The sequence below is a fragment of the Anabaena sp. WFMT genome (assembly GCF_051781005.1).
Lineage (GTDB): Bacteria > Cyanobacteriota > Cyanobacteriia > Cyanobacteriales > Nostocaceae > Anabaena.
Window position 1 is genome coordinate 346,028 of record NZ_JBPWOA010000006.1, and the last position, 56,473, is coordinate 402,500.

The following is a 56,473-nucleotide window of genomic DNA, read 5'->3' on the forward strand; positions in this document are numbered from 1 at the left end:
GGAGCAATTTTTGGTTGGTTATGGTTGCAAGATTTACCTATGACTGACTGGGAATTTTACCAGGAATTAAAGAAGGTGGGTGTAATTGTTGTCCCTGGTAGTAGTTTCTTCCCTGGTTTAAAAGAAGAATGGGAACACAAACACCAATGTCTGCGAATCAGTTTAACTGGTAGTGATGAGGAAATTACTATCGGTATGCAGCGTTTAGCTAAGGTTGCTGAACGAGTTTATCAAGTTGCGCCGGTGAGTGTGTAAGAGAAATGAACCACGAAGGCGCATTCGCGAAGCGTTCCGCAGGAAAGAACGCGAAGAAAAGAAAGCAGGGGGGCAGGGTGCAGGGTGCAGGGGGGAAAGTTCAAAAAGCACCTGTTCCTAGTCCTGTACGGGCAGAAAAATCCCTTCCTCTGCCTATTCCCAACCTCGATGATTGGTTAGAAATTGGTAAGATTGTCTCACCTCAAGGTTTAGCTGGGGAGTTGCGGGTTTATCCTAATACCGACTTTCCCGAACGCTTTGAGGAACCGGGAACACGGTGGTTATTACGTCCAGGGGAAGCAGAACTGCAACAGGTAGAGTTATTAGATGGGCGGTATATTGAGAATAAGAATCTATATGTGATTAAATTGGAGGGAGTGAGCGATCGCACTGCTGCGGAAAATATGCGTGATTGTCGGTTTTTTGTGCCGATAAGCGATCGTCCAGAACTAGACGAAGGTGAATATCATGTTTTAGACTTGATAGGGTTGCAAGTCTTCATGCAGGAATCTGGCCAATTTGTGGGAACAGTTGTAGATTTACTACCTTCAGGTCATGATTTATTAGAAGTTAAATTAGATCCTGCTTTTGCAACTAATGACGAAGAACTAACAACGGAAAAAGAACGAAAAAACGTTTTAATTCCTTTTGTCATGGAAATTGTTCCTGTTGTAGATTTAGAAACCCGTCGAGTTGAAATCACTCCCCCCCCCGGTTTGTTGTCAATTAATGATTAGACATCTCTGCAAAGATATTTCATAAAACACTCTTGTGGGGTGGGCATACTTCGACAAGCTCAGTACAAGTCTTGCCCGCCCTAATAATACTGTTTAAAGTTATGAAGTGCTAAAATAGAGACAAGGTGAGAATTAACTGGTTAAAGTTATATTGAAAATTTAGATCCCCGACTTCTTTAAGAAATTGGGGATTTGCATATTAACTATAAATCATCATCCAATTCATCGGGATTAATGCCTAACTGACGCAACCTTTCTGCTAATTTTTCCGCTTTTCTTTTTGCTTCAGTGGCTTCTTGTTCAGCAAGAATAGCCCTTTCTGTCGCAGCAGCAACTTCCTCGGTAGGTTCAGGAATTAATTCTCCTTCGAGAGTAAACCACCTTAACCACAATTTAGAAACACCTCGAAATGAACCTTGCCATAATCCTAAACTTAAACCCAATTCTGGCATTGGTAAAAGTCCTTCAATCAAATTCATAGGTTCATAATGACCACCAACTAAATGAAATGCGCGGAGTTCATTGGTATAGCGACTAAAAACAATATAATAAGGAATGCGTAAAATGCGCTCATAAACTTCCCATTTTGTAGGAGGTTTATCTTTTTTAGTTTCCTTGTTACCTAAATCTTCATCTTCTGTTCCAGGAGATAATAATTCAACTACCACAAAAGGATTTACTTTTTCTTGCCAACGAACATAATTTAAACGTAAATCTCTACCTTGGAATAATCTGGAAACTCCAACTACACCAAACCAATCTGGACGTTTATACCATAAATGATGTTCAAGATCATAATAAAGATTCAAATCAGCAGCACTATAAACAAGTTCTGGACTCCAGTTTATAGGTTGAAAGGTTAGGTATAAAAGTAAAGGTTGTAAAAAATGAAATTCGTCTGGCAAACCGGGTTCCTCTGGATTTTCACTAGGTAAATCATACATTGTCGGTAGGTTTTCCCAAGGGGGAAGGGGAGGATATGATTGAGAAATCAGGGGAGGGGAGAAAGTCATAAATAAATTAAATAAATTTCGCTTTCTTAAGTTATAGTTTAACAAATATTATTAACCATGAACAACAAGATCCTCGCTTTATTTAAAAAACGAGAATCTATGTTTATAATTACTTTCTAAATTTCCGTTCCAAGAAAGCGATAATTTCTCCCCAAGCTGAAGTAGCAGCAACAGCATCAAAACGATAACCATCATCTCTCATAAAAGTATGTTCCGCTTCATAAGAGAAAAGTTGATGAGGTATTTTTGCTGTTTCTAAAGCATTAATTATCGTTTGTCGGTCATTTTCCGAAATATGCGGATCTTGAGTTCCAAAAATTAACAATAATTCTCCTTTGATTTCCTCAAATCTGTGAATAGTATCTGCCACTCCTTTACCTAATTTACCGCTAGGAATACCTGTAGGATAACAAGCAACGCAAGCTTCAATTTCACTTTCAAAAGCAGCGCGAAAAGCCAAATGTCCACCAATACAAAAACCCAAAGTTCCGATTTTATCAGCAATAACTGAATTGTCATTTTTGAGAAAATCAATCACAGCACGAGTATCAGCATCATATTCAGAAATTAATGTACGTCGTGCATCATCATTACCGCGCATTCTCCCAATATCATTAGGTTCAATCACAGAACCCACAGGTTCAATGCGGTGAAAAATTTCTGGTGCGGCGACAACATAACCAAAACCAGCTAAATAATTAACTAGCCGAATTATGGCATCACCTAATTGATAAATATCACTGTAAAAAACAATTCCTGGATATTTACCCTCTGGTTTAGGAGAAGCGACATAAACTCGCATTAAACTATCATCTACTCTTAATTCAATATTGCGTTTAACGATTTGCATTTTTCGGTTTTGGGTAATGTGTTAATTTGTAATTCTTCAGATTTAATAATAATCAGTAAATTTTCCCGAAATACCCGGTTTTGTAAAGAAATCGAGGATCTCTAAGTTATGATATACAGGGACAGGGTTATAAAAGCAACATCCTATGATTGGTAATATCCTCCGTCAACGTTACCAGATTGTCAAAGAACTAGGTGCAGGTGGGTTTGGTGAAACTTACCTCGCAGAAGATTTAGATATTCCCGTTACCCCTAAACCAATTTGTGTAGTTAAACGGTTAAAACCTACAGAAATTGACAGAGATACTATCCGTTTATTTGAACAAGAAGCACAGATTTTATATCAATTAGGACAAAATTACGATCAAATGCCTAAATTGTATGCCTATTTTCAGGAGAATCAAGAATTTTATCTGATTCAAGAATTGATTGATGGATATGATTTAACTCAAGAAATCAGTCCTGGTAAAAAGTTAAGTGAAAGTGAAGTAATTAAACTGTTACAAGATGTTTTAGAAATATTAGTTTATGTTCATGGAAATAAAGTAATTCACCGGGATATTAAACCTGCAAATATCATGCGCCGTAAAGATGGCAAGTTAGTATTGATTGATTTTGGTGCAATCAAACAAATTAATACTACTATTGCGATGAAATCAGGCTCTACTACCCGAACTATTCGTATTGGTACACCGGGATATACGCCTTTAGAACAGGCTATGGGTAAACCTAAATTTAGTAGTGATATTTATGCTTTAGGGATGACAGCAATTCAGGCATTAATTGATCTGTCTCCTCGCTTATTACCAGAAGATGATGATGGTGAAATTCTTTGGAGTGATCAAGTTAAAGTTAGTAATAAATTAGGAAATTTTATCACTAAAATGGTGCGTTGTGATTGGCGACAACGTTATAGAAATGCTAAGGAAGCTTTGGATGAACTAAATCAAATTTTTGGAGTTGGTAAACCACAGAATATACACCCAGCACGATTAACTGAATTAAGTGAACTTTGTATTCAAAAAGGGCATAAATTATTTAATTTACAAAGGTATGAAAACGCAATTGAATCTTATGATAAAGCCATTGCTATTAAACCTTATAAATATGAAGCTTGGTATAATCGAGGTCTTGCCTTAGCTGAGTTAGAAAAATACGAAGAAGCGATCGCATCTTACGATAAAGCTATTGCTATTAAACCTGACTATCATGAAGCTTTGTATCGTCAAGGTGTTGCTCTACGTCAATTACACAGGTATACAGAAGCGATTGCATCTTACGACAAAGCCATTGCCATCAAACCTGATGACCATCAAGCTTGGAATAACCGAGGTATTGCCTTAGACGAATTACAAAGGTACGCAGAAGCGATTGTATCTTACAACAAAGCTATAGCCATTAAGCCTGACTATTATATAACTTGGAATAACCGAGGTATTGCCCTACGTCAATTACGAGAGTATACAAAAGCGATTGCATCTTATGACAGAGCAATTACCATTAAACCTGACTACCATCAAGCTTGGAATAACCGAGGTCTTGCTCTAAGTAATTTACAAAAATATGAAGAAGCGGTCGCATCTTATGACAGAGCCATTGCTATTAAACCTGACCATCATGAAGCTTGGAATAATCGAGGTCTTGCTCTAGGGAATTTACGTAGGTATGAAGAAGCACTAAAATCACACGAAAAGGCAATTAGTATTAGACCAGATTTTAAAATAGCAATTAATAATCGCCATGATTTATTAAAGCAATTTAATCGCTCAAATTAGTCAGTTAAGTAAAAATTAATTTAGCCATTTTATCAGTTTATTGACTTAATTGACCAGCGATTACAAACAGCAATCCAAATTTCACAAATAAGACAATCATGAAAGGAAGATTATGTTAGATTATACAATCAGTTCTGGCAACATTTTTCAAGATTTAGGATTTGCTAATGCAGAAGAAAAACTAGCCAAAGTTAAATTAGCTTCTGTCATAGCTGATATTTTAGAACAGCAACAAATCACACCTCAACAAGCTGCACAACTTTTAGAGTTAGAAATTGAAAAAGTAAATAATTTAAATAACGGTATTCTCAAAGATTTTACAATTGATAATTTATTAACTTACTTAATAAAATTAGGACAAAATATAGAAATAATGGTAACAAATCAACAATCCGAAAAATCTCAACCTAAAATTAATGTTGTTTATGAGAAAATTGCTTAATATCAAGTTATGTACATTATCAGCAAAATTGGAAACAAGACTCTGGGTACACTTAAAAACTATCTAGAATTAATCACTGCTTTTCCTCCTCGCAAAATTACATCAGAAGAAGAACTAGCTACAACTCAAACTATTATTGATTCTTTATTAGATCAAGAAAGGCTAACTTCTGACGAACGAGATTATCTTCATTTACTAGGACTATTAGTATCTGAATATGAAGAATATCATTATCCTGTTGCAGATATTTATGGAATCGAATTATTAAAAGTATTACTGGAAGAATTGAACTTCCAACCCCAAGATTTAATACCAATTTTTGAACAAGAAACAGTTTTATCTGACATTTTCGATGGAAAGCAACAAATGACAGTAAATCACATAGAAAAACTGGCTAAATTCTTTCATGTTTCTCCTGCTGTATTTTTAAAAGAGGTTTAATTACTCCCAACCTACTATGATACAATTAAATAAACCCGAAGATAGAGGTCAAATTCATTATGGAACAAATTAACTTAGAACTAGATAGACTAACACTTGAACGAGCCAAAACCCTGGCAATAGTCAATCAATCTACCTTATCAGAATTGATAACAACAGTAATTGCCCGTTTAGCAGAAATTCAGGAACAAAAAGACCCATTAATGGGATTATATGCCGATATTCCAGAAGTTGTTGATGAAATTGTAGCTGAGGCTATGGAAAAAAGAGGACATAATCTCACAAATGAATAAACCAGAAAAATCATTACTTGACACTGATATCTTTTCCGAAATCATTAAAAGAGCTAATCCTAATATTATCAACAAAGCTAATATTTATTTAGCCGAGTTTGAAAAATATACAATTTCCGTAATTACAATAATGGAAATTGTAGAAGGTTGGCGCAAACGTAAACAAGAACAACGTATTGAACAATTTTTAACAATTATTTCCACCCAGGAAATCTTATCATTCACTTATGCAGAATCAGTATTAGCCGGAAAAATATATGCTGATTTAGAGACAACAGGAAAAAGAATAGGTTATCCTGACTGTATGATAGCGGCAATTGCGATTAGTAATAATCACACCTTAGTCACAGGTAACTTGTCTCACTATCAATGAATTCAAAATTTAGGTTATTCATTAATATTTAGATAATTGGCGTTTATAAAAAAAATAACTTTAAAAATTATTTCCTCCTCTTTGCGCCTCTGCGTCTCTGCGTGAGATAAAAAAAATCTGTAACATCCCACCGAAAAAATGAATCACAGGTAAGATGACACTGAGTCAGCAAATCAATACACTGACACCATTAGTGCAAATACCTTTTTGGAGTTTAATAATGACCTTAGCCAGCACTCCACAAATAAAGCCATTATCAGACACAGAATTACAGAAAATTAACGCCTATTGGCGTGCAGCAAACTATCTCTCCGTTGGACAAATATACCTCCTCGACAACCCCCTACTTAGAGAACCACTAAAACAAGAACACGTCAAACCCCGTTTATTAGGACACTGGGGAACTACACCAGGGCTAAACTTGATTTATGCTCACCTCAACCGAGTCATTAAAAAGTACGATTTAAGTACAATTTACATAGCAGGCCCCGGACATGGCGGACCCGGACTCGTCGCCAACACTTACTTAGAAGGAACTTACAGCGAATATTACCCCAACATTTCCCAAAATGCTGGAGGGATGCAAAAACTATTCAAACAATTCTCATTTCCTGGTGGTATTCCTAGCCACGTTGCACCAGAAACCCCTGGTTCTATTCATGAAGGGGGAGAACTGGGTTATGCATTAGTTCACGCTTTTGGTGCGGCTTTTGATAACCCTGATTTAATTGTCGCTGCGGTTGTCGGAGACGGAGAAGCGGAAACCGGCGCTTTAGCTACTAGCTGGCATTCTAACAAATTCCTCAACCCTGTTACTGATGGTGCGGTTTTACCAATTCTGCATTTGAATGGATATAAAATTGCGAATCCCACAGTATTAGCACGGATACCCCATGAGGAACTAGAAAGCCTATTTATCGGCTATGGCTATAAACCTTACTTTGTGGAAGGTTCTGACCCTGCGGATGTTCATCAAAAAATGGCAGCAGTATTAGATACCATTATTCCCGAAATTCAAGGTATCCAAAGAGAAGCGCGGGTACATGGATTCAAAGAACGATCGCAATGGCCTATGATTATTTTGCGGACTCCTAAAGGTTGGACGGGTCCCAAGGAAGTTGACGGGAAGAAAACAGAAGACTATTGGCGATCGCATCAAGTGCCTTTTGGTGATATAGCTGGTAAACCGGAACATCTGCAACTTCTAGAAGATTGGATGAAGAGTTATAAGCCAGAAGAACTCTTTGATGTTAACGGTACACTCATTCCTGAACTCGCAGAACTAGCGCCCCAAGGACATCGCCGCATGGGTGATAATCCCCACGCAAACGGCGGTATTTTGCTGCGTGACTTGATTATGCCCGAATTTGAAGATTATGCTGTACCCGTTCCTTCTCCTGGGAAAGCGATCGCAGAAGCTACTAAAGTTAGTGGTAAGTTCCTGCGCGATATCATGAAACTCAACCAGGAAAGCCGCAACTTCCGAGTTTTCGGACCAGACGAAACCGCATCAAATCGTCTTGATCCAATATTAGAAGTCACAAACCGTACCTGGGTAGCCGAAACTCTCCCAGAAGATGACCACCTATCACCCAACGGTCGAGTCATGGAAATGCTTAGTGAAACCAACTGTCAAGGCTGGTTAGAAGGCTATCTCCTCACAGGTCGTCACGGTTTCTTCTCCTGTTACGAAGCATTTATTCACATCATTGATTCCATGTTCAACCAACACGCCAAATGGTTGAAAACAACTAATGAAATTCCGTGGAGAAGGCCGATTGCTTCTTTAAATTATCTGCTAACTTCCCATGTTTGGCGACAAGATCACAACGGTTTCTCACACCAAGATCCCGGTTTTATTGATCATGTAATGAACAAAAAAGCCGAAATTGTTCGTGTATATCTGCCACCTGATGCTAATACTTTGCTATCTGTTACTGACCATTGTTTAAGAAGTCGTCATTATGTCAATGTCATCGTTGCCGGGAAGCAGCCAGCATTACAATATTTAGACATGAATTCGGCGATTAAACATTGCACTAAAGGCTTAGGTATTTGGGAATGGGCTAGTAGTGATTTAGATGGGGAAACAGATGTAGTCATGGCCTGTGCTGGGGATATTCCTACTTTAGAAACCCTAGCAGCAGTAGACATCCTACGCCAAAACTTCCCAGATTTAAAAGTGCGGGTTGTGAATGTAGTTAATTTGATGAAACTACAGCCACAAAGTGAACATCCACACGGTTTAAGCAGCAAAGATTTTGATATTATTTTCACAACCGATAAACCCATTATCTTTGCGTTTCATGGTTATCCTTGGTTAATTCATCGGCTTACTTACCGTCATACTAACCACAAAAATCTTCATGTCCGTGGTTATAAGGAAGAAGGAACAACAACGACACCTTTTGATATGGTGGTGATGAATGATTTAGATAGATTCCATTTGGTAATGGATGTAATTGACCGTGTACCCAAATTAGGTTCAAAAGCAGCTTATGTGAAGCAAAAATTACAAGATAAGTTGATTGAACACAAGCATTATATCGAGACTCACGGCGAAGATATGCCAGAAATCCGCGATTGGACTTGGCCATATTAAGATGAGAATGTAGGGACGTTTTATACAACGTCTCTACTTTTTTTGAGGGGAATTTTTTTAACGCAGAGGTTCGCGGAGGTAAACGCAAAGGAACGCGGAGGTTTTGTTATATTATAATTAGTTGGGTTGGAGGTTAATGGAGATGACGCAGGAGTTAATAGATTTGAGAAATAGTATTTTAGCAGGGCGTTATGCTGATGCTTTGGTGATTGTGGATGAGTTGGAGGGGATGAGTAAAAAGGCTATTTTACGACAAATTAAATCTTTTCTTAAGGTGCTGTTAATACATTTGATTAAAAATCACATAGAACAACGTTTGACTAATTCCTGGGCTGCTTCTATTCGGAACGCATTAATCGAAATTCAAGATATTAATCTCAAAGAAAACAAAAAATCCTATTACATTAATCAAAATGAATGGGATAGTTGGTTAGACAAAGAAATTGAATTAGCGATAAGTGATGCTAGTTTAGAAGTTATGAATGGCATCTACAATGAATTTCAACTAGCAGAAATGGTAGATCAAAATCAGATAATTTCCACTGGTTTGAGATTTCTGGAATTGACATATTTACATTCGGTGAAAGAGTTACCCAAAGCTATTGTAGAAATCTTAATTCAATTACCTGGTGGTGAAAACTGGAAGTTAGGTAAAAGGTGAAAAAAGATGACGCAGGAATTAATAGACCTCAGAAATAGTATTTTACAAGGACGTTATACAGATGCTTTGGCTATTGTTGACGAGTTAGAGGGGATGAGTAGACAAGCTATTTTACGGAATATTGAATCATTTTTGAGAGTTATGTTAATTCATTTGATTAAAAATCAAATAGAACAAAGATTAACAAATTCTTGGACTGCTTCTATTCGCAATTCCCTCCGAGAAATTAAAAAAATGAATTTGCAAGATAACAAAACCTCTTATTACGTAAAAATAGATGAATGGGACTTAATATTAGAAGATGAATTTGAAGAAGCTATTCGTGATGCAAGTGTAGAAGTATTAAATGGAATTTATAATGAATTTCAATTGGCAGAAATGGTAGATAAAAACCAGATAATTTCCACTGCTTTGAAATTTATAGAATTAACTTATGCACATTCTATTAAGGAGTTACCAGCCGCTATTGCTCAACTTTTAATTCAATTACCTGGTGGTGAAGATTGGAAGTTAGGCAAAAGGTAAAATTATAAACACATTCATTTTTAACACAGATACATAGATATGGAAATGATGTATCCAATAATCACTCATAACCAATAACTAATGATCAATGACTAATGGCTAAACCTTAAAATATGCCAGCTAAATCGACTCTATGCCTTTTGTGACTGTAAGAATCAGCTAAGTGAGATTAGAATTAACCCGGCTAATTATCCTTAGTTGAATCCCCAAAAACAGGAGGTTTAATTGTGACAAAGTTGAAAGTTGGTATTAATGGATTCGGTCGTATTGGTAGACTTGTGCTTCGTGCTGGTCTTACTAACCCCAACATTGAATTTGTGGGAATTAATGATTTAGTTCCACCTGATAATCTTGCTTACCTCTTAAAGTACGACTCTACACACGGTAAATTAAAGAGCAAGATAGAAGCTAGAGAAGATGGAATGGTCATTGATGGTCATTTTATCCCTTGTGTGTCTGTGCGAAATCCGGCGGAATTACCTTGGGCTAAATTGGGTGTAGATTATGTTGTGGAATCTACAGGACTTTTCACAGATTACGCTGGTGCGGAAAACCATCTCAAAGCAGGTGCAAAGCGGGTAATACTTTCTGCACCTACTAAAGAACCAGACAAGGTAAAAACAATGGTGATGGGTGTAAATCATCATTTGTTTGATCCAGCAAAGGATTTAATTGTTTCCAATGCTAGTTGTACTACAAATTGTTTAGCGCCTATTGCTAAAGTTATTAATGATAACTTCGGTTTAGCTGAAGGGTTAATGACTACAGTTCACGCGACGACAGCCACCCAACCCACGGTAGATGGCCCCAGCAAAAAAGACTGGCGCGGTGGAAGAGGTGCGGCTCAAAATATTATTCCCTCAGCTACAGGTGCAGCGAAAGCGGTAGCTTTGGTGTTACCAGAGTTGAAAGGTAAGTTAACTGGTATGGCTTTCCGAGTTCCCACACCAGATGTCTCGGTGGTTGACTTAACTTTCAAAACTACCAAAGCTACTACTTACAAAGAAATCTGTGCGGCGATGAAGAAAGCTGCTGAAGGTGCGTTGTTAGGTGTTTTGGGTTACACCGATGAAGAGGTAGTATCCACTGATTTTCAAGGTGATGCCCACTCTAGCATTTTCGATGCAGGTGCGGGAATTGAACTGAATGCCAATTTCTTCAAGGTTGTTTCTTGGTATGACAACGAATGGGGTTATTCTAACCGTGTTGTTGATTTAATGTTGTCAATGGCACGAAAAGAAGGCTTGATTTAGGTAATGGGTAATTGGTATGAAGTTTTTCTAATTACCAATTCCTAAATTACGAATTACGAATTACGAATTACGAATTATTAGGGTGCTTCTACTGTACCGTTACTCCCTAATTTTTTTATGCGGCGAACTAAAATTATCTGTACTGTTGGTCCTGCTACTTCTGCACCTGAGAAGCTACAAGCTTTGGTAGAAGCGGGAATGAATGTGGCACGGTTGAATTTTTCTCATGGGGCTTATGAAGTCCATGCTGAAACTTTTCATCATCTACGACGTATTAGTAGCGAGTTACAAAAACCGATCGCTATTATGCAAGATTTATGTGGTCCGAAAATCCGTTTGGGGAAGTTACCACCAGAAGGTTTAATGTTAGAAGCTGGTAGCGAAGTGACTTTTTTGTTGCAAGAAAAGGGTGAAACTATTGATGAATTACCTCTACCGCTACCGACTTTGTTCGCTATGGTGCGTCCTGGTGAACCCATTTTAATTAATGATGGTCGGGTGAAGTTAACTGTGACGAGTCGTGATGCTGATAAAATTCGCGCTCATGTCAATATTGGGGGGTTGGTTTCCACTCATAAGGGTGTGAATTTACCTGCAACTCCTTTACCTGTGAGTTCGATTACAGAAAAGGATTTAATGGATTTGCGGTTTGGGATACAGTTGGGTGTAGACTGGGTTGCAGTTTCTTTTGTGCGATCGCCCCAAGACCTCGAACCCGCACGCAGAATGATTGAAGCTGCTGGTGCAAAAATTCGCCTCATTGCCAAAATTGAACGCGCAGAAGCTGTTGAACAGCTAGATCAGATTCTCGAAGCTGCTGACGCAATTATGATCGCTCGTGGTGATTTGGGAGTAGAAGTACCCATTCATCAAGTCCCCCTCATTCAAAAAGACATTACTCGTCGTTGTAATCAAGCTGGTAAGCCAGTCATTACAGCTACCCAAATGCTAGAGTCGATGATTAGCGCCCCTGACCCCACTCGCGCTGAAGCTACCGACGTTGCTAACTCGATTTTAGATGGTACGGATGCAGTCATGCTCTCTGGAGAAACTGCTGTGGGGGAATATCCCATTGCTGCTGTGCAGATGATGCACAATATCGCTGTGGAAACAGAAACGGCGCTCAAACCGGGTAGTAGACATTCCTGGAATCATGAAGCTGGTGGTCTAAGTGTTACCGAATCAGTAGCGCAAGCAGTTTGTCGCATTGCTTATGAAACTGGGGCTAAGGCCATTCTTTGTAATACTACATCAGGAAGTACCGCCAGACTTGTTTCTAAATACCGTCCTCTGACTCCCATTATTACCCTCACATCTGAGGCCACTGCTTACCGGCAGTTAGCACTATCTTGGGGTGTGGAACCTTTGCTAATTCCACCGGTTTATAATGCAGAAGAAATGTTTACCAATGTGGTCAACACTATTGTGGAGATGGGTTTTGCGAAAAAAGATGACAAAGTGGTAATAACTTCCGGTGTCCCAATTGGTATGTCAGGAACAACTAGTTTAATTAAAGTGCATTCTATTGGACAGCCAATTACAGCATGAGACATCTAAAATGGGGCTGAGGAAGAAAGCAGTTTCTGCCTTGCTTAATCGGCTTTCATTAGGCAATAGTTAAGAAAAATTGCCAGAATCGGAATTTTGTGGAAGATGAAAGAGTTTAAATAATTGGGGATTGGGTAAATCCTAAACCAAAAAAATCACGGAGTATGTTATGCCTAAGAATTTACTAGAACAATTGCGGGCAGTAACAGTTGTAGTGGCTGATACTGGTGATATCCAATCTATTGGCAAGTTCAAGCCTCAAGATGCTACCACCAATCCTTCACTGATTACCGCTGCGGCACAAATGCCAGAATATCAGGAAATTGTTGATCAAACTTTACTCAAAGCGAAGAAAGATGCGGGTGCAGGTGCTACCCCATCTCAAGTAGTTTCTCTAGCTTTTGACCGTTTGGCGGTATCTTTTGGATTAAAGATTTTGCAAATTATCCCCGGTCGGGTGTCTACAGAAGTAGATGCACGGTTGTCTTACGATACAGAAGCTACTATCGCTAAAGCACGGGATTTGATTGCTCAATATAAAGCTGCTGGTGTTGCTAAAGAGCGCATTTTGATTAAAATTGCTGCTACTTGGGAAGGTATCAAGGCGGCGGAAATTTTGGAAAAAGAAGGTATTCACTGTAATCTGACTTTACTATTTGGTCTTCACCAAGCGATCGCTTGCGCGGAAGCTGGTATCACTCTTATTTCTCCTTTCGTTGGTCGCATTCTTGACTGGTACAAGAAAGATACCGGACGGGACAACTACCCCGCAGCGGAAGATCCAGGTGTATTGTCAGTCACCACAATCTATAACTACTACAAGAAATTCGGTTACAAAACTGAAGTTATGGGAGCTAGTTTCCGTAACATCGGCGAAATTACTGAACTTGCTGGTTGTGATTTGTTGACCATTTCTCCTGGTCTATTGACAGAATTGCAAAACACTGTCGCCGAACTACCACGCAAACTTGACCCCGCAAAGGTAACAGGTTTGTCAATGGAAAAAATCTCCGTTGATAAAGCCACCTTCGACAAGATGCACGCCGCTGACCGCATGGCATCTGATAAACTTTCAGAAGGTATTGATGGCTTTACCAAAGCACTAATTGCTTTAGAACAACTACTAGCAGAGCGTTTGGCTCGTCTCGAAAGTCAAAAGGTGACAGCGTAATCATTTGAGATAATTGAGCTACCTTCAACCTTTTTAGGGTTTTGTTCAGAAAATAAATTATCTAATCTTGTGGGATGGGCATACTACGACAAGCTCAGTACAAGTCCTGCCCATCCTTTCATCAATTACCTATTTTGGTACAAAGTTGTAGCCAGTGGGTGTACTGGAATCTGGCTGTATTTGGACTAAAACAGCCTTACCGATGCGATCGCCTGTGCGATCGCCCCATGATAAAAATCTAATTGTCCCTGTAACACCTGGAAAAGAAAAATTATTACTTAAAGCTTGTTGAATATTTATTCTCGTACTACCCTTTTTTTGGATAGCAATAGCCACTGTTTTAGTAGCATCAAAAGCCGTAGCTGTACGCCAAGTAATTAAGCTTTTTTCACCCCAAAGGTGTTTAGCATTTTGCACAAATTCTTGATTATCTGCAACATTAATGTTCCAAGGAACTGCCAATATCATCCCATTAACTGCATGACCAGCAGCAAGGGTTTCTTGAGTTTCTAAACTAGGATTTCCTAATAATAAAAACTTCCCTTGATTACTTTTAGCGAGTTCAATAGCTTGATTAATTCTATCAACTTGAGGATTCAACAGGATAGCAGTTGCTTTTTTATCAATTGCTTTTTGAATAATCTTCTCACTGCGGAAATTATCAGCAGCAAAATCGCAATTAATATCATTAATTAACTCTAAGCTTCTACTATCCATCGCATTAACAAAAGCTTGCTCAAAAGACTGGTCTGTAGCTTTAGAGTCACGGCAAATAACAATCTTATTTTTTTTATTATTCTTGGCATATTCAGCCACAGTTTCAGCAGTTGTAGTGAAACTAATTACAGTCCTATAAATATAATTACCATGAGTCCGGTCTTGACGGTCAGTTAATTTTGTAGAGCTACTAGTTGGCGAAATCATCACCAATTTTCCAGCCTGGTATATATCAGCAGCAGGTACACTGGCATCACTACTATTATGACCAACTACCGCTAAAATATCCGCATTTTTAACAAATCTTTTTGCTACTTGTTTAGCCATTTCTGGATTATTATCATCATTAGCAATTTGTATTTGTAAAAACTGACCATTTACCCCACCATCATTATTTATCTCTTGTTGCGCCTGTGCTACTCCTCGCAGTATTTCTTGCGCTACGGGAGGATTACTACCTATAGGCACAGCTACACCAATTTTGATTACTTCTTTATTACCAATCTTTGCATTTTCTAAATATATCCAAGCTTCTGGATCATTCGGATATTCCTGTAAATAAGTAGTAAATTTGTTAATTGCTTGATTGTAATTTTTCCACCAAAATGCTTTTATAGCTTCTTCTTTATCTAAATTAGTCACCGAACTAAATAATATTTTCTCCCCATAACTAAACCGATTCCGCAATTTAAATTCCTTTAAACTCAACCATAAAATAGCACCGATAATTACAAATAACATCGTAACTGTAACTGACTTTGCAACCATCTTTTGGAAATTACGAGGTTGGGGATATTTTAGTAATGCTGCTGCTGGATTTTGAAAAATTACAGGTATCCAAGAAGCACAAGGATATTGATTTTCTAATTCTTCCTGTAAACGCACACGCGCTTGTTGAACAGAAGTATATAAAGATTCACCAGATGCAAAAACTGTGAGAAAATATTCTAGAAAATGTTGGGCGACAATATCAGGAACAGGTTCTCGCATCACAATTATATAAGGAATTTTTAAATCTGCTAAATTGCGTGCTAATCCTAAACCATCACAAGAATTAAAAATTGCTAATTTCAATCCTTTTTTAACAGCATATCCCAGGCTATAACGTAAATCTAAAAGTGATAAACTTTCATTGTCATTAATTTGAATTTCTCCCCAACTGTCACCTTCTTGACTGCAACTATGACCAGCAAAAAATAAAATGTCCCAAGATTTATTCCATAATTTTTTGACTATTTCTTGACGTGATGGTTGCAGCAAAGGTTCAATAATTGCTCCTGGTAATTTAGCTGTCAATGCTTGTAAATCTTTTTGAATATCAATTTCTTGACTATTACCTAAAATAGCCAGAATTTTAACTGGAATTTTTAGTTGCATTGTTGATGGTTTATATTCTGAACTAATCACAACCTCTGGTTGAATATGACTAGTATGAAATATCTCCCATAAATGCCAAGGAAGTCTTCTTAATAGCGAATCTTGTGTTTCTAAAATAAAGCGAACATTATCCCATTCACCGATTTTTTGTAAAAATTGCCTTTCTAACTTTCTTACAGATGGTTGATTTAGCCAAGCGTTAAAACTAGATTTCAATTTTTGAGCAGCAGCATCACAAACTTCTGTAGTAGATACATTAGTTATTTGCGTTTGCGGAACAGTAATTAACCAATTACCAGGCAATTTATAATAAGCTGATTGCCATTCATAATAAGTTTGAGGAATTTCCAAATCTGGTGGAAACCTGCCAGAAATTTCTGCAAAATGAGGTTTACCGTCTTCAGCAATTCTAATTTTTACAGGAAACCCTTTTTCAAAGCTACCTTCCCCAATCTCGAATATTACCAGCTTACCCACTGTTGTTACCTTAATTGATTCGTCTGGTTAAATGACAAATTTTTCTGTAATGGTTGCATTATTTAGAGTAACCCGAATTTGGAATTTTTCACCTAATTCAGCACAGAATTTTAATTGGATGTAATTATCTTTTTGTTCTCTAGCTTGAACTTCTAAAAATGGCTGTCCATTTTCATATAATCCTGATAATTTTAAATCTGCTGGTAAATAAAGTTGATTTCCCATTGGATATACCCGCAAAAGCACAGCAAAACTTTTATCTATTTTGGGTAAAATAGCTACCATTAAAGCAACAGGATTTCCTGCTAACTGCATTCCTAAATCCATAATTCGCCTAGCAGTAATTACAGGATGATTTGGTGCTATTGTCCATAAAACTTCTGCTAGAGTCCAACGGATTTCTTCATCATTACTAGTTTGTAAAAGATAAACAAGAATATCCGTTACTTCTACATCTGAATTAGGTAATAATGTTGATGGCAATATTTTCTCCCAACTACGCTGGGGATATAATTGTTCAATAACTTGCCAAACTTTTTTGGGTGTGTCTATTTCAAATCCCCGCACTTTTAGAGAACGAAAGGCTAATTGTGGGATTTTTTGTAAAGCTAATTCCTCAATACTTTGCCATTGGGATGTATATATTCCTTCTAACCATTGTCTTAATTGTACACCCGAACCTTGATGATAATATTCTATGAATATTTCTAAGGGTTGTAACTCTTCTAGGTTAATTTCTGTCGTGGTAACTTCTGGTAAAAATCCTCTAATTTTAGCTTCTTGGCAAGTTTGATTAATTTCTACTATTACATAACCAAAACGATTATTCGAGACTTCAGGAGGAATACAACAAACTTCTTCTCCTGTTCTGATATATCTACATTCTAAATGTCCAATTCCAGTTAATACTAAATCTGCTATATCTCCACCCATTCTTCCCCAAGAATCCCAACTATAGCTGGCTTCTAATGCGGTAGAAATATCTAACATTTGCAAGTGATTATTCACAACTTGCACAGCTAAAGTGTTCAAATAAACTTGTTTAGCTTTTTCTTGATTTGGTTGTTCTTGGGCAAATTGTAAGGCTGTATCTCGGAACTTTGCAGGAATGGGAATAGAAATGCTTTGTTGTTCAGTAGGATAATTCATGACTTACTATATATCAAAGTAACCTTCACTATCAAAATAAGCTTGAGATTTACCAAAATTGAGAAGACGGGGAAAACATTGACGTTGATAGAAATTGCTAAGAGTTGCTACAGGTATACCAAACTCTTTAGATAAATCTATCCAAGATGTTTCCGGTGGTAAACGACGAGCAATTAAAACGCAACAATTAACATCAGGACGATCTCTTATATAAATACGTTGTAGTTCAAGAGAATTTGTTTTTAACCATTCTTGAATTTCATTTAATATTGGTCTTGGTTCTGGTGGTGCAGGAATTAAATTTGCAGGATCTATTTGTTGTTCATTGTCTTCTAGGAGTAAATCAAATTTATTTTTTTGTTCATAATAATTAATTCGTTTATCTTGTAACCGATAACTTAAGTAATTATTAATCCAAGTGATAACGCTACTTTTATCAGGATTATAAGATTCTTTTGCAGTAGTCGCTTCACAAAGATTTCGACAAAAAAACCACCAAGTTTCCTGTAAAGCTTCTTCCGCATCAGGTATACCGATTCCACGCAATAATTTACCTGTTTTTTGAATCAGTAAAATAATCTGATTAAGTCCTTTCTGACGGGCAAGACTACCCCTGGGGTGTTGGCAGGTTTCTTGAATAAGTTTGAGGATTTTTGCTTCTAATTCATCCATTTGATTAGGTTAATTTAATCGTGATACATAACACCATTTTCTTGAAATTGCTATAAGGCAGCAAAAACATTTTTTCTATCTCTTATCAATGTTTATTTTCAGAATTAAATTGAGAGTATATTGATATTCAGCGATTTTCCCTTGTTGTTGAAATAGTTCAGATGCTTTCTGGAAATCGGCAGTAGCCCCTTTATTATCTCCTGACGCACGGCGAGCAGTACCTCGGTTGAGGTAGGCTGGAGCAAAGTTAGGATTGATACGTATGGACTGAGTGAAATCATCAATTGCCGCTTTCCTATTTTCCGATAGAGCATAGGCAGTGCCTCTGTTTAGGTATACTAGTGCAAGAGTAGGATTAATACGCAAGGCTTGATTGTAATCTTCAATCGCGCCTTTTATATTTCCTGATGCACGGCGGGCAAGACCCCGATTATTGTATGCTTCTGCATAGTTAGGATTAATACGCAAGGCTTGATTGTAATCTTCAATTGCTCCTTCTAAATCTCCCGATATCCTGCGAGCAAGACCTCGGTTATAGTAGGCTTCTGCAAGGTTAGGATTAATCCGTAGCAACTGGGTGAAATCTTCAATTGCCTCTTTCATATTTCCTGATCGAGTGTGGGCAAGACCTCGCTTATAGTAGGATTCTGTAAAGTTAGGATTAATCAGTAGGGCTTGATTGTAATCTTCAATTGCCGCTTCCACATCTTCCAATTCAAAGCGGGCATTACCTCGATTATAGTAGGCTTCTGCAAGATTAGGATTAAGACGCAAGGCTTGGTTATAATCTTCAATTGCCCCTTTCACATCTCCTGATGTACGGCGGGTAGCACCTCGGTTGCTGTAGGCTAATGCAAGATTAGGATTAATCCGTAGAGCTTGGTTGAAATCTTCCATTGCCCCTTTCACATCTTCTGATGCACGGCGGGCAAAACCTCGGTTGACGTATGCTTCTGCAAAGTTAGGATTAAGACGCAGGGCTTGGCTATAATCTTCAATCGCCCCTTTTACATCTCCCGATTCATCGCGAGCATTACCTCGCTTGAAGTAGAATTCTGCATCTTGAGGGTTAACTTGTACTAACAGTGATCTTGATTCTCTTCCTGACTCTAAAATATTCGGCACATTTTGAGCATCAACTTTAGAGCTATATAATATTGCTCCTAATACAAAAACTAAAGTTGTTAATTTTGATATTTTCATTTTGTTTTACTTTTTCAACTAAGAACTTTTCAGATTTATCAATACCTTTGCTATAGTGTAAGTTATAAGAATAACTACTATTTGAGATAAGGTGTAAATTCTGACTTGCTATTAACTACTGCCATCACCACTACTACTTTCACTAGTTACTGGAATCGCTTTTTCATAATTGTTATGGTCAGAACAGTTTTTACATTCCTGTATGAATCGGATGACTCTTTGTTTTCCTTTAATGCTTGTAACAATAAACTCTTGATAAGTCCAGTTGAGGGTAAATTTTTTGCAGTGAGGACATTGGCGATTATTGACTGCTAAAATTATTTTTGAAAAAAAAACTAGTAAAAATAACCCAGCCAGTATAATTTGCCAATTGTCCCAGAAGTTGCCTTGTTGCCAATTAGGTTTAGTGATATTGAGAATGTTGCTAGGAAATGTAATCTGAATTTCTAAGTTTTCTTGTGGTTGAATAGGCTGAGTAGCAATAAACTCGAATATTTTCGGATTGACTTGACTGGCTGTAGCCGCAGTACCAAATTTTTTAAACTCCAAGACTTTACCCGATAAAGCTTCTGGTAATTGTACCCGAACTTTTGCTGCTTGAATTGGGGCTTTACGGTCAGCAAAAATGGCTTTCCAGTAAACTTGAGTTTTATCATCATTAATATGCGATCCACCAATTACACGATATTTAATTACAAAAATATGTGTTTCTGGCGATTTTAATTGATGTTGCCAACGAATCCAAAATTGATTATTTTCTATTCCTGTTTCACTAGGAATAATTTGATTATTTTCTTCAACTGTTACATCTGTAATTTCATAAATTTTATTTAATCGGATATAGCGATGTCGTTGATTTGAGTAATTAGATTTGAATACATATTTTTGTGTTTCTGTGATTAACATATCTCCATTTGTTTGCACGTCGATGTTAACGTTGATATAGTCCCAATAAAACGGTACTTCCTGGGCAACAGCATGAGTAAATGTAATCAGAACCGTTACTAATACAGTAATTAATGAAAAAGATATTTTTTTCATCATTTGTTTATTCATGGTTTTCCTTTTTTGGTAATTTATATTTCAATACAGTTCAATATTTTTGTAGGTTGAGTTGAATATATTAAAATCCTACAAAGCTTGATAAATATTGGGTTTTCTCTTCCTTTTCCTATGCCAAACTGTGCTATGAGATGGTATAAACCAAGCTACACAGATGTAGGGTTTTAGTGTTAACTGAACTATATTGGTATTGGTTTATATGTGATGTTCAATTCAATAACTTAGCCACCACCACCGCAGCCACCACCACCGCAACCACTACTACCGCAACCACTGCTACCACCACCACTGCTACCACCACCACCACTTCTAGCAGATGTAGATATCACAAATATCACAGAAGCAACTACTATCAAGAAGAACCAGAATCCTATAGAATTTTTGTAACTTTGGGAACTGCTATTATTTGATGCTAATAAAATCTGAGAATTGGTAAGGATCAATGTCAAGGTAAACAAAAATGCTAAATAAAAATGATCGGGAATAAAACGAAAAACATTTATGGTTGGTAATTTAAATACAGGTTTGGGTAAAACCCAATTTCTGTGAGTATCTACACGCTGAAAATTAGCTTCTTTATCAAAACGAATATGAGAAGCTGGCCAAATATCTATGGGTGGAGTTTCTCCAAAAAACTGTTCGTAACTGACTATAGTATTCAGATACCAATTATTAAATTTATTATATTCCTTGTCACCACCACGAGTCGGACCATGATCTAGTTGTGTACCCAATATTTCACAAAAATCATCCCAATAAGATTGGGTATATGTTAAATGTAAATGCCAAACTTGATCTACTTGATCAGATGGTGTAACTGGATGACCAGCAAAAACAGCGATGACGGCAAACTTTTTATATTCATCTATTACACGCTGAGTATATTCAATTTTCCAATTATTCTCCCTTGCTAATCTCTGGCTAAAAGAGAAAGAAACATTTTTTTCATCTAGAGAAAATTCCTGAAGGCGTTGATACAATTCTGCTTGTTGAAGATTCATAGATGTTTAGGATTAATCTTGGTTCTATGAGTTCTTCTGTCAATACAGGGTGATGTTATCTATATCTTTACAAAACTTTACCCCTTATTATTCAGCTTTTTAGAAACATAAACTGTTGAATACATAAAACGGTATAAGTTTGTATAATTATGAAAATCATAATTTACCATAGTTCAAATCATAAATATCAGGCTGTGATTGAATTTTAGCGAAATGGTTAAGTTTGTTGGAGAAAGACTTGAGAAATATACGATCGCTCATTTCCCCTCTTACCCAAAATCAGAAATCTTTATATTACGCGGCTTTGAGCAACTGAGAATAGTAGCTTTATTTCTGCCGCGTTGTACTAATACCCTAACCCCGCATCACCGCATCTAACAACAAACCAGCATCAAAACGCACAGGATCTGTACAGGGTAGCCCGGTTTCGGCTATAGTTTGAGCGATCGCATTCCTCGCTTCAGCTTCATCTAAATTCCTAGTATTCAAAGCTATACCCACCACAGGAACTTTAGCAAAAGCACCCGCTGCACTAGCCACCATTTCATACATCTTAATTACTTCTGGTAACGGTGGAATTGGCACATGAGGATTATTACGGTTATGAGTTTGTCCGGCTTGATGAACTAATACCAAATGTGTTGCTTGGGAACCACGAATTAACGGTAAAGTTGCAGTCGAACCAGGATGCAACAAAGAACCTTGTCCTTCAATTTGCAGAATATCGTAGTGTTTACCAAAACGCATCACCAACTGTTCTACAGCACCCGCAGCAAAATCTACTCGCACAGCATCCAAAGCTACCCCATCACCTTCTAACATTAAACCAGTTTGACCAGTTGCCAAAAACTTAGAACGCCAACCCCGCAACTTCGCAGCCCAATGCAATTCTAAACTAGTGGACATTTTACCAATAGCCATATCAGTTCCCACCGTCAACACCCGACGACAGGGAAGAGTCCGCGCTAAACCTGAAGCGACATCTAAATTAGCTGGTTCTTTGCGTACATCCCAAATTAACTGTCCTGGTTTTAATAGTGCATTTAACTCCGGGATATTAGCTAAAGGTGTGTGTAAACCATTAACCAAAGACATTCCCCCTTTGAGAGCATCTTTAATATCAGGCCAGTAATTATCCGGTACTAAACCACCTTTGGGAGCAATACCAATTACCAACACTTCCGGCATATACTGAAACGTTGCCGCTACAGATGCCACAATGGGAACATCACGCTTGATACCTGTTAACTCTGATAAAGATTTACCAACAGATTCACGGTCAATAACTGCGACAATTGGGGCTTCACTGTAGCGTAAAATGGACAATCCGGTTTTACCCTGAGTACCACTGAGTCCCTCATGCAGTAAAATTGCTGTTTTTTGATTAAGCGGCAGACGCACTATATTTTACTCCCAAACCAGGTAAATCATTAGGTAAAACTCGTCCTTCATGCACCACTGCACCCATAAAAGGGTCATCAATTAAATTGAGGTGACTATCTAAATCTAAATAATCAGCTAAAGGTGCAAGTTGTAAAGCTGCTGTATTAGCCAGTGAACTATCAGAATAGCAGCCAAACATCACTTTTAAACCATGCGCTTTGGCTGTATGTACCATTCGCATGGCTTCACTTAAACCCCCAGATTTCATTAGCTTGATGTTTATACCATCTACATAGTCGGCTAATTCAGGAATATCCGCACTGGTAAAGCAACTTTCATCAACAAAGATTGGTAACGGTGAATGCTCCTTCAGGGTGGCTAAATTGGCTTCTTGACCGCGTGGTAATGGCTGTTCTATATATTTTATACCTAAATCAGCTAACCAAAGAGACATAGCGATCGCATCTGCGAGATTCCAACCCCCGTTAGCATCTACAAATAACTCTGTTTCTGGTGCTTCTTCCTGCACAGCTAACAGCATTTTTCGGTCTGCATCTATCCCCGCTGGGGAACCTAACTTCACCTTTAACAGCCGCACATCCATGTATTCTAGCCAGTCTCGCGTCCTTGCAGCTGCCCCTTCTGGGGAATTAATACCAATTGTCACCGAAGTTGGTGCGATCGCCTTTCTATCCAGTCCCCAAAGTTGCCATAGAGGTAGCCCCAGATGTTTACCCATCCAATCATACAGCGCCATATCTACAGCCGCCCTAGCCGCCGAAGGAACCTGTTTTTGAGCCAATACCTTCTCTATCTGCTGCCGTTCCCAAGGGCTAAATGCTTGCAAAATAGGGGTGATTTGCTGCAAAGCTGCTTGAATTGTATCAGTAGACTGTCTGCGATCGCCCACACCAAAAGGCGATGCTTCCCCCCAACCTTCAATCCCATCATGGGAAATCTGCACCCACACATTAGTCGTCTGTGCCGTTGTCCCTCTACTAATAGTTAATGGAAATCGTTTGTTAACAGTGAATAATTTGACAAGTATTTTCATATTCAAGATTTATGCTCACGCAGAGACGCAGAGGCGCTGAGAGAAGGATGAGAATGTTACAATTTTATTGTGGTGGTTATATATTTTAACTGTAAACATGATTCATTTACGAAAATGGAAAACCTTAGCATCAAACATGATCATAGACCATCACTGGTGTAAGGTTAGACAAGATAAAATAGAATTGCCTAATGGACAAGTTATAGATGACTATTTTATCAGCATTAAGCCAGATATTGCACTAATTTTACCGATTACTAATCAACAAAAAATAATTTTTGTTCGTCAATACAGACACGCTATAGGGGAATTTTTTTTAGAACTACCCGCAGGAAGCTTTAATCCCACGAAAGAAAGTGCAGAGACAGCAGCAATCAGAGAATTAAGAGAAGAAACAGGTTATACTGCCCAGAATTTACAAAAAATTGGCACTCTTTATGATAAACCGAGCAAAGATACCAATCAAATACATTTATTTTTAGCAGAAAATGCCGTCAAAGTTGGTGAACAAAATCTAGATATTACCGAAGAAATTGAAATTGTTTTAATTCCCATAAAATCAGTATTAGATAAAATTGCTCAAGGAGAAATCTCTGTAGCGGGGACTGTAGCAGCCCTTTTCTTAGGTTTAAATTTCCTCAAGCAGGGATAATTACGAATTACAAATATCTCGTTTATCTCGTTCCCAGTCTCCGACTGGGAATGCTATATATAGGCTCTGCCTAAAGCTTTCATGAAAAGGTAGAGCCTTATAGAATTCATTCCCATACAGAGTATGGTAACGAGAAATAATTACGAATTACGAATTAATTATCTTGCCCATTGCTGTAAAATATAAGCATAAAAAGCCTCCTTATCTACTTTATCCATCGCGTAAATTTTCCTACCTCCTGATACTACTTTAGTTCGTCCTTGGCTAACACCAGTAGTAATAATTTCTGTTTCCCATTCTCGCAATTCATAAAATTCAGGTTTATCCAAATAAGCCGTTGCTAAAACATCCCAGAAATAATAATCTTGATGTGCAACTAAAGCATAACATTGACCTGCTAAATCAGAAATAGGATATTGGCGTTGTCTAGTAATTTTTTTTAATAACTCTAATGCCATCGGTACATTATTAGTTAAATCCAAAGGACACATAATAATTTCAATTTGCGTTTCCCAAACTCGTGCGGCTGAAACTGCATCCCAATAAACATTCCATTCAGCAGAACCATCTTGTCCTGCTTCTAGACTTTTTTCCACATTTCCTGGTACATTTAAAGCACCTCCCATCCAAACAATTTTAGCAATTTTTTCTTCAATTTCCGGTGCTTGATCTAAAGCTACAGCTACCGTTGTTAAAGGGCCAGTTACCATCAACGTGACTGGTTCTGATGCTTCCCGCAACACCCGTACCATAAAATCTTGACCTGTTTGTGCAACTAAAGGCGTGTTAATAGTTTCTTCCTGATTAAGAATAGGTAAACGGTCAATAATCAAAGAATCACGACGATAAAGACGAGGAAAAGGATTAATTCCGCGCACAGTACTTTCTGCAACTGGAATATGAGAAAATCCCATTAAATCAATAATTTTACGAGTAGCACTAACAGATGCTTGAATATAACAATCAGCGGGAGTTGCAACAATGCCAAGAAGTTGGATATGATCCATTGTCAGCAATAGTATAGTTGCTAAATAATCATCTACACCGCCATCATGATCTAGTAATACCAGTTGTTTTTTCATATCAGGAGTTTATCAAATGGACGAATTTATGCAAGCTGCAATTAGCGAAGCTAAACAAGGCAGAGAAGAGGGAGGAATTCCCATCGGTTCTGTTTTAGTCAAAGATGGTAAAATTCTCGGTAAAGGACATAATAAGCGAGTACAAGATGGTGATCCTGTCACCCATGCTGAAATTGATTGTTTAAGGAATGCTGGGAGAATTGGTAATTACAAAGGTACGACTTTATATTCTACCTTAATGCCATGCTATTTATGCGCTGGTGCAGTTGTGCAATTCGGCATTAAAAAAGTAATTGCCGGAGAATCAAAAACTTTTCCAGGTGCAAAAGATTTTATGATTTCTCATGGTGTAGAAGTCGTTGATTTAAACCTTGACGAATGCGAAAATATGATGAATGAATTTATTACAGAAAAACCAGAATTATGGAATGAAGATATTGGAAATTGACAAATTTTAAAATTTGTTACTTCTTTAATCATGGTTCGGTAAAGATGTTTTTATAACGATTAGCAATTGAGGAGGATTTAAAATCATCTATAACCTGAAAAAGTGGTTAATTTTTAATGACATCTACATCTAAGCTTATTTATTGTATCTTAATTAAAAATGTATGTCAGAGATCAAAATAAATTCTAATGTGGAAACTGAAGATTTCAATATTTTATCCGCAGATAAACCTTTAACTAATCCAAAAGACGATGAATTTGAATATACCTATTTCGCCGAGAATTTAGCTAAAAGCATTTGCAAAATGTCTCCTTTAGATGGTTTTGTGATGGCAGTTTATGCTCCTTGGGGTTCAGGTAAATCAACCTTATTAAATTTTATAGTTCATTACCTGGAACAGAAGGCAGAGGAAGAACAGCCAATTATTGTACCTTTTAATCCCTGGTGGTTTTCAGGACAAGAAGACCTCACTAAAAGCTTTTTTGATCAATTGCGAGGTGTTTTAAGTGAAAAATGGAAATCACAGGGGAATGGTTTATTAAAGCAGTTAGATAGTTTAGCTGACAGAGTATCTACAATTCCTGATGCTAAAGTAAAAATATTTGCGACATTAGTAAAAACATTTAGACAGCCAAAGGATATATACAAATTAAAAGAAGAAATTGAGAAGACACTGAGAGATCAGAACAAGCGAATATTGGTTGTTATTGATGATATTGATAGACTGACTGCTGAAGAGATTAGACAACTATTTCGGGTTATAAAAGCAGTCGCTAATTTTCCTAATGTTATTTATCTGTTGCTATTTGACAAAGAAGTTGTCGTCAAAGCACTTGAAGATATACAGAAAATGGATGGTGAATCCTACCTTGAAAAAATCGTTCAAGTTCCCTTTGAGTTACCTCTTCCAGATAAATTCTCACTTCGCGGATTATTTCAAGCAGATATAAAGAAAATACGTGCCGATACTCCAGAAGAGCTATTTCAAGAAGACCATTGGCGAGAAGTATATTTACAAGGCATAGAACATTTTATAACTACACCTCGCAGTATTCGTCGGTTAATAAATACCTTGATGGTAACATATCCAGCAGTCAAGGGAGAAGTTAACTTTGTTGATTTTATTGCGATTGAAACTATCAGAGTATTTTGTCCATTTATATACAATATAGTCCGCCATAATTCAGAATTATTTTCTCTTTCTCAACTTAATTTGACACTCTCTAATTATATGAGTGAGGAAGAACGTAAAATATTTCATGATTCTTGGATTAGCCAAATCAATGGAAAGGATAGAAAAGCGGTAAAAAATATAATGATCCTTATTTTTCCTGGACTCAGAAATGCTATAGAAAAACACAATGTGATAACAACAAGTCAGAAGGTAGCAAAGGATAAAAAACAACTCCGTATATGTATTGGAGAAATATTCCCTCGATATTTTCGCCTAGCAATACCAGAAGGTGATATATCAAATTCTGAAATGAAAGCTGTATTCGCAATAGCAAATGATTCTCAGGAATTTGCCAGAAAACTAGTAGAGCTATCTAATCAAATCCGCCCTGATGGTAAAAGTAGAGTAAAATTGTTTTTAAACCGTCTGAGGGATTTGGATGAAAACGATATTCCTTTAAATTGTGTCCCTTCAATTTTAGAAGCTTTATTTAAAGTTGGTGATAATCTGCTGAAATTAGAGGATGAAATAAACTCAAGTTTTGCTATGGGTAATGAATATGAAATAGAGTTTTTGATTCATCAGCTTTTAGAAAGAATAGAAAAAGAGAAACGGGGGATAATTCTTCAGGAATCAATGCAAAATGGACAAGCAATATTTACAATAGTTAACCAAGTTAATTCTCTTGGAGAACAGCATGGTAAATATAAAGCTACAAGTAGTAAACCCGAAGGAGAAAGGCTTGTTAATTCACAACAACTAGAAGAATTAGAGCAAGTAGCTTTAGATAAAATAAAAAAAGCTGCATATCAAGATAAAATACAGTTTAATTTTTTAAAAGTGCCTAAACTACTATCTGTATTAGCTTTTTGGCGTGATTTATGTGGCGTAGAAGAAATCAAAGAATGGCTACAAAAGGTTATTGAAAAAGATCAAAATTTAGCTGAGTTACTAGAAAATTATCTCGTTAAAAATCGAAAGGGTTATAGGCTAGATCCTCAATGGCTTTCACCTTATTTAGAAGTATCTGAAATTATTAACAGAGTTAGAAATTTAGCAGAAGATTCAGGCTTAACAGAAAATCAGAAACTAGCTCTACAGCAATATATCAAAGAATACGAAATGAGGGAACGAGGAGAAAATCCAAATTATCCATTTCCTTAAATTGATAGTATGTTTTAGGTAACTGAATTATAACTCCATTAATTTGTTATAATAGAGTCACGGGAGGTTAAAGAATTATATGACAGCACCTCAACCAACAGTAACTACAAACTCGAATCTTTACGAAAAAGATTTTTACCTATGGATAGAAACAACAGCCAAACAATTAAAAGCAAAGAGATTTGCTGAAATTGATTTAGACAATCTGATTGAAGAAATCGAAAGCATGGGCAGAAGTGAAAAGAGAGCATTAGAAAGCAATTTAGTAGTACTTTTAATGCACCTTCTGAAATATCAATATCAGCCTGAAAAACGTACTAATAGTTGGCTTTCTACTATCTTGGAACATAGACGTAGATTAAATAGAAATTTACAAGATAGTCCGAGTTTAAAAAAATATTTCTTAAAAATATTCTCTGAATGTTATCAAGATGCACGTCAGCAAGCAGCTATAGAAACAGGCTTGTTAATTGATAATTTTCCAGTAGAGTCTCCTTTTAGTGAAGATAAATGTTTAAATAAAGATTTTTTACCTGATTAAATTATTAGTATCTCCTCAATATTTCTGGGAAAGGAAGAGGGAAGAAGATATAACTCTTCCACTGGAAAGGGAGTACTTTTATTATGAAATGAATTATTCTTTCTCTCGTGAAATATAAAAATGTGGTTCATTTACCCGTAAATTGCTGTAAAAACTTTTCCAATGTAATTCTATCAGGCAAAGAACTCTGCGCCCCTAATTTTGTTGTTGCTAAAGCACCTGCGGCTGCACCCCAAACCACTGCTTCACGTAAGGGGAGTTTGTGAAAAAGTGCTGCTGCTAAACCTGCATTAAAAGCGTCACCAGCAGCAACTGTATCAACTGCATGAACTGGAAAAGCTGGGATAAAGAAATTTTGGTCAGCAGTGGCACAATAAACGCCTTTTGCACCCAATTTTATCACGGCACACTTTACCCCCCGTTGCAATAAAATAGTTGCTGCTTTTGCTGCTGTTTTTTCTCCATTGACAGGAAAACCTACTAATTGACTCGCTTCTATTTCGTTGGGTGTGATAATATCTATTAGTGGGTAAAGTTCATCTGGTAATTGAGATTGTGCTGGTGCAGGATCTAGAATAACTGTTATATTTGCATTTTTGGCAGATTGGGCAGCTTTAACAACGGTATCAATAGGGATTTCTAATTGTAAAAGTATGGCTGTTGTTTCAGGTAATAAATGAGATAATCTTTCTATATCATCTTGATTAACTTGTGCATTTGCACCAGGAATTACAATTATGTGATTTTCTCCACCATGATCTACGGTGATGATAGCAACTCCAGAACTGACATTTTCAGAAATTGAGATATTCTCGGTTTTTACACCAGAGATTTGCAAATTGTTGATGAGTTCTGCACCAAAACTATCAGCACCTACACGTCCTATTATGTGGGTAGGAATTCCCAATTTTGCTAATGCGACTGCTTGATTTGCACCTTTACCTCCTGGTGTTTTAAAAAAGGTTTCTCCCAGCAATGTTTCACCTGCAACTGGTAAGCGGGGAGTTGTTGCTACTAAGTCTAGATTGATGCTGCCAAAGACGATAATGCTCATAATATGTAAGGATTTACGCACTATACAAATTGGACATGATAAAATCAAAGATAATTGGTTATTGCAGACTTTTGGAACAACATATGAGTAAGGTGCGTCAGATATAGAAAATCTGTTAGTTGTGCCAAATTATCGAGTCTGACGCACCCTACAAGAAAATCTTCTCAGGGGCTTATTGCAATACGACCATACAGGTTAGAATTTGCTTGTAAATACCCGTTCTGCTGGCCCGGTCATGTAAACTCGTTGATCAACTTCTGACCATTCAATTTCTAAGGGGCCTCCTGGTAATTCAATTGTAGCTGTGCGATCGCACTTATCATTTAAAACTCCAGCTACCAAAACAGCACAAGCACCTGTACCACAGGCCAAAGTAATACCCGCACCCCGTTCCCAAACCCGCATTTTTAAATAATTACGGTTAACAACTTCAATAAATTCTGTGTTGATTCTTTGGGGAAAAGCTGGGTGATGTTCAAATTTGGGGCCAATAGTTTCTAAAGGAATAGCCGCAACATCCTCAACAAAAGTGATACAGTGAGGATTTCCCATACTGACACAGGTAACATCCCAAGTTTTTCCTGCAACTTCTAGAGGTTGATTAATGACTTTACTGTCAGCAGCAGCAAGAGTAGTAGGAATTTCTTGTGCGAGTAACCGAGGAAAACCCATATCTACCTTGATTTGACCATCATCCGTGAGTTGGGGAGTCATCACACCTGCTAAAGTATGAATGCGATAATAGTCTTTAGTGCGGGATACACCTTCTAACTCAGTTAAAAATGCTGCTAAACAACGAATCCCATTACCGCACATTTCTGGTTCTGAACCATCGGAATTAAAAATCCGCATAGAGTAGTCAGCACCATTTTCACCTGGTAAAGCAAAGATAACACCATCAGCGCCAATACCAAAATGGCGATCGCACCACTTCACAGCTTCCTCTGGTTTAATGACTGGTGTAGAAGCAGAACGGTTATCAATGAGGATGAAATCGTTACCTAGACCATGATACTTAGTAAATTCGATTGCCATTTTTCTCTAGATGAATTATCAAAGATAGATGAGTGCTGATTTAAACATTATCCCTCGTACATATATCATTACCAAAAATGGCAACAACTGACTTTAATACGAGCCTACCTAGCATTCGACAAGTGCAAACTTGGATTAAACAAAAACCAACAGTCGAATTCAAACTAGTGACTGGGGACCTAATCATAGGTCAGGTTTTTTGGCAAGATCACAATTGTGTATGTATTGTAGATAGCAACAACGAGCAAATAATTGTTTGGAAACTAGCGATAGTCTATATGAAATCTCGCAGTGAAGCAGTATTAGAAAGGGGATTAGTCCCACGAGAAGCCAGCGTTGAAGTTGCCAATATAGAATAGCAGGGGGAAAAGAGGCAGGGGGCAGGGAGCTTAATCGGCTTTTTAAACTTTTTAACTAGGTACGACAAATAACACTCTTCCCAGTTTAAGATTTCTCATCTTCCTTCCTTCTTCTTTTCCTTCTTCCTTCGCGTCCTTCGCGCCTTCGTGGTTCATTTAATCCATATTCTTCTTGTAGCAAAAGAGTAAAAGCTAACTTAACACCCCCCCACCTCTACGGAATCACAGGTAACTCACAAGAAGGAGTAAAAAATTCTTGGAGTTCATTCAAACTGGTTAAACTACCGCAAAGCAGCACTTGATCACCTATTCTCAAATCCATATTGCCACGAGGAAAGCGGATAAATTTGCCATCTCGCCGAATTGCCTGGACTTTTACCCCATACTGTTCATCAACAGTTAAATCTGCCAGAGTCTTACCCAAAATAGGACAATTTGCTGGAACACTTATCCATTGACAAGCATTACTTTCTCCGGGAACAGCCGCATTTCCCTGAGCAAACTCTGCTAAAGCTGCTAACTCCTCACTTGCACCCACAACTAACAAGCGATCGCCCGCTTCTAGTTTAATCTGACTATTAGGATAATCAATCTCCTCCCCATTGATGCGACGAATAGCCATTAAACTCACCCCAATGAGATAGCGCATATCCGCTTCTTCTAAAGTCATCCCAATCAACGGGGAACCAGATGGTAAGTCATACCAACGACGATTCAAATCGCGGGTTACTTCCTGTAAATATTCAGAAACCTCAGCAGCAGAACGTTCAGGACGCAAATCTAAATAATGGTCTTTGCGGATTTCCTGCATTTGCTGTTGTACCACTGCTGGCAACAACCCAACACCAGTAAGTAAGTAGGTAGCCATTTCTAAACTAGCTTCAAACTCTGGTTGGACAACTTCCCTAGCTCCCAATTGGTAGAGGATTTCAATATTTTTATCCTGGGTAGCGCGGACAACTAAATCTAATTCTGGGGATAATTCCAAAGACCGTTTCAAGCATAAACGGATACTAGCAGGATCTGGAAGAGCGATCGCCATTCCTTGAGCATCATTCACCCCAGCAGTTTCCAAAACATGAAAACTCACCCCATTTCCATAAACATAAGGTATTCCCGCATCCCGTAATTGTTGAATCCGACTTTCTGATTGGTCAATCACTACCACAGGTAGATTATTTTGTTGCAACAACTTCACCAAATTCTTACCAATGCGACCATAACCGCAGACTACTATATGGTCTTTGCGTGGTAAATCTTCCGAAACATCACGCACCTGATCTTCTTCTAAGTAAGGTTTCAACCAAGGCATTGATTCAGCAAAATTGAATAAAAATGGTACTAATCGCAAAACAAAAGGAGTCAACATCAGCGTGACTGCGGTAGTTCCCAAAATTAGTAAATATATGCGTCGGGACACCAAGCCCAAAGCCTGTCCTTCACTAGCCAGCACAAAGGAAAATTCCCCAATTTGCGCCAGTCCCAACCCCACAATTAAAGCTGTTTTCAGTGGATAGCCGAATAATTTAACTAGGGGAGTGATAATTAAAAATTTACCAATAAAAACAAGTCCCACCAAGCCGAGAATCAATTCTAGATTGTTCCACAAAAATACTGGGTCGATTAACATCCCAATAGCAGCGAAAAATAAACTAGCGAAGATATCCCGTAAAGGTTCAACAATGGTCAGAGTTTCGTCAGCGTATTCCACCTCAGAAATCATCAAACCGGCGACAAATGCCCCCATTTCAATTGATAAACCTAAATATTCAGTCAGTAGGGCAATACACAAACATAGAGTTACCACTCCTAATAGAAATAGCTCCCGACTTTCAGTGCGGGCTATGAGTCTAAGCAAAGGGGGAATTAACCAAATTCCCGCCACAACTGCACCGGCTGCAAATAGACCAATTCGCACCAAAGCTGTTAGTACTGCCATACCCAGGACTTCTCCAGGCTCGTGCAGGGCTGGTAACACTGCTAACATTAACCCCAAAGCTAAATCCTGGACTACCAAAATCCCCAGCATGACTTGACCGTGAGGTGTTTCGGTTTCGTTGCGTTCCATCAAGCACTTGAGAACAACTGCTGTGGAAGACAAAGACAGAATTGACCCTAAAAATACCCCTTTTGCGGGTAAAGTTCCCCAAGCACCTGTGATCCCACACACCAAAACGGTGATGAGAATGGTGAGGATAATTTGTAGTCCACCTCCCCCAAGTGCGATCGCTTTTACTTTCTTCAGTTCCCCAAAAGAAAACTCCACACCCAAAGCGAATAACAAAAAAGCCACCCCAAACTGAGCCAGGGTTTCTACCTGCACAACTTCTTTAATGACCCCCAGTCCGGCTGGCCCCACGACCATACCGCCAATCAGATACCCCAGTAATACAGGTTGTTTTAACAACGCAGCCAGCAGTCCACCACAGGCGGCGACGGCGAGAACCGACACCAAATCAACAATTAACCGAAAATCCTCTTGCACCAGTTTTTATCAGAACTATGAAGAACTATAGGAATCCTAAATCATTTCTGAAAAATCTTAAGTAGTGTAAGGTGGGCATTTCCCACTATGTAAATTTCAACAATCAAATAGGAATCCTATATATCAACTCAGCATACAAACTTTTATGTCCTTCAGGGGAGGGGAGGCAAATATGTTTATATAATGAGCAGCGCGAGAAAGAAATTAGTAGATGCTTTTAAATGTGTTTTCTTATTTTAATGAAACTTTCTCAGCGTGGTTTATTGAGCAAATCACTCAGATGAGTTCCTGTATAATTTGGCATCCAACCCTCCACAGTTGTGAAATAGCGAATCACCTTAAAATGCAACAATGCAGAAGGACTACTCCAATGTTCAACTTCCGATGGAATGTGAATATAGTCTTGTGCTTGAATTAATAACTTTACTTGACTACCATCAGGTTTAACAAAACCATAAATCATCTCTCCTGCCAATAAGTAAACAGCTTCAGCCGCAGTATGAGTGTGGTAACGTCCATAGGTTGCTATCAGTGTTTCTAGATTGGGTGAACCTGGATGAACACTCAGCAAGTCACACCATAAATAATCGTTTTCTTGCTGTAGAAATTCAAACACACTGTTATGAAGTCCCACCACATAACGCTTCTCAGATTCTGTCACCACATCTTGATCTAGTAGATGAGGAAAAAGCAGCGATGTACCAGGGTCATAATGTCTGATTGTGATCCCTAAAGGTGCTAATTCATCTATTATTCGATTTAAATCAGTTTCAATCGTCCCGTCGTCCAGTAATAAAGTCGCCATGACAAAATCAAAATACTAAATAATCTATCAAGGATAGTATACTTAAATTTACATCAAAACGCCACTATTCCGACCAAGTAAATGGCGTTTTTTATAATACTGCGATTTTATCTGTGTATCTAATAAATTTATTCAGTGGCGTGATGCTAAATACTACTTTTAGTTTTAAACTAGTACAAATAAACTGCATCAAGAACGAATGTCTGACCTAATTTTATTTTGGCATCGCCGCGATTTACGTATTTCCGATCATACAGGACTGGCTAAAGCCAGAGAACAGAGTCCAAAGGTAGTAGGTGTGTTTTGCCTTGATCCTGATATTTTACAACGAGATGACATAGCACCAGCTAGAGTCACGTATATGATTGGATGTTTACAAGCACTGCAAAAGCGATATAACCAAGCTGGTAGCCAATTGTTAATTCTGCAAGGTAATCCACTCAACTTAATTCCGGCTTTAGCGACAGCATTACAAGCAAAAGCAGTGTTTTGGAATTGGGATGTAGAACCATATTCTCAAACACGAGATATGGCTGTCATTGATTCCTTAACAGCAAAAGGGATTCAGTTTCTCAACCAAAATTGGGATCAGTTACTTCATTCACCAGCAGAAATTTTTAGTGGTTCTAAAACCCCCTATACTGTTTATACTCCTTTCTGGAAAAATTGGATTAGTAAACCCAAAGCCACTCCAGTAGAAACGCTACAAAATTTTACAGGTTTAACAGCACAAGAACATGAAATTGCTCGACAAGCAGGTGCAATTAATTTACCTTCTGCTCAAGATTTAGGCTTTATTTGGGATGGAGAATTAGTTATTGAACCAGGGGAAGCCGCAGCACAGGAACGTTTAGAAACTTTTACCCATTCTGCCATTAATGAATATCAAGAACAGCGTAATTTTCCTGCTATTGATGGGACATCACAATTAAGTGCAGCTTTGAAATTTGGTGTCATTGGTATTCGTACTGTTTGGCAAGCAACAATAGAAGCATTAGAAAATAGTAATAGTGAAGAAGTAACAGCTAGTATCCGCACCTGGCAACAAGAATTAGCTTGGCGAGAATTTTATCAACACGCCATGTACTATTTCCCAGATTTAGCTGACGGTGCATATCGAGATAGTTTTAAAAGTTTCCCCTGGCAAAATAATGAAAAACATTTTCAAGCTTGGTGTGAGGGAAAAACGGGTTATCCGATAGTTGATGCAGCCATGCGGCAGTTAAATGAAACAGGCTGGATGCACAATAGATGTAGAATGATAGTTGCCAGTTTTTTAACTAAAGATTTAATCATTAATCCCCAATGGGGAGAAAAATATTTTATGCAGAAACTCATTGACGGTGATTTATCTGCTAATAATGGTGGTTGGCAATGGAGTGCTTCGAGTGGCATGGACCCGAAACCATTAAGGATTTTTAACCCCGCAAGTCAAGCGCAAAAATTTGATGGAGAAGGGGAATATATTCGCCAATGGGTATCAGAATTAAAGTCTGTAGAGACGCAGTTTTTAATAAGTGGTAATATTACACCTTTAGAGCGTCGTTCTATTGGTTATCCTGCACCAGTTGTAGATCATAAAAAGCAGCAGGCTTTGTTTAAGGAGATATATAAAGAGCAAAAGGCTGGTATGGATTAATTTCGACGTTTAGAAGGGAAGGATGTAAACATTAACCATAATCTACACAAAACAAATACAGAACTTAATCCAGTAGCAAAAGTTAAACCACCCCAGATTTCATCCCATGAGTTAATCATAGCAGACTGAGGATTTTCATGATTATATAATACTTCAACCTGCTGTCCTTTAGTATACGAAGGTAGGTTATTGCTGGTGTTAGATTCAAATGTTGTTAATTTACCTTGCTGTGGAGTGAATTTTATCAGTAGACGATAATTGTAATAAGTTATACGTTGCTTAGGCTTAGTTGAAGGACTTTTCAGCACATCTATGACAAAACCTTGTGCTGGTATAGCTGTAGTGAGAAAGGATTGGGTATCTATGCCAGCTTTTATGCAAGTAGTGCCAAGAAAGCTACCAAGAAGAGAAATTAATAAACCGTGGAGAAAAAGACTTTTATTCATAAAAAAGTGACAGTTTCCACAAATGGCTACAATATACCTGGTATTTTTAAGGTAAAAGGTAACTTTTCTTTGCGTCTTTGCGCCTTTGCGTGAAATATTCTTACAACTGGCACAAGAAACACCAAAATGTTGTAGCATCACAATCAAAATATAAGTATCTACTGATACGGTTGGAACTTATGCCATCACCCCTAGACAGTCCACTCAAAATTGAACTGAGCATACCTTCTTTCCATCCTCAGTTATTAGAAGGACTAGATATTTGGTTGCGTCTGGGTTTGATATCTGATACTCAAGTTAAAAAGCTGTGTCGAGATTATCTTGTTTGTGCTGTCATCCTACAACCTCAGTTACAAAATCAGCCACAAGAGGTATTGACAAATTTTACCATAACAAAACCATTAATTGCTACTTTACCCCCAAAACCAAAAGCACCAGCTAAACCAAATTTTGTCACTTCCATGTTTCAATCATTGGGTGAAGAATTAAGTGTCCGCTGGTTATTGTTTTTAGGCGTATTTTTAGTAGTTTTATCCTCTGGTGTATTGGCAGCAAGTCAGTGGGAAAGATTCCCTGCTGTTGGACAATATGGGGTTTTATTAGCTTATACTTTGAGTTTTTGCGGTTTCACTTTTTGGGCTGGAAAACAAACTAATCTCAGATTGACAGCACAGACTTTATTAATTGTGACTTTATTATTAGTGCCTGTCAATTTCTGGGCAATGGATAGCTTCAATTTGTGGATAAATCCTATTAATTGGATAATATTAGCTTTTGCCTCTCTGTTGTTATCAACAATTACAGTTTTACTGTGTAAAAGTCGCACAATTATTACTAATTTCCCCAGTGGTAAATTACCTTTGGTAAATATTCTGGGTTTGAGTTATCTGCATTGGGGTTGGAATTTAGCTGGATTTCCCCTAATTGCCGTATATTTGGCAATGCTAGGTACAACTATTATTACTATTTATCAAAACCCACAACAAAATCAAGGTGAACAGCGTTTTAGTGGGAGTTTTGGTATATATGGCTATGTAATTATTTATGCTTTAGTATCTCTGTTAACACGGGCGATTTTTCTAGCCGATGTAAATATCACTCAGTTAGGTTTAGCTATTGGTATTTGTGGTGGGTTAGTGATTTGGTTATCAGAGAAGAACCTCACCCCCAACTCCCAAGCACAGAGGGCGGCAAGAAAGACAACAGATGCGACTTCACCTCCTGAACTCAACTTACTTTGGGAAAAGCTAGGGGAAATTTTGCTGTTTTTAGGTTGGTTGGTGTCAGTATGGACTCAACCAGCACAAGCTGTGGCTGTCAGTGGTATAAGTTTGTGGTTTTGTAGCCGTCGTTTACAAAGGTGTAGTTTTAAAGTTGATGTCGCGGCTATTTTCTTTATTGGCTTACAAACGACTTGGCTATTTTGGCGGTTAGTACCTGATCAATTGCAGCAATTAGCAATTAATACAGCTACTTCTCTTACCAATTCCCAAAATCAACCTTGGGCATTATTGAGTATTGCTTTATTTCCTTACATCATTTTGATGTTGGTGTTAACAGATCGTCTCTATCGTGATCAAAAGCAGGAATTAGCAACGTTTGGTGAACAGCTAACCCTATTATTAGGGGTTTGTTTAACGATGTTCGCTTTACTAAATCCTATATTACTAACTCTCAACTTACTATTTTCTACCATTACTCTGGCTATTGTCACTAAACGCCATTCTTTCCTTCCTTATCTAGTCTATTTAACTCATATCACAGGAATTTCGACACTTTTTTCTACTATCAATTGGCTGTCACCAAATTTAAATCAGGAAATTTGGGCAGCAATTTTGTTAACTGTAATGGTTGCAGAATGGGTATTTAGTCTGGGTGCAGGAATCTGGAAACGTAGTGCTTGGTATATCGGTTTAGGGCTTGCTGCTTTCAGTTTTGTCTTATTATTTGTAAATCTGCAATCATCTACCTATGGCGTGATTTACAATTACAACCGCTGGGGAGTGATTTGGTTAATTACACCTGTAGCACTAACGGGTTTAGGGATTCGCACTACTGAACAGCGTCGCATTATCAATACTTATTTGAGTGTTTTAGCTGTCATAGTTGCCCAATTTCTCACTTTACCCTTACCAGAAACCCGATTAATTGGTTTAGGTGTAGGTGTAGGTGTGATGTTTGTGAATACTGGCTATTTGAGAAAAGAAGGGACTGCGGGGTTAACAATTGGTTTTGGACTGGGTTTTATTGCGGCGTTATTGTGGAGTTTCCCCAGTTTAGCGGTATCTACTTGGTTGATAGTGGGTGCGATCGCTACCTTAAGTTTATGGTTAGGGCGTAGTGTCCTTTTACGACAAGGTACAGAATTAGCAGTTATTTATGCAGCCGCAAGTGACAAATGGGCGATCGCACTCACTATCCTAGAATTATTAGGCATCACCGTACATTCATTTCTTATTTATTCAGGAAATACCATTGCCGGAATCCCCTATTTGATCGCCACAGCGATCGCTTTAACCGCAATTATCTATCGCACTTGGCAACAACCAACAAACTGGGCATTTTATGGTATCGGTTGGTGTTTAGAATTATTAGTCGCCGAAATACTAGGGTTTGGAGAACACTCAATTATTAAAATCGGCATTGCCAATATCACCCTCGGCTTAACAACCCAACTATTCGGGGAATGGTGGCGACGAAAATATCAATCAACAAACTTACCCAGTAGTTTCCACATTCTCCCCCTCATCTATGGTGCATTTAGTGTCATCTTGAGGTTCAACACCTTCACCGACTGGACAGGTTTATATAGTTTGGGTGTAGCCTTAATTTTAATTGGCGTAGGACGCAGAAGAGAAGAATTCAAACCCCTGCTTTACTTCGGCATCATTGGCCTATCCATCTCTGCCTATGAACTCCTCTTTTATCAAATGTCCCAAGCCTCAGGAGGAGCATTAGGTGATGGATTAATTGCCATGTCAGCCCTTGGTGCTACCATCATGTATGCTTACCGCATCCTCTCCCCTTGGTTGATTAGTTACTTGCGTCTCACTCCAGGAGAACTCAAAAATATTGCTCATCTACATTGGGTTTGGAGTAGTTGCTTATTCCTAGCTGCCATTACAGTTCCCATTCAAATTAACCTCTCTGTAGGAATAGGAACAGGGTTATTTTTGATGCGCTATGCCATTTGGCAAGGAAGGAAAAACACCCTGAATATTCCTGTACAAAGGTATTGGGGAATAGAAATAGATGAAATATGGGTTTACCTGGGTTTAATAGAAGCAGGTATTGTGAATATTTATTTTCAGTATTTACCCGTATTAAGTTTTATCAGTAAACTGTTGCTGCCTTGGCGTGCTGCATTAGCTTGTATAGTCGCCTACTTTATTTACATCATACCTTGGGAAAATTGGGGTTGGTCAAAAACACCTTGGCAACGAGCCGCATACATCTTGCCATTAATCATTATTTGGCAAACTCAACAACAAATCTACCCCATTACCCTAGTTCTGTGTGCTGGGTTTTATATCTTTCTAGCTATAGTCACATCACAATTGCGTTTTACATATCTGAGTGTGGCATTAATTGATTGGGCTTTATTTCGTGAGTTTAATTATTTACGGCTTACAGATAGCTTATGGTATGTCACACCTATTGGATTATCACTCTTATATGTTGCTCAAATAGATCAACAACTCAGACTACCTGAATCTAAAGCAATTCGCCATAGCTTACGAATATTAGGTAGTGGTTTAATTTGCAGCTGGGCAGTATTTTTTCATCAAAATCTGCCCTTCATACCTGGAATTTTCAGCCTCATTGCCATTTTTGCGGGATTAGCTTTGCGAGTACGTGCTTTTCTCTATGTTGGTACAGCCGCTTTCTTGATCACCAGCATCTATCAATTAGTGATTTTCAGTCTCAGTTATTCTTTCTTAAAATGGATAGTGGGTTTGCTAGTTGGTATTCTATTAATTTACATTGCTGCTAACTTTGAAACCCGACGTACCCAAATAAATATCCTCATTCGCAACACCATCGACGAATTTGAAAATTGGGAATAGGTTAATTAGGGACTTCCAAATAAAAAAATGTACAAAAATTTCTTGTGGTGCGGGCATCCTGCCCGTCCCACAAGATTGGATAATTTATTTTCTGGTGTTCCCTTAGGCTTTGCTAAAAAAGTTTTTTGGTGATAGCGCAGCGTGGCGTAAGCCATAGAATTATGAGTCAGAAGCAAGAAGGAAGGAAGAATCATCATTTATTCACACGGACACTGGAATCTCTATTATAAACTCAGTACCTTCACCAAGAATGGAATTACAACTCAGTTTACCAGCATGGGTTTCTTCGATAATTTGTCTAGCGATAGCTAATCCTAATCCTGTACCTTTACCAACTACTTTAGTAGTAAATAAATAGTCAAATATTTTCTGTTTTACTTCTTCTCTCAAACCCTTAGCATTATCAGCAATTGATATTTTCACCCAATTATTTTCTGTTAATGTTTTAACTGTAATTTTGTTAGGATTTGCCTTAATTTCTGCGAAACTGCGCCCCATATTTAACTCATCTAAAGCGTCAATAGCATTCGCTAGGATATTCATAAATACCTGGTTTAATTGACCGGGGAAACAGTCTATTTGTGGTAAATCACCATACTCATTTATAACTTCGATCTCTGGATGTTGTTCGTTAGCTTTGAGACGATGTTTGAGAATCAAAATTGTACTATCAATACCTTCGTGAATGTTGAATGGTACTTTATAATTTTGATCAGCACGGGAGAAAGTTCTTAAACTGGTGCTGATGTTTTTTAACCTCTCACAAGCAATGATCATTCCATTAATCATCTTGGGCAAATCTTCTAAACTATAATTCAAATCAATTTCTTCGGCGTGTTCAATAATCTCTTCGCTCTGATTTGATAGATTTGCTTGATAAAGTTTTATGTGTTCGATAATATCATCAAGGGCGGGTTTAGTTTGTTCGAGAGTGGCATAAATAAATCCCAAAGGATTATTCATTTCATGAGCAACCCCAGCAACTAAGTTACCTAATGCGGACATTTTCTCGCTTTGGACAATTTTTAATTGGGCTTGTTGTAAGTTTTCTAGTGCTTGTTGGGCTTGTTGGTAAAGTCGAGCATTTTCTAAAGAGATGGCTGCTTGGGAGGAAAGTAGGTTAATTAATTGTAATCTTGCTTGGGTAAATACTCCAGAGGTAATTTTGTTTTCTAAATATAAAATCCCAACTAAATGTCCTTGGTTAATAATTGGTGTGCATAATGTACTTTTTGGCTGATGCTCTAGCATATATTCGCCAATTAGCATAGTAATATCTGTTTTACAGTTATCTATAACAACGGTTTCCTGAGTATTTTTGACGTAATTAATAATTTTTATGGGGACATCTTGACTAGTATCTAGTAATTGTGGAGCAAGGCTTGTCTGTATTTCACTTTGTAAATTTGCTTGATTAACCAAGGTAATTGCTCGGATTTGCCAAGTATCTTCCTGGGGAAGAATTAATACAGATTTTTTCGCACCAGAGTTTTCTAAAATAATTTGGGTTAGATTAGTAACCAGTTCATCTATTTCGATACTACTAGAAATTGCTTGAGCAGCTTTGAGGATAGAGGTAAAATCTAATGTATCGGAAATACTGGTGGTAAGATCGCTAGAGCTATGATCAGATAAGGATGTTTGAGAAAAGGCTCTGGTGGGAATTGTTTCCCAGGGATTAAGGTGAAATCGTCGCTGTTGCAGGATGGGTTTGAGTAGTTGGGGATAGCGTTTTTCTAGGTCACGGATTTTGGCTTTTGTTCCCCAACGGGTATAGCAGTAGTAGGCTTGTTGCATATATCCTGCGGCGATTGTTTCTTTGCCCCAGTCGAGGTAGAATTTTGCTGCTAGTTCGTTAGCGATCGCTTCTTCTTGGATGTATTTGTTCTCCTTAGCTCCTGAGATAGCGCGATCGTACCAATCTCCGGCTTCATAATTTTTCCCTAATACCCGATACTTTTCTGCTTGGACTAAATCAACCTTATGCTGGTAATTCATGGGTGCATAATATGCCCAGTGCTGTAACTGGGTTTGGTTTTCTGCAACATGATGCAATTCTTCTGATATTGCGTCTGAATTTTGACTCAATTTTGCCAGAACAATCAGAGAATCATAGAGATAAAACGCAGGTTCGCTGACCAGTCCAGCACCAGCCATAAAATATCGTCTGACTTCAATTGCATGGTTTTTAGCTGATTCTAGTTCTTCAAACAAGTAGCAAAGTACCAGGCTATACATATAGAAAGCATACAAACCATATCCATCATTGGCAGACAAGAGTAATGGCAGAAATTCCTGCGCTTGAAAGGCTTCTCCTGACAAAATGCTAGGGTGTTCCGTAAAACCCAACAAATTTAAAATAGATTGCCGATAAATTCGACAGTAATTGGCTGTTGTCAATTGGTTAAGTTGCGCCAACTCATGGCTGTAGACGCGAGTATTTTGTTCTAAAGTCTCCAAAGGTTGACCACACCAAAAAGAATAGCTACAAAAATTGTGAGCATTATGCCCAGCAAACTCTAGGTTTCCGACTTCTAGTGCGGTTGTATAGCCTTCTTGCAAGAGTGGTAGCATTTCTTCAATGTGAGCTTTACGTTGCAAAATGTAGATTCCCAGAATTAGCAAAACTTGAGGTTTAGTTGTTTTGGTATCTAGTTTTGAGAGGATTTGAAGTACTAATTGACCGAATTGTGTTGCCGTATCCACATCTTGTAAAAAATTACATAGCATCACACCATAGCTACTATAAATATAGGCTGAAGCCGATGTATTTCCGTACAGAACCGATAGTTTAACTGATAAGCAAATCAGTAATGGGAATAACGGTGAACCAGAGAGGTAAGCCACTGGCATGATACTACTGGCAATCTGGACAATTGCGATTTTTGACCCATCTGTCATCATGGGTAGGTGAACTAAATCTTGAATTTCCCTGTTTGCAATCAGTTCCCCAATCTCTTGGATTGAGCGTTGAATATCAGTCGGTGTGGGTGTTTCAGGAAATGTGACACCAAGTTGTTGGAGAATTTGTTGTGCGATCGCAATGGCTTCGGCAAATTGATTCTGGGAGATATGAGATTGAATTTTAATGCGGTAAACATTAACCTGTTCCAGCAAAGAGTGCGCTTGTTTATTGACAATACTAATCAACTGCTCCATCTGTGCAAAATCGCCACACAGAGAAGCTACTTCAGCCGCTAATTCATGCAGTTCTAAGGTGAGTTTATATTGCCGTTGCCAAGCATTTTCTTCTAACAGGGATAACCCAACTGTGGCATATTCACGCGCCGTTTGATAAGCAGTTGCAGTTCTAGCTTTACAACAGGCGATCAAGTTAAGTTGTGCTAATTCCTCCAACTGCGTTTGTTCAACTATTAAAGCAATGCCATAATTTAACTGATTAACTACTTCAAAAATCCTTTCTTCTCTAGCTTCTGGCGAAAATTTTTGCAGTAATAATTGCCCAATCTGATAATGGACATTTTGTTTTTCTACTTCCGGAATCAAAGAATAAGCAGCTTGTTGAATGCGATCGTGTAGGAATTTGTATGTCACAATCTCCGCATTCTCTTGATTACCAGATCCATGTTCTAAGCCAATATAAAATTTATAAATATCACTTTGCGGTAAAATCAAACCTCCTTGCAAGGCTTTCCATAAAAAATCTGCCGTTTTTACCTGGGATTGTTCGCAAACAATAGCTAATGTTTCTAAATCAAATTCATTACCAATACAAGCAGCTAGTTTCAAAACATTTTGAGTTGATTCCGGCAATTTTTGTAATTGCAATGTCATGAATTCAACTATTTCATTTGTGAGGGCTTTTTGATTAATATCTGCTATGTCACATTGCCAACATCCTTGGTCATAATTAAAAAAGATCAGTTTCTCTTGGTGTAAAGCTTTAAGAAATTGAGTTGCAAAAAATGGGTTACCTTGAGTTTTTTGATAGATTAGTTGTGAAAGTGGCAATGCTAATTTTTCCTCACAAACCAAGGTATCTGCTACTAACTGGTTTAGTTTAAATTCATTCAGTGGATTGAGAGTAATTTTGTTAATTATTGCGCCAATTTTATCTATTTGATCCAACGTCAATCTTAAAGGATGAGCTGGAGAAACTTCATTATCTCTATATGCACCAATTAATAATAAATGTCCATTAGTAGCTTCACTCATCAACAACTGGATGAGTTTCAAAGAAGCTGAATCAGCCCATTGTAAATCATCCAAAAATATTACTAATGGATGTTCTTGAGTCGTAAATACTTGTATAAACTTTTGCAAAAGTAAATTAAATCTATTTTGTGCAGTACTACCCGATAATTCTGCCGTGGGTGGTTGTTTACCAATAATTATTTCTAATTCAGGAATTATTTCAATAATAACCTGAGCATTATCTCCTAATGCTTGGAGAATTTTATTGTGCCATTGTTGAATTCGTTTATCACTTTCTGTGAGTAATTGTCTCATTAAATTGCGGAAAGCTTGCACAAATGCCGAGAAAGGAATATTGCGATTAAATTGGTCAAATTTGCCCTTAATAAAATATCCCCGTTGTTTAACAATCGGTTTATGAACTTCCGAGACTACGGCAGTTTTTCCAATCCCAGACAACCCCGCGACTAACATCATTTCGCTGTTTCCTGTGGATACTCTGTGAAATGCTTTTAGCAGTTCCTCCACTTCCATTTCTCGACCGTATAATTTTTCCGGGATAATAAATTTATCACAAATATCTCTCTTGGCAATTTCAAAATATGAAATTTTTCCTGTTTCTTCTAATTGCAAAAGACATTTTTCTAAATCATACTTTAGTCCTAAAGCGTTTTGATATCTATCTTCGGCATTTTTAGCCATTAATTTCATAACGATATCAGAAACAACCTGTGGAATATCTTCTCTGTCAGTTAATAGGGGTGGTTTTTTGGCAATATGACAATGCACTAACTCCATTGGATCATCTGATTTAAACGGTAATTCTCCAGTCAGCAATTCATACAAAGTTACACCCAAAGAATAGAAATCGCTACGATAATCTACCCCTCGGTTCATCCGTCCAGTTTGTTCCGGGGAAATATAAGCTAGGGTTCCTTCTAATAAATTAGGACTAATTATTGTTTGGGTTTCCCAGGGAAGAAGAGAAGCAATACTAAAGTCAATTAGTTTAACTTGTTTTGTTTCTGGATGAATTAGAATATTTGCGAGTTTAATATCTTTATGAATAATATTATGACGATAGAGAAAAGCTAAGGTATGGCATATAGATATAGCAATTTGTAAAAACTGGATTAGGCTTTGTGATTTCTTTCCCTCTTTACTTCTCCATTCAGTGAGGGAAATCCCCCCAAAATCTTCCATCACCAATACATAGCCATTTTGGTATGCTTCCAAACTGTAGGTTTGGATAATTCCGGGAAAGTTAAGATTTTTGGCAATGGTATATTGATTGCGGAATTGTACAATTTCGCTAAAGCTAGAATAAGGATTTTTCAGCAGTTTAATTACCACTGGTTTTTGGTTAGTTTCTTGGAAAGCTCGATAAACCAGGGTTCTGGAACCATCATAAAGTTTTTGACCAACTTTGTATCCCGGAATACTGACTTGAGTGCTAATCATATTGTGTTTATCCTTGAAACTTCCAGGTTTAGTATTCCCAGATGCGCGAATCAATTTACTTCAAGAGCAAAAATATTTTACTGAAAAAAAATGACAGGGGAAACCCGTATTTTTCACCACAATTATCAAACCCTGATGAAATCTAGATTTCGGTTTTTCACACTGCATCAAAAAATAATCTATCAAAAATCTGGGAAACATATTTTGGTTTACTGATTATCGGCAGTGCGAACGCGAGACTTGTGAGAAATGTGGGGAAAAGGAAGAACGAAGAATCCCTTCCCCAAATTTAGGGAAAATCAAAAAATATTTGCGTGGAAATACTTCAAGTATATAAACCCTTAACCCACTCCCATTCTTGCTTCAAACCATCCCTTAGAGAAACCTGTGGCTGATATCCAAGAATTTTTTGTGCCTTAGATACATCAGCAGCAGTGTGACGCGCATCTCCCATAGCTTTTTCAATGTGGTTACGTTTGATAGGCTTACCAACGATTTCCGTCATTGTATCCAATACTTCTGACAAAACCACCCTACTCCCACCACCAATATTAAAAATTTCCCCTACCGCTTCCGGTACAGTAGCTGCGGCTAAATTGGCAGCAATGGCATCACTGACAAATGTAAAATCTCGCGTTTGCTGTCCATCACCATATATAGGAATTGCTTCATCCTGCAAAACAGCTTTAAAAAACTTATGAAATGCCATATCAGGGCGTTGTCTTGGCCCATAAACAGTGAAATAGCGCAAGGAGACAAAAGGTACACCAAAATTTTTATGGTATAGTCCACACAATCTTTCAGCTGCTAACTTGGTAATACCATAGGGTGAAACTGGTTGAGGAGCAATTTTTTCATGAGTAGGTAAAGTTTCGGCATCACCATACACGCTTGATGTGGAAGCAAATACTAACCTTTTCAAAGATTTTGCATCTTTTGCAGCTTCTAACAACAGTTGTGTAGCACTAATATTGCGTTCAGTGTAAGCCCGAAAGCCTTGTCCCCAAGAATTTCTCACCCCAGCTTGTGCTGCCTGATGATAGACTACCTCTACATCTTGGAGAATTTTTGGCAAATCTAAAAATTGAATGTCGCCTTCAATTAAGGTAAAGTTAGGCGATCGCTCGCAGGTAGCAATATTTTTTCGCTTTAACAGTGGATCATAGTAATCATTAAATTCATCAATGCCAATTACTTCTTCTCCCTGTTGCAATAATGTATCAACCAGGTGAGAACCTATAAACCCAGCGGCTCCAGTAACGATAATTTTAGTCATGTCGCTTAGTTTTTGATTTTTTGAGTTTTTTAAGCAGAGTCAAGCTAACTATTCAACAGTTAAACTAATTAAGGATATATTTTTAAGTACTCGTGTTCATCTTTACTTAAAAAATACAGGAATTAACGAAATCATTACAATTTTAATTTACAGTGATGAATTTTACTTGTGAATAAATTCATCAAAATACCAATTAATTCAGTCGCATGATCACGAAAAATATCACCCAACTAGATTTTAGAGGAATGTTTACCCAGTTCCCAATCTCCAGTTAACCCTTGATTAGAAGGATAATTAGTGAAAAAATTGATCTGCGAGTAGCCTTGAGGCATTCTCGTTTCGCAAGAGACGCACGAGGAAATCAGTGAAGGTTTTAATTGTAGGTAATGGGGGACGTGAACACGCTCTAGCGTGGAAGCTGTTGCAATCAAAGAAAATTGAGCAAGTTGTCTGTGTACCTGGAAATGGGGGTACAGCAAGTATGGAAGGTTGCCAAAACTTGCCCCTCTCAGTTAATGACTTTGCAGGTATCAGCCAATTTGCTTTAGAAAATGATATTTCTTTAGTAGTGGTGGGGCCAGAAGTGCCTTTGGCCAATGGAATTACAGACTATCTCCAAAGTCAAGGACTGATGGTATTTGGCCCAGTTAGGGCAGGAGCGCAAATTGAGGCTAGTAAGGCTTGGGCTAAGGCTTTGATGCAGAAAGCCGGAATTCCTACAGCCAAGGCAGCGGTATTTACAGAAGCAGCAGCAGCAAAATCCTATGTAAAAGCGGAAGGAGTGCCAATAGTTGTCAAAGCTGACGGACTAGCCGCTGGTAAGGGTGTAACAGTTGCTCAAACTTTAGAACAGGCAGAAAATGCCATTGATGCGATTTTTCAGGGGCAGTTTGGCAGTGCAGGCAATTTTGTTGTTATTGAAGAATGTTTGCTAGGAGAAGAGGTTTCTGTTTTAGCATTAACAGATGGTTTAACAATTCGTCCGTTATTACCTGCTCAAGATCATAAACGCATTGGGGAGGGCGATACAGGAGAAAATACTGGGGGAATGGGAGCCTATGCTCCAGCGCCTATTGCTACAGTAGAGTTGATGGCACGGGTTCAAACCGAAGTTTTAGAAAAAGCGATCGCAGCTTTAAGAACCGCAGGCATTGACTACCGAGGCGTGCTGTATGCTGGGTTAATGGTTTCACCTGATGGCAATTTTAAAGTTTTAGAATTTAACTGTCGCTTTGGTGATCCAGAAACACAAGTTATTTTGCCATTACTAGAAACACCTTTGGAAGATTTGCTCTTGGCTTGTATTCAACAGCGGTTAGGAGAAATGGCTCCAATTGCTTGGAAACAGGGGTCTGCCGCTACTGTAGTGGCTGCTTCAGGTGGTTATCCTGGAGATTATGAAAAAGGCAAAGTAATCACTGGTATTGAGGAAGCTGAAACTGCCGGAGCAATCGTGTTTCACGCCGGTACGAACTTAAATACAGCCCAACAAATCGTGACAGATGGTGGTAGAGTTTTAAATATCACTGCAACGGGCGAAAATTTCCCACAAGCGATCGCTCAAGCATATGCTAGTATCAAACACATTCAATTTCCAGGGGTGTATTACCGTGGAGATATCGGTCATAGAGTCCTGAAAACCCAGTTATAAGTTAGCAGGTTAGTAGTTTTTCGATTTTTCCACCACCCTATCTATCCCTCTTCCCAATTTCTCCCTAACACTTTTGTAGAATTAACTGTTAATTTTTAAGTTGTTAGGGTAGAAAACACAGAACTATTAACAATAATATTTTAAGTATATTTTAAGATGCTAGCTTTTTTAACAACAATCCGAGATGCGTTTGCCAATGGCGTGTCGAAAACACTCGCTCATTGGTGGTATGAGTTCACCCTCCAAACCAAACTCTTAGCTGTCGCTACCTTGGTAGTTTCCCTGGTAATGAGTGGTCTGACTTTCTGGGCAGTGAATACAATTCAGCAAGATGCGCGTCTTAACGATACCCGCTTTGGTCGTGATCTAGGACTACTACTTGCATCTAACGTTGCCCCACTTGTTGCTGATCACAATCTCACAGAAGTTGCCCAATTTTCCCAACGCTTCTATAGCAGCACCTCCAGCGTGCGTTATATGCTTTACGCTGATGAAACCGGAAAAATCTTTTTTGGCATTCCTTTTTGGGAACCAGAGGTAGAAAACTCCCTCACCATTAAGCGAAAAATACAACTACCAGAAGATTATCCTGGAAATGATGATCAACCAATGGTACGTCAACATAACACTCCAGATGGTGCAGTCACCGATGTATTTATCCCTCTAATCGTCAATCAAAAATATTTAGGTGTCTTAGCAGTCGGTATCAACCCCAATCAAACCGCAGTTATATCTACCAACTTCACCCGTGATGTCACCATAGCCGTCTTCATCACTATTTGGGTCATGGTGATTTTAGCAGGGGTAATTAACGCCTTAACCATTACTAAACCAATTAAAGAACTACTCGTAGGGGTAAAACAAATTGCTGCTGGAAATTTTAAACAGCGAATTGACTTACCTCTAGGAGGAGAATTAGGTGAGCTTATTTTTAGCTTTAATGAAATGGCAGAACGCCTAGAGCGCTACGAAGAGCAAAATATTGAAGAACTAACAGCCGAAAAAGCCAAGTTAGAAACCTTGGTTTCCACCATTGCCGATGGTGCAGTATTAATTGATAATAATATGCAGGTAATTTTAGTCAATCCCACAGCGCGGCGAATTTTTGCTTGGGAAGGGATTGATGTAGTAGGTAGAAATGTATTGCATCATCTACCTCAAAGCGTACAAATGGAAATTACCCGCACATTATACGAAATGGCAGCAGGTGAACGTGAAAGTGCCGAATTTCGCATCCCCCTCGACCAACCAACCAAACGAACTATCCGTATTCTCTTAACTACAGTACTTAACCTGCAACGAGAAAGTATTAAAGGTATCGCCATTACAGTTCAAGATATCACCCGTGAGGTAGAACTGAATGAAGCTAAAAGCCAATTTATCAGCAATATTTCTCATGAACTCCGAACACCCCTCTTTAACATCAAAACCTATATAGAAACACTGCATGATTATGGTGAAGACTTAGATATAGAAGAACGGCGTGAATTTCTCGAAACTGTCAACCATGAAACCGACAGACTTACCCGGTTAGTCAACGATGTTCTAGATTTGTCAAAACTTGAATCCGGTCGTACCTACAATTTTGATGGTGTGGATTTAGCACAAGCACTAGAGCAGACATTACGTACTTACCAACTCAATGCTAGAGATAAAGGAATTGAACTCGTTCAGGAAGTTGCTCCTAACCTACCTCTAGTTATAGGTAATTATGATTTATTATTGCAAGTATTTGGTAACCTAATTGGTAACGCTCTGAAGTTTAGCCCAGCAGGTGGCAAAGTAGTAATCCGAGCCTATCAGATAAATCCTCAACCCCACTCTCCCTTGTCAGCTACTGACGGAAACTCTGCTCTCGCAGAACTGCGACATGAAGATAATTATCGTTCCAAAGTGCGGATCGAAATCAGTGATACAGGAATTGGCATTGGACAAGAAGACCAACAAGCCATCTTTGACCGCTTTTTCCGAGTAGAAAATCGAGTTCACACTCTCGAAGGCACAGGATTAGGTCTGTCCATTGTCAGAAACATCATGGAAAGACATCACAGTCAAGTTAATTTAGTCAGTGAAGTTGGTGTGGGTACTACATTTTGGTTTGATTTAGACATTTTTGATGAAGAAGTATCACTACCCCTATTGGAAACTACTAATGAAGCGTCTGAAGTTACAACAACCTGAAGCTTGGGTAGAGAATTTATTTGGAATTTTGAATTGTTATGTATACTAAAAACGGTTTAGAAGTAAAATTCTGATAGCGCAGCGTGGCGTATGACTCCTGCGTCGTCACGCAAGCTATAGCCATACGAAGTGTATCCCTTACGGGAGCAGTAGGCTCTAGAATCTTCGAGATAGTTCCCTGCACTACGTTACGCCCAATATGACTAAGTCCAAATTTTACCCGTTTGCAGTATATATTCATTTTAGGATGCTAGGCTGCGGACAGGGCAATAAGCATACATACCAAAACTATAAAAATTAGTAGCAGCAAGGCCTGATGGCGTTGAAGCCATTTTTTTACAACTACTAATCCACTGTTTTCACTCTGCTGTAGCAATAACTCTAATTTACTCTCTTCCAAATTTTGATAAAGCGTGCAGCTTTTGGCATAAGGACGTTGAGGAAAGTTACAACTATCATCTTGGTGATAGACACAGTTTTCACACAAATAATAGTCCCCATTAGCTCGGTGTAAGGGAACTCCAGGATGTCCATAGGCTTTCAGCGTAATCCGGCAATAGGGGCAAGTAATTGCCTGACTATCAATAGTTTGATGACAACGGGAACAAGATACAGTACTCAAAACCTGAAGGAAAAATAGGTAAGTCAACATTGTTGATTCTAGCCATTTACGAAAATAAAGGAATGCCCACTTAGGAAAGACTCTTTTTTATATACAGCTAGTGAACTAAATCCTTTACACATAAGGCTGCCAGCCACAAAGAACCTCATTTACAAACCCAACCTAAAAAAAGTTTTCAAAACCCCTTGACAGAAGAGAGGAAGAATTGGTATGTTTAATAAGTGAGGGCAAAAGCCCAATGCGCTGAACCGAGAAAAGATAATAATACTTTGAAAGAATAAAGACGACCATTCCTCGTCAAAAAAAATCAACTGAACAATCCTGGAAAGAAAAATAGAGGATTGAAGAGGTTAAAGAATTAGAGCTTAAGAAGAACGAACCAAAATGGAGAGTTTGATCCTGGCTCAGGATGAACGCTGGCGGTATGCTTAACACATGCAAGTCGAACGGAATCCTTAGGGATTTAGTGGCGGACGGGTGAGTAACGCGTGAGAATCTGGCTTCAGGTCGGGGACAACAGTTGGAAACGACTGCTAATACCGGATATGCCGAGAGGTGAAAGATTAATTGCCTGGAGATGAGCTCGCGTCTGATTAGCTAGTTGGTGGGGTAAGAGCCTACCAAGGCGACGATCAGTAGCTGGTCTGAGAGGATGATCAGCCACACTGGGACTGAGACACGGCCCAGACTCCTACGGGAGGCAGCAGTGGGGAATTTTCCGCAATGGGCGAAAGCCTGACGGAGCAATACCGCGTGAGGGAGGAAGGCTCTTGGGTCGTAAACCTCTTTTCTCAGGGAAGAAAAAAATGACGGTACCTGAGGAATAAGCATCGGCTAACTCCGTGCCAGCAGCCGCGGTAATACGGAGGATGCAAGCGTTATCCGGAATGATTGGGCGTAAAGCGTCCGCAGGTGGCCATGTAAGTCTGCTGTTAAAGAGTCATGCTCAACATGATAAAAGCAGTGGAAACTACACGGCTAGAGTACGTTCGGGGCAGAGGGAATTCCTGGTGTAGCGGTGAAATGCGTAGATATCAGGAAGAACACCGGTGGCGAAAGCGCTCTGCTAGGCCGTAACTGACACTGAGGGACGAAAGCTAGGGGAGCGAATGGGATTAGATACCCCAGTAGTCCTAGCCGTAAACGATGGATACTAGGCGTGGCTTGTATCGACCCGAGCCGTGCCGTAGCTAACGCGTTAAGTATCCCGCCTGGGGAGTACGCACGCAAGTGTGAAACTCAAAGGAATTGACGGTGGCCCGCACAAGCGGTGGAGTATGTGGTTTAATTCGATGCAACGCGAAGAACCTTACCAAGACTTGACATGTCGCGAATCTTTCTGAAAGGAGAGAGTGCCTTCGGGAGCGCGAACACAGGTGGTGCATGGCTGTCGTCAGCTCGTGTCGTGAGATGTTGGGTTAAGTCCCGCAACGAGCGCAACCCTCGTTTTTAGTTGCCAGCATTAAGTTGGGCACTCTAGAGAGACTGCCGGTGACAAACCGGAGGAAGGTGAGGATGACGTCAAGTCAGCATGCCCCTTACGTCTTGGGCTACACACGTACTACAATGCTACGGACAAAGGGCAGCTACACAGCGATGTGATGCTAATCTCATAAACCGTAGCTCAGTTCAGATCGCAGGCTGCAACTCGCCTGCGTGAAGGAGGAATCGCTAGTAATTGCAGGTCAGCATACTGCAGTGAATTCGTTCCCGGGCCTTGTACACACCGCCCGTCACACCATGGAAGTTGGTCACGCCCGAAGTCATTACCCCAACCGTAAGGAGGGGGATGCCTAAGGTAGGACTGGTGACTGGGGTGAAGTCGTAACAAGGTAGCCGTACCGGAAGGTGTGGCTGGATCACCTCCTTTTTAGGGAGACCTAATCCATTGAGATATCGAACACAATCAGTAATTAGATTCTTAATTGGTCTATCCTAGGTCGGTCGAGATTGGTTGAAAACTTTCAAAGTATTATTATTATTGGTTCGGTTAAATTTCATCAAATCACAAGAATTGGAAAAGAGTCAGCAACTGACGAAGAGTCAGACTGCTGGATTAAAACCAGCCAGAACCTTGAAAACTGCATAGTAACGCGAATTAGCAGGCAGACGAAACTGAGTACTGAGTAAAGAGTACCGAGTAATGAGTGAAAAACTCAAAACAGAGTAGGAAAGAATCAGGAAAGCAGAAAAGTTTGCGAGTCGAACAAATGTATTGAAGTGGTCAAGCTAATAAGGGCTAATGGTGGATACCTAGGCACACAGAGGCGAAGAAGGACGTGGTTACCGACGAAATGCTCCGGGGAGTTGGAAGCAAACTATGAGCCGGAGATATCCGAATGGGGCAACCCTATGTACTACCTGCTGAATATATAGGCAGGAAAGAGCCAACCCAGCGAATTGAAACATCTTAGTAGCTGGAGGAAGAGAAATCAAATAGAGATTCCCTAAGTAGTGGTGAGCGAAAGGGGAAGAGCCTAAACCAAAGGGTTTACCTTTTGGGGTAGTGGGACAGCGATATCGAATCTGGAGGCTAGACGAAGCAGCTAAATACTGCACCAGAGGGGGTGAAAGTCCTGTAGTCGAAAGTCAAAGGATAGTAGCTGAATCCCGAGTAGCATGGGGCACGAGGAATCCCATGTGAATCAGCGAGGACCACCTCGTAAGGCTAAATACTACTGTGTGACCGATAGTGAACCAGTACCGCGAGGGAAAGGTGAAAAGAACCCCGGAAGGGGAGTGAAATAGAACATGAAACCATTAGCTTACAAGCAGTGGGAGTCCGATTAAACGGATGACCGCGTGCCTGTTGAAGAATGAGCCGGCGACTTATAGGCACTGGTAGGTTAAAGCGAGAATGCTGGAGCCAAAGGGAAACCGAGTCTGAAGAGGGCGATAATCAGTGTTTATAGACCCGAACCCTGGTGATCTAACCATGGCCAGGATGAAGCTTGGGTAACACCAAGTGGAGGTCCGAACCGACTGATGTTGAAAAATCAGCGGATGAGCTGTGGTTAGGGGTGAAATGCCAATCGAACCAGGAGCTAGCTGGTTCTCCCCGAAATGTGTTTAGGCGCAGCGGTAATGATTATATCTGGGGGGTAAAGCACTGTTTCGGTGCGGGCTGGGAGACCGGTACCAAATCGAGACAAACTCTGAATACCCAGAGCACACATTGCCAGTGAGACAGTGGGGGATAAGCTTCATTGTCAAGAGGGAAACAGCCCAGACCACCAGCTAAGGTCCCCAAATCATCGCTAAGTGATAAAGGAGGTGGGAGTGCATAGACAACTAGGAGGTTTGCCTAGAAGCAGCCAACCTTGAAAGAGTGCGTAATAGCTCACTAGTCAAGCGCTCCTGCGCCGAAAATGAACGGGGCTAAGCGATGTACCGAAGCTGTGGACTTAGAGAATATCTAAGTGGTAGGGGAGCGTTCCGTCGTAGGTAGAAGCAGTAGCGGCAAGCAGCTGTGGACGAAACGGAAGTGAGAATGTCGGCTTGAGTAGCGCAAATGTATGTGAGAATCATACACCCCGAAACCCTAAGGGTTCCAGAGCCAGGTTCGTCCACTCTGGGTTAGTCGGGACCTAAGGCGAGGCCGAACGGCGTAGTCGATGGACACAGGGTCAACAATCCCTGACTATGATGTGGGAGCATGACGAGGGACGCATGAAAGATAGCCATACCCTGATTGGTTTGGGAGGAGTTTACGAACTCCGCATGGTTAATGATAGTGCCAAGAAAAGCTGGTCATGTGATGAAGACATCGTACCCGTACCCGAAACCGACACAGGTAGGGAGGTTGAGTATACCAAGGGGCGCGAGATAACTCTCTCTAAGGAACTCGGCAAAATGGCCCCGTAACTTCGGAAGAAGGGGTGCCCACCTCAGACGTGGGTCGCAGTGAAGAGATCCAGGCGACTGTTTACCAAAAACACAGGTCTCCGCAAACTCGTAAGAGGACGTATGGGGGCTGACGCCTGCCCAGTGCCGGAAGGTTAAGGAAGTTGGTCAGCGAAAGTGAAGCTAGCGACCGAAGCCCCGGTGAACGGCGGCCGTAACTATAACGGTCCTAAGGTAGCGAAATTCCTTGTCGGGTAAGTTCCGACCCGCACGAAAGGCGTAACGATCTGGATGGTGTCT

Annotated in this window: 41 protein-coding genes and 2 rRNA genes (2 of these 43 cut by a window edge); 24 read left to right on the top strand and 19 right to left on the bottom strand. The window is 38.9% G+C overall.

Features of this window, described 5'->3' with window-relative positions; genetic code table 11:
- Together ACSQ6I_RS06240 and rimM are read left to right on the top strand one after the other, a co-directional pair.
- On the top strand, positions 1–255 hold the end of the coding sequence (locus ACSQ6I_RS06240; protein ID WP_438889505.1) for a valine--pyruvate transaminase. The gene continues 1,029 nt to the left of window position 1, outside the view; only the last 255 of its 1,284 coding nucleotides appear in the window; its start codon lies off the left edge, out of view; its stop codon occupies positions 253–255.
- A gap of 5 nt (positions 256–260) precedes the next feature.
- A complete protein-coding gene (rimM, locus tag ACSQ6I_RS06245; RefSeq protein ID WP_438889506.1) occupies positions 261–992 on the top strand; it encodes a ribosome maturation factor RimM in 732 nt (243 codons plus the stop codon).
- A gap of 203 nt (positions 993–1,195) precedes the next feature.
- Here rimM and ACSQ6I_RS06250 read toward each other — a convergent pair whose 3' ends face one another.
- Positions 1,196–2,005, bottom strand: a complete 810-nt coding sequence (locus tag ACSQ6I_RS06250; protein WP_438889507.1) for a Uma2 family endonuclease — start codon at positions 2,003–2,005, stop codon at positions 1,196–1,198.
- Between the two features lie 109 nt (positions 2,006–2,114).
- Positions 2,115–2,855: a dienelactone hydrolase family protein gene (locus tag ACSQ6I_RS06255; protein ID WP_438889508.1), complete on the bottom strand. Its 741-nt coding sequence runs from the start codon at positions 2,853–2,855 to the stop codon at positions 2,115–2,117.
- Between the two features lie 145 nt (positions 2,856–3,000).
- Between ACSQ6I_RS06255 and ACSQ6I_RS06260 the strand changes: the two genes are divergently transcribed.
- From ACSQ6I_RS06260 to ACSQ6I_RS06310, 11 genes are all read left to right on the top strand, one after another.
- A complete protein-coding gene (locus ACSQ6I_RS06260; protein WP_438889509.1) occupies positions 3,001–4,629 on the top strand; it encodes a tetratricopeptide repeat protein in 1,629 nt (542 codons plus the stop codon).
- Positions 4,630–4,741: 112 nt separating this feature from the next.
- Positions 4,742–5,071 (top strand): helix-turn-helix domain-containing protein, encoded by a 330-nt coding sequence (locus ACSQ6I_RS06265; protein WP_438889511.1) that lies wholly within the window; start codon positions 4,742–4,744, stop codon positions 5,069–5,071.
- A gap of 9 nt (positions 5,072–5,080) precedes the next feature.
- The gene (locus ACSQ6I_RS06270) at positions 5,081–5,512 is read left to right on the top strand and encodes a helix-turn-helix domain-containing protein (protein WP_438889512.1); all 432 of its coding nucleotides are present in this window, start codon (positions 5,081–5,083) and stop codon (positions 5,510–5,512) included.
- A gap of 59 nt (positions 5,513–5,571) precedes the next feature.
- Positions 5,572–5,805 carry a hypothetical protein gene (locus tag ACSQ6I_RS06275; RefSeq protein ID WP_438889513.1) on the top strand — a complete coding sequence of 78 codons (234 nt, stop codon included), beginning with the start codon at positions 5,572–5,574 and terminating at the stop codon, positions 5,803–5,805.
- Entirely contained in the window at positions 5,798–6,178 is a 381-nt protein-coding gene (locus tag ACSQ6I_RS06280) for a PIN domain-containing protein (RefSeq protein WP_438889514.1), read from the top strand. Before ACSQ6I_RS06275 ends, ACSQ6I_RS06280 begins: the two co-directional genes overlap by 8 nt.
- A gap of 220 nt (positions 6,179–6,398) precedes the next feature.
- Entirely contained in the window at positions 6,399–8,780 is a 2,382-nt protein-coding gene (locus ACSQ6I_RS06285) for a phosphoketolase family protein (RefSeq protein ID WP_438889662.1), read from the top strand.
- Positions 8,781–8,922: 142 nt separating this feature from the next.
- The gene (locus tag ACSQ6I_RS06290; protein ID WP_438889515.1) at positions 8,923–9,441 is read left to right on the top strand and encodes a DUF29 family protein; all 519 of its coding nucleotides are present in this window, start codon (positions 8,923–8,925) and stop codon (positions 9,439–9,441) included.
- A 6-nt stretch (positions 9,442–9,447) separates the two neighbouring features.
- Positions 9,448–9,966 (top strand): DUF29 family protein, encoded by a 519-nt coding sequence (locus ACSQ6I_RS06295; protein ID WP_438889516.1) that lies wholly within the window; start codon positions 9,448–9,450, stop codon positions 9,964–9,966.
- 227 nt (positions 9,967–10,193) lie between these two features.
- Positions 10,194–11,219, top strand: coding sequence for a type I glyceraldehyde-3-phosphate dehydrogenase (gene gap, locus ACSQ6I_RS06300; RefSeq protein WP_438889517.1), 1,026 nt, complete (start codon positions 10,194–10,196; stop codon positions 11,217–11,219).
- A 117-nt stretch (positions 11,220–11,336) separates the two neighbouring features.
- Positions 11,337–12,767, top strand: coding sequence for a pyruvate kinase (gene pyk, locus ACSQ6I_RS06305; protein WP_438889518.1), 1,431 nt, complete (start codon positions 11,337–11,339; stop codon positions 12,765–12,767).
- Positions 12,768–12,936: 169 nt separating this feature from the next.
- Positions 12,937–13,938 carry a transaldolase gene (locus ACSQ6I_RS06310; RefSeq protein WP_438889519.1) on the top strand — a complete coding sequence of 334 codons (1,002 nt, stop codon included), beginning with the start codon at positions 12,937–12,939 and terminating at the stop codon, positions 13,936–13,938.
- 129 nt (positions 13,939–14,067) lie between these two features.
- Here the strand turns inward: ACSQ6I_RS06310 and ACSQ6I_RS06315 are convergent, their stop codons facing one another.
- From ACSQ6I_RS06315 to ACSQ6I_RS06350, 8 genes are all read right to left on the bottom strand, one after another.
- On the bottom strand, positions 14,068–16,509 hold the full coding sequence (locus ACSQ6I_RS06315) for an ABC transporter substrate-binding protein (protein ID WP_438889520.1): 2,442 nt from the start codon (positions 16,507–16,509) through the stop codon (positions 14,068–14,070).
- Positions 16,510–16,536: 27 nt separating this feature from the next.
- Positions 16,537–17,658 (bottom strand): DUF1822 family protein, encoded by a 1,122-nt coding sequence (locus ACSQ6I_RS06320; RefSeq protein ID WP_438889521.1) that lies wholly within the window; start codon positions 17,656–17,658, stop codon positions 16,537–16,539.
- A 6-nt stretch (positions 17,659–17,664) separates the two neighbouring features.
- Positions 17,665–18,330, bottom strand: a complete 666-nt coding sequence (locus tag ACSQ6I_RS06325; protein WP_438889522.1) for a sigma-70 family RNA polymerase sigma factor — start codon at positions 18,328–18,330, stop codon at positions 17,665–17,667.
- A gap of 75 nt (positions 18,331–18,405) precedes the next feature.
- Entirely contained in the window at positions 18,406–19,533 is a 1,128-nt protein-coding gene (locus ACSQ6I_RS06330; protein ID WP_438889523.1) for a tetratricopeptide repeat protein, read from the bottom strand.
- Between the two features lie 111 nt (positions 19,534–19,644).
- Positions 19,645–20,589: a DUF2207 domain-containing protein gene (locus tag ACSQ6I_RS06335; protein ID WP_438889525.1), complete on the bottom strand. Its 945-nt coding sequence runs from the start codon at positions 20,587–20,589 to the stop codon at positions 19,645–19,647.
- A 227-nt stretch (positions 20,590–20,816) separates the two neighbouring features.
- Positions 20,817–21,596, bottom strand: coding sequence for a glycine-rich domain-containing protein (locus tag ACSQ6I_RS06340; protein ID WP_438889527.1), 780 nt, complete (start codon positions 21,594–21,596; stop codon positions 20,817–20,819).
- Positions 21,597–21,950: 354 nt separating this feature from the next.
- A complete protein-coding gene (locus ACSQ6I_RS06345; protein WP_438889528.1) occupies positions 21,951–22,997 on the bottom strand; it encodes a DUF1611 domain-containing protein in 1,047 nt (348 codons plus the stop codon).
- Entirely contained in the window at positions 22,981–24,033 is a 1,053-nt protein-coding gene (locus ACSQ6I_RS06350) for a dipeptide epimerase (RefSeq protein ID WP_438889529.1), read from the bottom strand. Before ACSQ6I_RS06350 ends, ACSQ6I_RS06345 begins: the two co-directional genes overlap by 17 nt.
- A 97-nt stretch (positions 24,034–24,130) precedes the next feature.
- Between ACSQ6I_RS06350 and ACSQ6I_RS06355 the strand changes: the two genes are divergently transcribed.
- Positions 24,131–24,685: an NUDIX hydrolase gene (locus ACSQ6I_RS06355; RefSeq protein WP_438889530.1), complete on the top strand. Its 555-nt coding sequence runs from the start codon at positions 24,131–24,133 to the stop codon at positions 24,683–24,685.
- Between the two features lie 158 nt (positions 24,686–24,843).
- Here ACSQ6I_RS06355 and ACSQ6I_RS06360 read toward each other — a convergent pair whose 3' ends face one another.
- Positions 24,844–25,767 (bottom strand): nucleoside hydrolase, encoded by a 924-nt coding sequence (locus ACSQ6I_RS06360; protein ID WP_438889531.1) that lies wholly within the window; start codon positions 25,765–25,767, stop codon positions 24,844–24,846.
- A gap of 16 nt (positions 25,768–25,783) precedes the next feature.
- Here ACSQ6I_RS06360 and ACSQ6I_RS06365 point away from each other — a divergent pair, with 16 nt between their 5' ends.
- The 3 genes from ACSQ6I_RS06365 (at position 25,784) to ACSQ6I_RS06375 (ending at position 29,094) form a co-directional block, all read left to right on the top strand.
- Positions 25,784–26,215 (top strand): nucleoside deaminase, encoded by a 432-nt coding sequence (locus ACSQ6I_RS06365; protein WP_438889532.1) that lies wholly within the window; start codon positions 25,784–25,786, stop codon positions 26,213–26,215.
- 190 nt (positions 26,216–26,405) lie between these two features.
- Positions 26,406–28,553 carry a KAP family NTPase gene (locus ACSQ6I_RS06370; RefSeq protein WP_438889533.1) on the top strand — a complete coding sequence of 716 codons (2,148 nt, stop codon included), beginning with the start codon at positions 26,406–26,408 and terminating at the stop codon, positions 28,551–28,553.
- Positions 28,554–28,632: 79 nt separating this feature from the next.
- Positions 28,633–29,094 carry a DUF29 domain-containing protein gene (locus tag ACSQ6I_RS06375; RefSeq protein WP_438889535.1) on the top strand — a complete coding sequence of 154 codons (462 nt, stop codon included), beginning with the start codon at positions 28,633–28,635 and terminating at the stop codon, positions 29,092–29,094.
- A gap of 127 nt (positions 29,095–29,221) precedes the next feature.
- Here ACSQ6I_RS06375 and rbsK read toward each other — a convergent pair whose 3' ends face one another.
- Together rbsK and dapF are read right to left on the bottom strand one after the other, a co-directional pair.
- A complete protein-coding gene (gene rbsK, locus ACSQ6I_RS06380; protein WP_438889536.1) occupies positions 29,222–30,148 on the bottom strand; it encodes a ribokinase in 927 nt (308 codons plus the stop codon).
- 195 nt (positions 30,149–30,343) lie between these two features.
- The gene (dapF, locus tag ACSQ6I_RS06385) at positions 30,344–31,183 is read right to left on the bottom strand and encodes a diaminopimelate epimerase (RefSeq protein ID WP_438889537.1); all 840 of its coding nucleotides are present in this window, start codon (positions 31,181–31,183) and stop codon (positions 30,344–30,346) included.
- A gap of 77 nt (positions 31,184–31,260) precedes the next feature.
- On the opposite strand from dapF, the gene ACSQ6I_RS06390 reads away from it, so the two are divergent.
- Entirely contained in the window at positions 31,261–31,542 is a 282-nt protein-coding gene (locus tag ACSQ6I_RS06390) for an Hfq-related RNA-binding protein (RefSeq protein ID WP_438889538.1), read from the top strand.
- Between the two features lie 214 nt (positions 31,543–31,756).
- Here the strand turns inward: ACSQ6I_RS06390 and ACSQ6I_RS06395 are convergent, their stop codons facing one another.
- Together ACSQ6I_RS06395 and ACSQ6I_RS06400 are read right to left on the bottom strand one after the other, a co-directional pair.
- Positions 31,757–34,027: a cation:proton antiporter domain-containing protein gene (locus ACSQ6I_RS06395; protein WP_438889539.1), complete on the bottom strand. Its 2,271-nt coding sequence runs from the start codon at positions 34,025–34,027 to the stop codon at positions 31,757–31,759.
- A gap of 250 nt (positions 34,028–34,277) precedes the next feature.
- A complete protein-coding gene (locus ACSQ6I_RS06400; RefSeq protein WP_438889540.1) occupies positions 34,278–34,832 on the bottom strand; it encodes an acireductone dioxygenase in 555 nt (184 codons plus the stop codon).
- A 199-nt stretch (positions 34,833–35,031) separates the two neighbouring features.
- Here ACSQ6I_RS06400 and ACSQ6I_RS06405 point away from each other — a divergent pair, with 199 nt between their 5' ends.
- Positions 35,032–36,471, top strand: coding sequence for an FAD-binding domain-containing protein (locus ACSQ6I_RS06405; RefSeq protein WP_438889541.1), 1,440 nt, complete (start codon positions 35,032–35,034; stop codon positions 36,469–36,471).
- On the opposite strand, the gene ACSQ6I_RS06410 is transcribed toward ACSQ6I_RS06405, so the two are convergent.
- A complete protein-coding gene (locus ACSQ6I_RS06410) occupies positions 36,468–36,917 on the bottom strand; it encodes a DUF3592 domain-containing protein (RefSeq protein ID WP_438889542.1) in 450 nt (149 codons plus the stop codon). The genes ACSQ6I_RS06405 and ACSQ6I_RS06410 overlap by 4 nt on opposite strands.
- A 179-nt stretch (positions 36,918–37,096) precedes the next feature.
- Between ACSQ6I_RS06410 and ACSQ6I_RS06415 the strand changes: the two genes are divergently transcribed.
- The gene (locus ACSQ6I_RS06415) at positions 37,097–40,984 is read left to right on the top strand and encodes a DUF2157 domain-containing protein (protein WP_438889543.1); all 3,888 of its coding nucleotides are present in this window, start codon (positions 37,097–37,099) and stop codon (positions 40,982–40,984) included.
- Between the two features lie 201 nt (positions 40,985–41,185).
- Here the strand turns inward: ACSQ6I_RS06415 and ACSQ6I_RS06420 are convergent, their stop codons facing one another.
- Both ACSQ6I_RS06420 and ACSQ6I_RS06425 read right to left on the bottom strand, forming a co-directional pair.
- The gene (locus ACSQ6I_RS06420) at positions 41,186–46,600 is read right to left on the bottom strand and encodes a trifunctional serine/threonine-protein kinase/ATP-binding protein/sensor histidine kinase (RefSeq protein WP_438889544.1); all 5,415 of its coding nucleotides are present in this window, start codon (positions 46,598–46,600) and stop codon (positions 41,186–41,188) included.
- A gap of 325 nt (positions 46,601–46,925) precedes the next feature.
- The gene (locus tag ACSQ6I_RS06425; protein ID WP_438889545.1) at positions 46,926–47,876 is read right to left on the bottom strand and encodes an NAD-dependent epimerase/dehydratase family protein; all 951 of its coding nucleotides are present in this window, start codon (positions 47,874–47,876) and stop codon (positions 46,926–46,928) included.
- A gap of 364 nt (positions 47,877–48,240) precedes the next feature.
- Between ACSQ6I_RS06425 and purD the strand changes: the two genes are divergently transcribed.
- The gene (gene purD, locus ACSQ6I_RS06430; RefSeq protein ID WP_438889546.1) at positions 48,241–49,527 is read left to right on the top strand and encodes a phosphoribosylamine--glycine ligase; all 1,287 of its coding nucleotides are present in this window, start codon (positions 48,241–48,243) and stop codon (positions 49,525–49,527) included.
- A gap of 156 nt (positions 49,528–49,683) precedes the next feature.
- Positions 49,684–51,708, top strand: a complete 2,025-nt coding sequence (gene nblS, locus ACSQ6I_RS06435; protein ID WP_438889547.1) for a two-component system sensor histidine kinase NblS — start codon at positions 49,684–49,686, stop codon at positions 51,706–51,708.
- A gap of 250 nt (positions 51,709–51,958) precedes the next feature.
- Here nblS and ACSQ6I_RS06440 read toward each other — a convergent pair whose 3' ends face one another.
- A complete protein-coding gene (locus ACSQ6I_RS06440; RefSeq protein WP_438889548.1) occupies positions 51,959–52,330 on the bottom strand; it encodes a hypothetical protein in 372 nt (123 codons plus the stop codon).
- Between the two features lie 381 nt (positions 52,331–52,711).
- Here ACSQ6I_RS06440 and ACSQ6I_RS06445 point away from each other — a divergent pair.
- Both ACSQ6I_RS06445 and ACSQ6I_RS06450 read left to right on the top strand, forming a co-directional pair.
- A 16S ribosomal RNA gene (locus ACSQ6I_RS06445) occupies positions 52,712–54,200 on the top strand.
- A gap of 352 nt (positions 54,201–54,552) precedes the next feature.
- Positions 54,553–56,473, top strand: a 23S ribosomal RNA gene (locus ACSQ6I_RS06450) (it continues 906 nt past the right edge of the window).
- The 16S and 23S rRNA genes sit together here, the layout of an rRNA operon.

Coding starts and splice junctions, on each gene's coding strand:
- ACSQ6I_RS06340 (WP_438889527.1), bottom strand. CDS start 21,596: ATGAATCTTCAACAAGCAGAATTGTATCAACGCCTTCAGGAATTTTCT.
- ACSQ6I_RS06410 (WP_438889542.1), bottom strand. CDS start 36,917: ATGAATAAAAGTCTTTTTCTCCACGGTTTATTAATTTCTCTTCTTGGT.
- ACSQ6I_RS06400 (WP_438889540.1), bottom strand. CDS start 34,832: ATGGCGACTTTATTACTGGACGACGGGACGATTGAAACTGATTTAAAT.
- ACSQ6I_RS06265 (WP_438889511.1), top strand. CDS start 4,742: ATGTTAGATTATACAATCAGTTCTGGCAACATTTTTCAAGATTTAGGA.
- ACSQ6I_RS06285 (WP_438889662.1), top strand. CDS start 6,399: ATGACCTTAGCCAGCACTCCACAAATAAAGCCATTATCAGACACAGAA.
- ACSQ6I_RS06325 (WP_438889522.1), bottom strand. CDS start 18,330: ATGGATGAATTAGAAGCAAAAATCCTCAAACTTATTCAAGAAACCTGC.
- ACSQ6I_RS06425 (WP_438889545.1), bottom strand. CDS start 47,876: ATGACTAAAATTATCGTTACTGGAGCCGCTGGGTTTATAGGTTCTCAC.
- ACSQ6I_RS06255 (WP_438889508.1), bottom strand. CDS start 2,855: ATGCAAATCGTTAAACGCAATATTGAATTAAGAGTAGATGATAGTTTA.
- ACSQ6I_RS06275 (WP_438889513.1), top strand. CDS start 5,572: ATGGAACAAATTAACTTAGAACTAGATAGACTAACACTTGAACGAGCC.
- ACSQ6I_RS06295 (WP_438889516.1), top strand. CDS start 9,448: ATGACGCAGGAATTAATAGACCTCAGAAATAGTATTTTACAAGGACGT.
- rimM (WP_438889506.1), top strand. CDS start 261: ATGAACCACGAAGGCGCATTCGCGAAGCGTTCCGCAGGAAAGAACGCG.
- ACSQ6I_RS06355 (WP_438889530.1), top strand. CDS start 24,131: ATGATTCATTTACGAAAATGGAAAACCTTAGCATCAAACATGATCATA.
- ACSQ6I_RS06365 (WP_438889532.1), top strand. CDS start 25,784: ATGGACGAATTTATGCAAGCTGCAATTAGCGAAGCTAAACAAGGCAGA.
- ACSQ6I_RS06375 (WP_438889535.1), top strand. CDS start 28,633: ATGACAGCACCTCAACCAACAGTAACTACAAACTCGAATCTTTACGAA.
- ACSQ6I_RS06260 (WP_438889509.1), top strand. CDS start 3,001: ATGATTGGTAATATCCTCCGTCAACGTTACCAGATTGTCAAAGAACTA.
- ACSQ6I_RS06350 (WP_438889529.1), bottom strand. CDS start 24,033: ATGAAAATACTTGTCAAATTATTCACTGTTAACAAACGATTTCCATTA.
- ACSQ6I_RS06270 (WP_438889512.1), top strand. CDS start 5,081: ATGTACATTATCAGCAAAATTGGAAACAAGACTCTGGGTACACTTAAA.
- ACSQ6I_RS06310 (WP_438889519.1), top strand. CDS start 12,937: ATGCCTAAGAATTTACTAGAACAATTGCGGGCAGTAACAGTTGTAGTG.
- ACSQ6I_RS06405 (WP_438889541.1), top strand. CDS start 35,032: ATGTCTGACCTAATTTTATTTTGGCATCGCCGCGATTTACGTATTTCC.
- pyk (WP_438889518.1), top strand. CDS start 11,337: ATGCGGCGAACTAAAATTATCTGTACTGTTGGTCCTGCTACTTCTGCA.
- ACSQ6I_RS06330 (WP_438889523.1), bottom strand. CDS start 19,533: ATGAAAATATCAAAATTAACAACTTTAGTTTTTGTATTAGGAGCAATA.
- ACSQ6I_RS06420 (WP_438889544.1), bottom strand. CDS start 46,600: ATGATTAGCACTCAAGTCAGTATTCCGGGATACAAAGTTGGTCAAAAA.
- ACSQ6I_RS06320 (WP_438889521.1), bottom strand. CDS start 17,658: ATGAATTATCCTACTGAACAACAAAGCATTTCTATTCCCATTCCTGCA.
- ACSQ6I_RS06335 (WP_438889525.1), bottom strand. CDS start 20,589: ATGAATAAACAAATGATGAAAAAAATATCTTTTTCATTAATTACTGTA.
- nblS (WP_438889547.1), top strand. CDS start 49,684: ATGCTAGCTTTTTTAACAACAATCCGAGATGCGTTTGCCAATGGCGTG.
- ACSQ6I_RS06415 (WP_438889543.1), top strand. CDS start 37,097: ATGCCATCACCCCTAGACAGTCCACTCAAAATTGAACTGAGCATACCT.
- ACSQ6I_RS06250 (WP_438889507.1), bottom strand. CDS start 2,005: ATGACTTTCTCCCCTCCCCTGATTTCTCAATCATATCCTCCCCTTCCC.
- ACSQ6I_RS06390 (WP_438889538.1), top strand. CDS start 31,261: ATGGCAACAACTGACTTTAATACGAGCCTACCTAGCATTCGACAAGTG.
- rbsK (WP_438889536.1), bottom strand. CDS start 30,148: ATGAGCATTATCGTCTTTGGCAGCATCAATCTAGACTTAGTAGCAACA.
- dapF (WP_438889537.1), bottom strand. CDS start 31,183: ATGGCAATCGAATTTACTAAGTATCATGGTCTAGGTAACGATTTCATC.
- ACSQ6I_RS06290 (WP_438889515.1), top strand. CDS start 8,923: ATGACGCAGGAGTTAATAGATTTGAGAAATAGTATTTTAGCAGGGCGT.
- ACSQ6I_RS06280 (WP_438889514.1), top strand. CDS start 5,798: ATGAATAAACCAGAAAAATCATTACTTGACACTGATATCTTTTCCGAA.
- ACSQ6I_RS06360 (WP_438889531.1), bottom strand. CDS start 25,767: ATGAAAAAACAACTGGTATTACTAGATCATGATGGCGGTGTAGATGAT.